This window comes from Tateyamaria pelophila (assembly GCF_019966495.1).
Taxonomy (GTDB): Bacteria; Pseudomonadota; Alphaproteobacteria; order Rhodobacterales; family Rhodobacteraceae; genus Tateyamaria; species Tateyamaria pelophila.
In genome coordinates, this window is record NZ_JAIMIA010000034.1 from 1 (window position 1) to 41800 (window position 41800).

The 41800-nt window shown below is 60.2% G+C and carries 35 protein-coding genes and 1 pseudogene; 20 read left to right on the top strand and 16 right to left on the bottom strand.

Annotated features, from left to right (window positions below; genetic code table 11):
• The first annotated feature begins 192 nt into the window (after positions 1 to 192).
• The 7 genes from pdxR to LC354_RS12465 all read left to right on the top strand — a co-directional run bounded on the left by pdxR (position 193) and on the right by LC354_RS12465 (position 9253).
• The gene (gene pdxR / locus LC354_RS12435) at positions 193 to 1650 is read left to right on the top strand and encodes a MocR-like pyridoxine biosynthesis transcription factor PdxR (RefSeq protein ID WP_223424248.1); all 1458 of its coding nucleotides are present in this window, start codon (positions 193 to 195) and stop codon (positions 1648 to 1650) included.
• A gap of 112 nt (positions 1651 to 1762) precedes the next feature.
• Positions 1763 to 3544, top strand: coding sequence for a sulfoacetaldehyde acetyltransferase (gene xsc / locus LC354_RS12440; RefSeq protein WP_223424250.1), 1782 nt, complete (start codon positions 1763 to 1765; stop codon positions 3542 to 3544).
• Positions 3545 to 3581: 37 nt separating this feature from the next.
• Positions 3582 to 4595, top strand: a complete 1014-nt coding sequence (pta, locus tag LC354_RS12445) for a phosphate acetyltransferase (protein WP_223424251.1) — start codon at positions 3582 to 3584, stop codon at positions 4593 to 4595.
• The gene (locus LC354_RS12450; protein WP_223424253.1) at positions 4592 to 7402 is read left to right on the top strand and encodes a molybdopterin oxidoreductase family protein; all 2811 of its coding nucleotides are present in this window, start codon (positions 4592 to 4594) and stop codon (positions 7400 to 7402) included. Before pta ends, LC354_RS12450 begins: the two co-directional genes overlap by 4 nt.
• The gene (locus LC354_RS12455; RefSeq protein ID WP_223424255.1) at positions 7399 to 7626 is read left to right on the top strand and encodes a hypothetical protein; all 228 of its coding nucleotides are present in this window, start codon (positions 7399 to 7401) and stop codon (positions 7624 to 7626) included. The genes LC354_RS12450 and LC354_RS12455 overlap by 4 nt, the downstream gene beginning before the upstream one ends.
• Entirely contained in the window at positions 7623 to 8381 is a 759-nt protein-coding gene (locus LC354_RS12460) for a 4Fe-4S dicluster domain-containing protein (RefSeq protein ID WP_223424257.1), read from the top strand. Before LC354_RS12455 ends, LC354_RS12460 begins: the two co-directional genes overlap by 4 nt.
• A complete protein-coding gene (locus tag LC354_RS12465; protein ID WP_223424258.1) occupies positions 8381 to 9253 on the top strand; it encodes a dimethyl sulfoxide reductase anchor subunit family protein in 873 nt (290 codons plus the stop codon). Before LC354_RS12460 ends, LC354_RS12465 begins: the two co-directional genes overlap by 1 nt.
• Positions 9254 to 9290: 37 nt before the next feature.
• Here LC354_RS12465 and dapA read toward each other — a convergent pair whose 3' ends face one another.
• Entirely contained in the window at positions 9291 to 10163 is an 873-nt protein-coding gene (dapA, locus tag LC354_RS12470; RefSeq protein ID WP_223424260.1) for a 4-hydroxy-tetrahydrodipicolinate synthase, read from the bottom strand.
• Positions 10164 to 10300: 137 nt separating this feature from the next.
• Between dapA and LC354_RS12475 the strand changes: the two genes are divergently transcribed.
• The gene (locus tag LC354_RS12475; protein ID WP_223424262.1) at positions 10301 to 12271 is read left to right on the top strand and encodes a lytic transglycosylase domain-containing protein; all 1971 of its coding nucleotides are present in this window, start codon (positions 10301 to 10303) and stop codon (positions 12269 to 12271) included.
• Here LC354_RS12475 and LC354_RS12480 read toward each other — a convergent pair.
• Positions 12236 to 13105, bottom strand: a complete 870-nt coding sequence (locus LC354_RS12480; RefSeq protein ID WP_223424264.1) for a DMT family transporter — start codon at positions 13103 to 13105, stop codon at positions 12236 to 12238. The genes LC354_RS12475 and LC354_RS12480 overlap by 36 nt on opposite strands.
• Positions 13102 to 13773, bottom strand: a complete 672-nt coding sequence (gene mnmD, locus LC354_RS12485; RefSeq protein WP_223424266.1) for a tRNA (5-methylaminomethyl-2-thiouridine)(34)-methyltransferase MnmD — start codon at positions 13771 to 13773, stop codon at positions 13102 to 13104. The genes LC354_RS12480 and mnmD overlap by 4 nt, the downstream gene beginning before the upstream one ends.
• Before the next feature lie 55 nt (positions 13774 to 13828).
• On the opposite strand from mnmD, the gene LC354_RS12490 reads away from it, so the two are divergent.
• Positions 13829 to 14866, top strand: coding sequence for an NAD(P)/FAD-dependent oxidoreductase (locus LC354_RS12490; protein WP_223424268.1), 1038 nt, complete (start codon positions 13829 to 13831; stop codon positions 14864 to 14866).
• On the opposite strand, the gene LC354_RS12495 is transcribed toward LC354_RS12490, so the two are convergent.
• On the bottom strand, positions 14863 to 15660 hold the full coding sequence (locus LC354_RS12495) for an acyl dehydratase (protein WP_223424270.1): 798 nt from the start codon (positions 15658 to 15660) through the stop codon (positions 14863 to 14865). The two genes, LC354_RS12490 and LC354_RS12495, sit on opposite strands and share 4 nt — an antisense overlap.
• 29 nt (positions 15661 to 15689) lie before the next feature.
• On the opposite strand from LC354_RS12495, the gene LC354_RS12500 reads away from it, so the two are divergent.
• Positions 15690 to 16091: a VOC family protein gene (locus LC354_RS12500; RefSeq protein ID WP_223424272.1), complete on the top strand. Its 402-nt coding sequence runs from the start codon at positions 15690 to 15692 to the stop codon at positions 16089 to 16091.
• On the opposite strand, the gene LC354_RS12505 is transcribed toward LC354_RS12500, so the two are convergent.
• The 6 genes and pseudogenes from LC354_RS12505 to LC354_RS12530 form a co-directional block, all read right to left on the bottom strand.
• Positions 16088 to 16630 carry an NADPH-dependent FMN reductase gene (locus LC354_RS12505; protein ID WP_223424274.1) on the bottom strand — a complete coding sequence of 181 codons (543 nt, stop codon included), beginning with the start codon at positions 16628 to 16630 and terminating at the stop codon, positions 16088 to 16090. The two genes, LC354_RS12500 and LC354_RS12505, sit on opposite strands and share 4 nt — an antisense overlap.
• Positions 16631 to 16737: 107 nt before the next feature.
• Positions 16738 to 17391, bottom strand: a complete 654-nt coding sequence (locus LC354_RS12510; protein WP_223424276.1) for an OmpA family protein — start codon at positions 17389 to 17391, stop codon at positions 16738 to 16740.
• Between the two features lie 151 nt (positions 17392 to 17542).
• The gene (locus LC354_RS12515; protein WP_223424278.1) at positions 17543 to 18403 is read right to left on the bottom strand and encodes a methylated-DNA--[protein]-cysteine S-methyltransferase; all 861 of its coding nucleotides are present in this window, start codon (positions 18401 to 18403) and stop codon (positions 17543 to 17545) included.
• A 220-nt stretch (positions 18404 to 18623) separates the two neighbouring features.
• Positions 18624 to 19116 (bottom strand): annotated as a pseudogene (locus LC354_RS12520) (transposase); the annotation flags it as partial.
• 275 nt (positions 19117 to 19391) lie between these two features.
• Complete coding sequence (locus LC354_RS12525; RefSeq protein WP_223424280.1) at positions 19392 to 21050, bottom strand: Y-family DNA polymerase; 1659 nt, start codon at positions 21048 to 21050, stop codon at positions 19392 to 19394.
• A 98-nt stretch (positions 21051 to 21148) separates the two neighbouring features.
• The gene (locus LC354_RS12530) at positions 21149 to 21766 is read right to left on the bottom strand and encodes a TetR/AcrR family transcriptional regulator (protein WP_223424282.1); all 618 of its coding nucleotides are present in this window, start codon (positions 21764 to 21766) and stop codon (positions 21149 to 21151) included.
• Positions 21767 to 21901: 135 nt separating this feature from the next.
• Here LC354_RS12530 and mbfA point away from each other — a divergent pair, with 135 nt between their 5' ends.
• The 8 genes from mbfA to zapE all read left to right on the top strand — a co-directional run bounded on the left by mbfA (position 21902) and on the right by zapE (position 28076).
• Complete coding sequence (mbfA, locus tag LC354_RS12535; protein ID WP_223424284.1) at positions 21902 to 22876, top strand: iron exporter MbfA; 975 nt, start codon at positions 21902 to 21904, stop codon at positions 22874 to 22876.
• A 32-nt stretch (positions 22877 to 22908) separates the two neighbouring features.
• Complete coding sequence (locus LC354_RS12540) at positions 22909 to 23832, top strand: AEC family transporter (protein WP_223424286.1); 924 nt, start codon at positions 22909 to 22911, stop codon at positions 23830 to 23832.
• A 99-nt stretch (positions 23833 to 23931) separates the two neighbouring features.
• Complete coding sequence (gene fghA / locus LC354_RS12545) at positions 23932 to 24762, top strand: S-formylglutathione hydrolase (RefSeq protein WP_223424289.1); 831 nt, start codon at positions 23932 to 23934, stop codon at positions 24760 to 24762.
• A complete protein-coding gene (locus LC354_RS12550; RefSeq protein ID WP_223424292.1) occupies positions 24759 to 25208 on the top strand; it encodes a YaiI/YqxD family protein in 450 nt (149 codons plus the stop codon). The genes fghA and LC354_RS12550 overlap by 4 nt, the downstream gene beginning before the upstream one ends.
• Positions 25205 to 25825 (top strand): HAD family hydrolase, encoded by a 621-nt coding sequence (locus tag LC354_RS12555; RefSeq protein ID WP_223424294.1) that lies wholly within the window; start codon positions 25205 to 25207, stop codon positions 25823 to 25825. The genes LC354_RS12550 and LC354_RS12555 overlap by 4 nt, the downstream gene beginning before the upstream one ends.
• Complete coding sequence (locus LC354_RS12560) at positions 25822 to 25992, top strand: hypothetical protein (protein WP_223424296.1); 171 nt, start codon at positions 25822 to 25824, stop codon at positions 25990 to 25992. The genes LC354_RS12555 and LC354_RS12560 overlap by 4 nt, the downstream gene beginning before the upstream one ends.
• Positions 25989 to 26903: an alpha/beta fold hydrolase gene (locus tag LC354_RS12565; RefSeq protein WP_223424298.1), complete on the top strand. Its 915-nt coding sequence runs from the start codon at positions 25989 to 25991 to the stop codon at positions 26901 to 26903. Before LC354_RS12560 ends, LC354_RS12565 begins: the two co-directional genes overlap by 4 nt.
• 117 nt (positions 26904 to 27020) lie before the next feature.
• Positions 27021 to 28076: a cell division protein ZapE gene (gene zapE, locus LC354_RS12570; protein WP_223424300.1), complete on the top strand. Its 1056-nt coding sequence runs from the start codon at positions 27021 to 27023 to the stop codon at positions 28074 to 28076.
• Positions 28077 to 28207: 131 nt separating this feature from the next.
• Here the strand turns inward: zapE and LC354_RS12575 are convergent, their stop codons facing one another.
• Positions 28208 to 30613 carry a YbcC family protein gene (locus tag LC354_RS12575; protein WP_223424302.1) on the bottom strand — a complete coding sequence of 802 codons (2406 nt, stop codon included), beginning with the start codon at positions 30611 to 30613 and terminating at the stop codon, positions 28208 to 28210.
• A 21-nt stretch (positions 30614 to 30634) separates the two neighbouring features.
• Complete coding sequence (locus tag LC354_RS12580; RefSeq protein WP_223424304.1) at positions 30635 to 32194, bottom strand: proton-conducting transporter transmembrane domain-containing protein; 1560 nt, start codon at positions 32192 to 32194, stop codon at positions 30635 to 30637.
• A 108-nt stretch (positions 32195 to 32302) separates the two neighbouring features.
• Here LC354_RS12580 and LC354_RS12585 point away from each other — a divergent pair, with 108 nt between their 5' ends.
• Positions 32303 to 33181, top strand: coding sequence for a LysR family transcriptional regulator (locus LC354_RS12585; RefSeq protein ID WP_223424306.1), 879 nt, complete (start codon positions 32303 to 32305; stop codon positions 33179 to 33181).
• An 88-nt stretch (positions 33182 to 33269) separates the two neighbouring features.
• Here LC354_RS12585 and LC354_RS12590 read toward each other — a convergent pair whose 3' ends face one another.
• The 4 genes from LC354_RS12590 to LC354_RS12605 are packed head-to-tail and all read right to left on the bottom strand — an operon-like array spanning position 33270 to position 39541.
• Complete coding sequence (locus tag LC354_RS12590; RefSeq protein ID WP_223424307.1) at positions 33270 to 34550, bottom strand: bifunctional folylpolyglutamate synthase/dihydrofolate synthase; 1281 nt, start codon at positions 34548 to 34550, stop codon at positions 33270 to 33272.
• A complete protein-coding gene (accD, locus tag LC354_RS12595; RefSeq protein ID WP_223424309.1) occupies positions 34547 to 35497 on the bottom strand; it encodes an acetyl-CoA carboxylase, carboxyltransferase subunit beta in 951 nt (316 codons plus the stop codon). Before accD ends, LC354_RS12590 begins: the two co-directional genes overlap by 4 nt.
• A 58-nt stretch (positions 35498 to 35555) precedes the next feature.
• Positions 35556 to 36461: a CPBP family intramembrane glutamic endopeptidase gene (locus tag LC354_RS12600; protein WP_223424311.1), complete on the bottom strand. Its 906-nt coding sequence runs from the start codon at positions 36459 to 36461 to the stop codon at positions 35556 to 35558.
• Positions 36458 to 39541, bottom strand: coding sequence for an ABC transporter transmembrane domain-containing protein (locus tag LC354_RS12605; RefSeq protein ID WP_223424312.1), 3084 nt, complete (start codon positions 39539 to 39541; stop codon positions 36458 to 36460). The genes LC354_RS12600 and LC354_RS12605 overlap by 4 nt, the downstream gene beginning before the upstream one ends.
• Positions 39542 to 39718: 177 nt before the next feature.
• Between LC354_RS12605 and ilvD the strand changes: the two genes are divergently transcribed.
• The gene (ilvD, locus tag LC354_RS12610) at positions 39719 to 41482 is read left to right on the top strand and encodes a dihydroxy-acid dehydratase (RefSeq protein WP_223424314.1); all 1764 of its coding nucleotides are present in this window, start codon (positions 39719 to 39721) and stop codon (positions 41480 to 41482) included.
• The last annotated feature ends 318 nt before the right edge of the window (positions 41483 to 41800 follow it).

The window sequence follows — 41800 nt, forward strand, 5'->3', positions numbered from 1 at the left end:
GAGGTAAAAGATACTTGATCCGCAGGCCTGATCAGGCGATCTTCGCGTCAGATGGCAGGCCACTTGGGGAATGTCGGACCAAAGGTTTCATTTTTCTTACACGTGGCAGGAACCAATCAAGCGGACGACACGCTTTTCAATCGGATTTAACGCCAGATTGAAATCAACTTAAGACCAGAATACAGTCTTCCAATGGCCCTTCCCGTCGAAACCTTCTTTCTTACGCCCAATCATCAGGGCACCCTGCAAAGCCAGGTCCAGCAAATGATTGCACATGGCATTTTGTCGGGGCGCTTCGGCACGGGAGAAAAACTGCCTTCGACCCGAAAACTGGCGCATCACCTCGGCATCAGCCGCATCACGGTCACACTGGCCTATACGGAACTGGTCGCTTCGGATTACCTTACGGCGCGCGGCCGGTCCGGGTACTATGTGTCGACAAATGCACCCGTCCCGCCGATCTATCAGCCCCAGAACATGCCCGGAGACGCGGTGGATTGGACGCGCGCCATCGGACAACGGTTTTCAGGCGGACAGGTGCTGAGCAAGCCGCTGGACTGGGCGCGCTTTCGCTATCCGTTCATCTATGGCCAAACCGATCCGAAATTATTTGACCACGCGAATTGGCGGCAATGTGCCATTCAAGCTCTGGGGCAGCGCGACTTCTCGGCGCTCACGTCCGACTATTACGATCAGGATGATCCCCAACTGATTGAATTCATCCAGCGCAACACCTTGCCACGACGCGGGATCGCCGCAAATTCAGACCAGATCCTGATCACGCTCGGCGCGCAAAACGCGCTCTGGCTGGCGGCTCAAGTCCTGTTGACCCAGCGGCGTACCGCTGCATTCGAAGACCCCTGTTATCCCGCATTGCGCGAAGTGCTGACACAATCGCGCTGCCATCTGGCGCCGGTGCGGGTTGACCGTGACGGGCTGCCTTCGGACGCGATTCCGCCCGACACGGATGTCATCTTTACCACCCCCAGCCATCAATGCCCGACGACCGCGACCATGCCGATGGCGCGGCGGCAACAACTGCTCGACAGGGCGCGCGAGCTTGATGCGTTGATCGTAGAAGACGATTACGAATTCGAGATGTCGTTTCTGGAACCACCCTCGCCCGCCCTCAAGTCGATGGATGTGGATGGACGCGTGATCTATGTTGGCAGCTTCTCAAAATCCCTGTTTCCGGGCCTGCGGCTTGGCTATCTTGTCGGCTCCGAGCCGTTCGTCCGCGAGGCGCGCGCCCTGCGCACGTCGGTTCTGCGTCACCCTCCGGGTCATATCCAGCGCACGGCGGCCTATTTTCTGTCGATGGGGCATTATGATGCCCAAATCCGAAAAATGGGTGCGGCGCTCCATACCAGGCGGCAAGAGATGCAATCCGCCATCAACGCACACGGGCTTGAAATTGCAGGCCAGGGCGCGTTTGGAGGCTCGTCCTATTGGATGCGCGCGCCCGAAACTGTTGATACACGTGCCTTGGCGTCCCGCCTCAAGGCGGACGGTGTTCTCATTGAACCGGGCCACGCATTCTTTACCAAACCCGAAGATACCCGCCGCTACTACCGATTGGGTTACTCATCAATCCCGACCGAACGGATCAGGGCGGGCATCGGATTGATCGCGGAACATATCGGATCATGACCTGGACCTAATTCGCAGTCTCATCTGGCCCTAACGCTGCCAAGCGCGGGCCTCTAACCTGCGTTCAACGCATACGGGCGATTCGACGCCCTCATTCCCGGAGAGTTGCCACATGAAAATGACGACCGAAGAAGCTTTTGTAAAAACACTTCAGATGCATGGCATCGACAATGCATTCGGAATCATCGGATCCGCCATGATGCCGATTTCCGATATTTTCCCGGATGCGGGCATCAAGTTCTGGGACTGCGCCCACGAAACATCGGGCGGCATGATGGCCGACGGGTTCACCCGCGCTACCGGCAAGATGTGCATGATGATTGCCCAGAACGGTCCCGGCATCACCAACTTCGTCACCGCTGTCAAAACCGCCTACTGGAACCACACGCCGGTTCTGCTGGTGACACCTCAGGCCGCGAACAAGACCATTGGTCAGGGCGGTTTCCAGGAAATGGAGCAGATGAACCTGTTCGCCGATTGCGTCGCCTATCAGGAAGAGGTTCGTGACCCGTCGCGGATTGCCGAAACGCTGAATCGCGTGATCATGCAAGCCAAGCGCGCCTCTGCTCCGGCACAGATCAATGTGCCGCGTGACTTCTGGACGCAAGTCATCGACATCGAACTGCCCGTGATCGTCGATTTTGAACTGCCGCAGGGCGGCGACGCCGCTGTTGCGGACGCAGCCAAGATGCTGAGCGAAGCCAAATTCCCCGTTATCCTGAACGGCGCAGGCGCGGTCCTGTCCAAAGGTGGCATCGAAGCTTCCCGTATTCTGGCCGAACGCCTCGATGCGCCGGTTTGCGTGGGCTACCAGCACAACGATGCGTTCCCGGGCAACCACCCGTTGTTCGCGGGCCCTCTGGGCTATAACGGCTCCAAAGCAGGCATGCAGCTGATCAGCCAGGCAGACGTCGTCCTGTGCCTTGGCACCCGCCTCAACCCGTTCTCCACCCTGCCCGGCTACGGCATCGACTATTGGCCAACGGATGCCAAGATCATTCAGGTTGACCTGAACCCTGATCGCATTGGCCTGACAAAGAAGGTCACCGTCGGGATCGTGGGCGATGCCGCCAAGGTTGCCAAAGGCATCACGGCACAACTGTCCGACGATGCGGGTGACACCAATCGATCCGAGCGTAAAAATACCATCGCGACAACGAAGTCGGCCTGGGCACAGGAACTGACCTCGATGACCGAAGAGCAGGACGATCCCGGCACAGACTGGAACGTGCGTGCCCGTGCGGCCAAGCCCGACTGGATGGCACCGCGCATGGCGTGGCGCGCAATTCAGGCGGCCCTGCCCGTCGAGGCGATCATTTCCTCCGACATCGGCAACAACTGTGCCATCGGCAACGCCTATCCGTCGTTCAACGAAAGCCGTAAATATCTGGCGCCGGGCCTTTTCGGCCCCTGCGGATACGGATTGCCTTCGATCGTCGGTGCCAAAATCGGCAAACCTGACGTGCCCGTCGTGGGCTTTGCAGGCGACGGCGCCTTTGGCATCTCCGTCAACGAACTCACGGCCATTGGTCGCGGTGACTGGCCCGCCATCACACAGATCGTCTTCCGCAACTACCAATGGGGCGCTGAAAAGCGGAACTCGACACTTTGGTTCGACGACAACTTCGTTGGAACAGAACTGGACGAAGACGTCTCCTATGCCGGCATCGCAAACGCCTGCGGTCTCAAAGGCGTCGTGGCCCGCACACAGGACGAACTGACAGCCGCCTTGGCACAGGCCATCAAGGACCAGATGGAAAACGGGATCACCACCCTGATCGAAGCGATGATCAACCAGGAACTGGGCGACCCCTTCCGTCGGGATGCGATGAAAAAACCCGTTGCCGTTGCTGGCATCAGCAAGGATGACATGCGGCCTCAGGTCGGCGCGTAAATCCCGTGCGTCTGACAACACATTCGGGGTGGGCTGCATGAGCGTTCTGGACGACCTCCAGTCGCGCGCCGCGGCCCTTCCTGCGCATATCGTATTGAGCGAAGGCCACGATCCCCGGATTGTGGCTGCCGCCATTCAGGCTGTTTCTGCCGGACTTGGCACCGTTACGCTGGTCGGGGAGACTGTCACTGTTGCGTTGGCCGTAAAACAGGCCGGTGGGGCTCCGTCCGACAAATTGCAGATCGCGGATCCGGCCAATCATCCCCTTGCGGCTGACATTGCCTCCGCATTTTTTGAATTGCGCAAGCACAAAGGCGTCACGCCGGAACAGGCGGAAACGCTGACCCGTGATCCGCTCGTGTTTGCCGCAATGCTCGTCCGCCTCGGTCACGCCGATGGCACAGTGGGCGGTGCCATCGCCACAACGTCCGATACCGTGCGTGCGGCCTTACAGGTCATCGGCAAAGCTCCCGACGCGGCCCTTGTTTCCAGCTTTTTCCTGATGGTGCTGCCCGAAAACCACCCCTCGGGTCGAAATGCGATGATCTTTTCGGACAGCGGGCTGGTCATTGATCCCTCCGCCCCCGAACTGGCCGCTATCGCGGTGCAGTCCGCCACATCTTTTCGCGCACTGATTGGCGAAACACCCAAAGTAGCGCTGCTCTCCTTCTCCACCAAAGGCAGCGCACGACATCCAGATGTGACCAAGGTCACCGATGCCGCCCAGATCCTGCTTGACGCGCATCCTGACCTTGATACGGATGGCGAACTCCAATTCGATGCCGCCTTCGTGCCGGAGATTGGCGCGTCCAAAGCCAAGGGCTCAGCCGTCGCGGGCCACGCCAACGTCATGATTTTCCCCAACCTTGATGCGGGAAACATCGGTTACAAGATCGCCCAACGGATCGGCGGCTGCACCGCCATCGGCCCGATCCTGCAGGGCCTTGCCAAACCCGCCAACGACCTCAGCCGGGGTTGCACAGCGGACGATGTCCTGCACATGATCGCCGTGACCGTCCTGCAATCCGCCGCCCTGAAAGGGACCACATGAACCAGCCCAAGCTTGATCTGTCGCCCAAAGTCTCCGACGAGATTCGCAAGACAACCTGTTACATGTGCGCATGTCGCTGCGGCATCAACGTGCACCTGAAGGATGGCAAGGTCGCCTACATCGAAGGCAACCGGGACCACCCCGTAAACAAGGGCGTCCTGTGTGCCAAAGGCTCTGCCGGCATCATGCAGGTCAACGCCCCGTCGCGGCTACAAGCGCCATTGAAGCGGGTCGGCCCGCGCGGCTCGGGTGAATTTCAGGAAATCAGCTGGGACGAAGCGCTGAACCTCGCCACGGAATGGCTGGAACCGATCCGCAAGGATGACCCGTCCAAGCTGGCCTTTTTCACCGGCCGCGATCAGTCGCAAAGCTTTACGTCGTTCTGGGCGCAAAACTTCGGCACCCCCAACTATGCGGCCCATGGCGGCTTCTGTTCGGTCAACATGGCGGCGGCCGGTATCTACACCATGGGCGGCGCATTCTGGGAGTTTGGCCAGCCCGATTGGGATCACACCAAACTCTTCATGCTGTTCGGCGTCGCCGAAGATCACGACAGCAACCCGATCAAGATGGGGATCGGCAAGATCAAGGCGCGCGGTGCCCGCGTCATCGGCGTGAACCCGATCCGCACGGGATACAACGCCGTCGCCGACGATTGGATCGGCATCACGCCCGGCACCGACGGGCTCTTTATCCTGTCGCTCATCCACTGCCTGATGAAGGCCGGCAAGATCGACGTCGACTACCTTGCGCGCTACACCAACGCGTCCTGCCTGGTGAATGGGGACGAAGGCTCTGCTGAATTTGGCCTGTTGCTGCGCGACGACGCAGGCAAGGAACTGGTCATGGACCGGGCCACAGGCAAACTGACGCCCTTTGACCAAAAGGGCGTCAAACCTGACCTCACGGCCACGCACGAGGCCGATGGCATTACCCACCGCACCGTCATGCACCACATGGCCGACCGCTACCTGAGCAACGACTACGCACCGGAGGCGGTGGCCGAACGCACAGGCATTTCCGCCCGCCGCATTCGCGCGATCGCCAACGAAATCGCCCGCGTCGCCTTTGAGGAAGCGTTTGAATTGGACGTCGAATGGACCGATTTCCGCGGCGAGACGCACGCCAAGATGCAAGGTCGCCCCGTCAGCTTCCATTCGATGCGCGGAATTTCGGCGCATGCCAATGGCTTCCAGACCTGCCGCGCCCTGCACGTATTGCAGATCATTCTGGGCAGCGTCGAAGTGCCCGGCGGCTTCCGATTCAAACCTCCCTACCCCAAACCGGCCACGGTTCACCCCAAACCGCATTGCAAAGTCACCCCCGGCGCGCCGCTTGACGGCCCCCACTTGGGCTTTGTCCATGGGCCGGATGATCTGGCGCTCAAAGACGACGGCAGCCCCGCGCGGATCGACAAGGCATTTACTTGGGAAAACCCCATGTCCGCGCATGGGCTGATGCACATGGTCATCTCGAACGCGCATGCGGGCGACCCCTACAAGATCGACACGCTCTTCATGTATATGGCCAACATGTCGTGGAACTCCTCCATGAACACCGGCGGCGTAATGGAGATGCTGACCGACAAGGATGAAAACGGCGATTACGTCATCCCGCGGATCATCTATTCCGATGCCTACAGCTCGGAAATGGTGGCCTATGCCGACCTGATCCTGCCCGACACCACATATCTGGAACGGCATGACTGTATCTCGCTGCTGGATCGCCCGATCTGCGAGGCGGACGCCGCCGCCGATGCCATCCGCTGGCCCGTGATCGAACCTGACCGCGACGTGCGCGGCTTCCAATCGGTACTCTGTGAGCTTGGCGCAAAACTGAACCTGCCCGGCTTTGTCAACGAGGACGGCAGCCAGAAATACGCGGATTACGGCGACTATATCGTCAATCACATCCGCAAACCCGGCATTGGCCCACTTGCGGGCTTCCGGGGCGACGGCACAAAGACCGGGCGCGGCGACGTGAACCCGGATCAACTCGACAAATACATTGAAAACGGCGGCTTTTTCGTCGAACACATCCCCGAAGGAGCCAATTACTACAAACCCTGGAACACCGCCTACCAGGACTGGGCCGTGGGCATGGGCCTCTTCGATAGCCCGCAACCCTACCTGTTTTCGCTCTATGTCGAGCCAATGCGCAAATTCCAACTGGCCGCTGAGGGGCACGGAGATCGCCAGCCGCCCGACCATCTGCGCGAACGGATCAAGGCCACCATGGATCCGCTGCCGATCTGGTATGACCCTGCACCCGACAACAAGGTCGACGACTTCCCAATCACCGCACTGACGCAACGCCCCATGGCGATGTATCACTCATGGGGGTCGCAAAACGCGTGGTTACGGCAGTTGCACGGCCACAACCCGCTCTATCTGCCCACGAAGCTGATGAAGGAAAACAACCTGACGGATGGCGACTGGGCCAAGGTCACCTCACCACACGGCGAAACCACAGTGCCGGTTATGGAAATGGCCGCCCTCAACGAAAACACGATCTGGACCTGGAACGCGATCGGCAAGCGCAAGGGCGCGTGGGCGCTCGACAATGATGCGCCCGAAGCGACCCGCGGCTTCCTGCTCAACCACCTGATCCACGAGTTGCTGCCCCCCAAAGGCGACGGCCTGCGATGGGCCAACTCGGACCCGATCACAGGCCAGGCCGCTTGGTTCGACCTGAAGGTGCGGCTTGAAAAAGCCACCGCCCCAAACGAAAGCCAACCGGTCATGCAACCGATCAAATCACCGGTCGGCCAAGGTCCGGAAACCCTGTCCTGGAAGGTCGGCAAATGACACCCATTCAACGCACCCTTCTGGCTATCGCCGCCTTTGTCGCGTTGGCGCTCAGCCTTTTCATCTGGTTCATCGCAAACTGGGACAAGTCAAAAACCCAACCGATCGGCCACCTGATCAATACCAGCACTCACAAGGCATCCCTTTTCATCTTGCCAAATAAACTCCGGGGTCTGGGGCAGAGCCCCAGTCTTGCCGGGATCAGCAAGGGGACAGCGACATGACACAACTCCCCCAAACCACAGCCAGGAAACTCGGGCTTGTCATCGACCTTGACACCTGCGTCGGCTGCCACGCCTGCGTGATCTCCTGCAAAGGCTGGAATACCGAAAACTACGGCGCGCCGTTATCCGACACCGATCCTTACGGCGCGGACCCTTCGGGCACGTTCCTCAACCGCGTGCACAGTTACGAGGTGCAACCGGAACAGGGCACCGCACAACTCATCCACTTCCCCAAATCCTGCCTGCATTGCGAGGACGCCCCCTGCGTCACAGTCTGCCCCACGGGTGCCAGCTACAAGCGGGTCGAGGATGGCATCGTTCTGGTCAACGAAAGCGACTGCATCGGCTGCGGCCTCTGCGCCTGGGCCTGCCCCTACGGTGCGCGCGAAATGGATGCCGTCGAAAAGGTGATGAAGAAATGTACCCTCTGCGTGGACCGGATCTATAACGAAAACCTCCCCGAGGTGGATCGTGAACCGGCCTGCGTGCGTACTTGCCCATCGAACGCACGGCATTTTGGAGACTTCGCCGACCCCGACAGCAACGTGTCGAAACTGGTCGCGGAACGCGGCGGTATCGATCTGATGCCTGAACAAGGCACCAAACCGGTCAACAAATATCTGCCGCCCCGCCCCAAGGATACGCTTTCCGAGGGTGCAGGCGACATCGACATTCTGGCCCCCTACCTCGAACCCGTGGCGCAAGAGGCCAAAGGCTTCCTTGGCTGGCTCGACAAAACGCTGGAGAAACTCTGATGCATCCCGCTCCATCCGTTATCTTCTTTTCCGTATTCAGCGGCGTGGGTTTTGGCCTCCTGACCTTTCTGGGCTTTGGCGTCCCGCACGTCTTTGGATGGAACGCCTTTGTGTTCTTTGTGATCGCGTATCTCTGCGCCGTGGGCGGCTTGGTTGCGTCAACCTTTCATCTCGGCCACCCCGAACGCGCGCTCAAGGCATTCACCCAATGGCGGTCGTCCTGGCTCAGCCGCGAAGGATGGTGTGCCGTGCTCGCGCTGTGCTTCATGGCGATCTATGGCATCGGGCTTGTCTTTTTCGACGTCCGGTGGGGCTTTTTCGGCGTCATAGGCGCAGTGTTTTCCATTGCGACCGTCTACACGACATCGATGATCTACACCCAGTTGGAATCCGTCCCGCGCTGGCATTCCCCCGGAACACCGGCAATGTTTCTCAGCTTCTCCGTAGCTGCGGGCGCATTGCTGGCGGGAGAGATCCACGCTGCCATGGCCCTGATCGCCATTGCGGCCCTGCTGCAAATCGCGCTTTGGGTGGTGGGCGACGGCGCACTGGAGGCATCGGGCACGTCATTGGCGACCGCCACGGGCTTGGGCCAAAACGGGTCGGTACGCGCCTTTGAGCCGCCCCATACCGGGACGAACTATCTCCTCAAGGAATTCGCTTTTGTGGTCGGACGCAAACACAGCCTGAAGCTGCGTGTGATTTCGATCGTGCTCTTTGCGGTGATTCCAATCGCCTTGCTCATCGCGCCGTTTTCGCACTGGTTGGTCCTGCTGGCAGTGATCAGTCACGTGGCCGGCGCGCTTGCCTCACGATGGTTGTTTTTTGCAGAGGCCGAGCATGTGGTCGGCCTCTACTACGGGAAACGCTAGACATTTTGTGTAAGGCGGGCGTGTCGTCCGCCCTGCGCTACATCAATCCGGCATGCACCAACGCCGCGTCAACCAGAGCCTTGGTGTCATCCGACAAGCATGTCAGCGGCAGCCGGACCTCTTCGGAACACAGATCGAGTCGCGACATCGCATATTTTACGCCAACCAATCCCGGTTCGGTAAAGATCGCCTTGTGAAGTGGCATCAGGCGGTCTTGCAACTCCAGCGCTTTGGTATAATCCCCCGCCGCACAAGCCGCCTGCATCTGGCTCATCAATTTGGGGGCCACGTTTGCCGTCACCGAGATTGCACCGACACCGCCGCAGGCGTTGAAGGCATGCGCGGTCGCGTCTTCGCCGGTCAACTGAACAAAGTCCTTGCCACATGTAATCCGGGTATCGCCCACGCGCGACAAATCCCCGGTCGCATCCTTCACGCCCACAATGCGCGGCAATTTGGCCAGTTCACCCATAGTCTCGGGCGTCATGTCGATGACCGAACGGCCCGGGATATTGTAGATGATGATCGGGATATCGGCGCAGTCATGCAACGCTGTGAAATGTGCAATCAATCCGCGTTGTGTTGGCTTGTTGTAATAGGGCGTGACCACAAGTGCGGCATCCGCGCCGACCTTCTCGGCGAACTGGACAAAGCGCATCGCCTCGACTGTGTTGTTCGACCCGGCGCCCGCGATCACGGGGACACGGCCGGTCGTTGCCTTGACCACCGTCTCAATAACCAGTTCATGCTCTTCATGCGTCAGGGTCGGGCTTTCACCGGTGGTGCCGACAGGGACAAACCCGCTGGTGCCTTCCCCGATATGCCATTCGACCAGCTTCTTGAGCGTTTCCAGATCCAAAGCGCCGTTACGAAACGGCGTGACGAGGGCAGGCATAGAACCTTTAAACATTCTCACGCTCCTTTTTTACGTGTGGCAGGCGATCGGCCTGGGATGAATACTGCATCTATCCGGATCGTGAGTTGAAACCCCACGGTTCAGAGATATGCTGTTAGGCTCTAGCCTTGCACAGACAGGAAATGCAAGAGATGAGCCGCTTCGCCGTCGCCCTTATACTGCTTTTTGCATCCGCTGTTGCCGCACTGGCCGAACGTCCCCGCCCTTTGGGCTGGGCGTTTGACGCGATGCGCGCGGGCAACTGGGAAACAGCCGCCCAATTGGCCGCACGGGACGGTCCCGTCGCCGCTGACGTGATCGAATGGCATCGGTTGCGCGCAGGGCGCGGCAGCTATTCCGACGTCATCGCCTTTCTGGAGCGCCGCCCGAACTGGCCCGGCGAAGCCTATTTGCGCCGCCAATCCGAACCCGTGGTGCTCGAACAGGGAGATGCCGCGATCCTCGCGTTTTTTGCACAAGACATCGCTCAAAGCCCCGAAGGCGTACTGGCCCATGCTGAAGCGCTCGCGCGGGAGGGGTCCACCGGTCTGGCCGAGGCCAACCTGGTTCTGGAGTGGCGGACCGTTGCCATGGATAACGCAGCGCAGGCGCAATACCTGAGCAGACATGCCGCCTTGCTGGCCCCGCATCATGTGGCCCGGTTGGACGCGATGCTCTGGGCCGGGGAAACGGCCAGCGCAAGGCGGATGTTCTATCTTGTACCCCCGGGCCATCAGGCGCTGGCCGAAGCCCGACTGGGTCTGCGGGCGCTGTCGAAATCCGTCGACAGCCTCATTGCGGCCGTGCCAGACTCGCTCGCGGATGATCCGGGTCTTGCGCATGCCCGGTTCGAATGGCGCGTCCGCAAAGGTCGCTGGGCGGATGCCAAGGACCTGCTGCGCCAGCGCTCCGCCTCTGCCGAAAGCCTTGGGGAACCCGAAGCTTGGGCCCAGCGCCGCCGTGCGCTCGCCCGTGATGAAATGCGCGACGGGGATCCTGCGCTGGCCTATCAGCTCGCATCGAGGCACTTTCTGTCGGAAGGTGCTTCCTATGCGGATCTGGAGTGGTTGTCGGGCTACATTGCCTTGCGCTTGCTGAACGATCCGCAAACGGCGCTTGGACACTTCCAGAACCACCGCGCGGCCATCACCTCTCCGATCTCGCGCGGGCGGGCGGGCTATTGGATGGGCCGGGCCTATGAGGCGTTGGGCGATGAAGTCGCGGCGCAAGCGGCCTACGCGGACGGTGCGAAATTCCAATCGTCCTTTTACGGTTTGCTGGCCGCTGAGCGCGGCAATCTCCCTTTCGATCCCGATCTGTACGGGGCCGAGGTTTTTGACGACTGGCGCACCTCTGATCTGGCAAGCCGCGACCTTTTCGAGGCGGGGCTGCTGTTGCAGGCTTCTGGCGAGTTGAGCGTCGCGGAACGCTTCTGGACCCATCTGGCCGAAGACCTTGACCGCGCGGAGGCCGGGCAATTGGGACAAGCGGCCATCGACGCAGGTCAGCCCCACCTAGCTGTCATGATCGCCAAGCGCGTCGCAACCCGCGGCATTACACTGGATGCCACCTATTATCCCCTGCACCCGCTGGCACAGGCGAACCTGCCCATGGCGCCGGAAATGAACCTCGCCATTGCGCGGCGCGAAAGCGAATTTGATCCCTCTGTCCAAAGCGGGGTCGGCGCGCGCGGGCTCATGCAGATCATGCCAGAGACAGCGCGAGAGGTCGCCACCGGTCTGGGCCGGGGGGGTGAACACAGCACCGGCCGCCTGATCTCCGACCCCGTCTACAATGCAGAACTGGGCGCCGCGTTTCTGTCCCAGCTTGCAGGGCGGTTCGGTGGCAACGTTGTCTTGATGTCGGCGGCTTACAACGCGGGGCCCAGCCGACCGGATCGCTGGATGACCCTGTTTGGGGATCCGCGACAGGGTACGACGGATTTCGACGTGATTGACTGGATCGAACATATCCCGTTTCGCGAGACTCAGAACTATGTGATGCGCGTCGCAGAAAGCCTGCCGGTCTATCGCGCTCGGCTGGGCAAGGACCCGCTGCCGATCCCCTTCAGCGCGGAATTGACCGGCTCAACCCTGTTGTCGTTCGCGCCACAGGGTGAATAGGCCCGCCGCCACGACAATCCCTGCGCCGATCAGCACGTTCATCTGCAATGCCTCACCAAAGACGGTGATGCCCACGGCAGATGCAAACACCAACTGGAAATAGGCGAATGGCTGCACCGCGCTGACCTCCGCAACCTCATAGCACCGGATCAATAGCCAATGGCCCACCGATCCGGTGACGCATAGCGCCCCCATCCACATCCAGTCACCACCCGTCATGGGCTCCCAGAACCAAATTCCGACTGTTGTGATAGCGACGGCACCCACGGTACCTGTCCAGAAAAAGCTGGTCGCCGTCGGATCATCCCGCGAAACGTAGCGGGTCAAAAGCCCGTAGGTCGCGAACATCACCGCTGCGATCAAGGGAATGATCGCTTCGGGATTGAACACGCCCAGACCTGGTTTGAGAATGAAAAGAACGCCGATGAAGCCAATCCCGATCGCCACCCAGCGCCGCCAGCCCACATACTCACCAAGGATCGGCCCGGACAGGGCCGCGATCAACAAGGGATAGGCCGAAAACACCGCGTGGCTTTCGACCAGCCCCAATATTGTGAACGACGTGACCATCACGCAAATCTGGGTGGCCAGCAGTACACCCCGCAACGTCTGGATCACCGGGCGCGTTGTGCGCGCCGCGGCCATGACCCCGCCGGCCTTGCGCGCGGAAATCGTGATCGCGAAGGCCGCAAAGAACCAAAAGCGGATCATGACGACCATGTACACGTTGTATTCGCTCGCCAGATGTCGGGAAATCCCGTCCTGACTTGCAAACACAACCGAAACCGCAATCATCAGCGCAATCCCGAGGCGCGTGTTGTTGCCCGCGCTCATCCCAGCATGGCCCGGGTCATGTGTCGCTTGCGGCCATAGCCGGGAACGCGTTCAACGGTGAACCCTGCGTCTTGCAGTCCGCGGCGGACAAATCCGGCGGCCGTATAGGTCGCCGCCGTGCCCTTTGGTTTCGTATGCGTGGCCACCTGCTGCATCAGGTCTGCCCCCCAAAGTTCGGGGTTCTTGGCGGGTGAAAATCCGTCCAGATACCAGGCGTCGGCCGATCCTGACCAGTCCGGCAAGGTCTCGCGTGCGTCTCCTTGCACAAGGCAGAGAACGGCATCGTCAAACGTGAACACATCATCCCCGGTGCGCATCGCTGCCACCATTTCTCCCGCCAAATCCGCCAACGCCGGAAACGCCGCCAAGGCGGTTTCCATGTCCTTCGGCACCAACGGGAAGGCCTCGAAGCTGGTGAACTGTAATCTGCCCGTCACGCCTGCGGCCCGCCACTCGGCCCATGTCGCCAGAAAATTCAAACCCGTGCCAAAGCCCAACTCGGCGATGTGGAACTCATTGCAAAACCGGACAGGCAGATCGTTGCCGCGTAAAAAGACATGCCTTGTCTCGGCCAGACCGTTGTCGAGGCTGAAATAGGGATCATCAAAACGGGTCGACACCGGCACAACGCCGTCCCGCCATTCCAACTGAGCTTGCTGGCCCTGCATCCTGCGCCCCTGTATGACGTGCCTATCGGCGCGACATTGGCGGAAGGAACAGGCATTGGCAACGACAGAGATCACCGTGCGCGGGGCCGGAATTTTTGGCCTGTCCATCGCGTGGGAACTGACGCGGCGCGGCGCGAAGATACAGATCGTTGACCCCCACGGCGCAGCGGCAGGCGCAAGCGGCGGCATTGTCGGGGCGCTGGCCCCACATGTGCCGGAAAACTGGAACCCCAAGAAACAGTTTCAGCTTGAAAGCCTGCTGATGGCGCAAGAATTTTGGCAGGACGTTCAAGAGGTCGGCGGATGCTCCGCCGGTTATGCGAGGCTCGGTCGGGTGCAACCCATTGCAGATGACGCCGCCTTGCATTTGGCGCAAGCCCGCGCCCTGTCTGCGCGGACACTTTGGGGACAGGCCGCCGAGTGGCATGTCAGACCCGTACAATCACCCGACTGGTCAGCGCACAGTCCTACCGGCATGGAAATCTACGACAGCCTCAGCGCGCGTATTCATCCCAAACAGGCCTGCCTCGCATTGGTCGCCGCCCTCAAATCGCAAGGTGTAGAGGTGCAGACTGAGGCCCCTCAAACGGCTATGACCATCCACGCCACCGGGGTGGCCGGGCTGGAGGTCTTGAGCGCGACCCACAGCCGCATGGTGGGGGCCGGGATCAAAGGCCAAGCGATTTTGCTCGATCATGCTGCCCCCGATGCGCCGCAGCTTTTTGCCGACAGCTTGCACATTATCCCGCATGCTGATGGTACGACCGCGATCGGTTCAACGACAGAACGCGAATACAGCGACGCGGCGACGACCGACAGCCAGTTGGATGACATTCTGGCCCGGGCGCGCTCCGCCGTCCCCGCCCTCCGGCAGGCCAGCGTCATCGCCCGCTGGGCCGGGGCGCGCCCCCGCAGCCGCAGCCGCGCGCCGATGCTCGGGCCATGGCCGGACCGACCGGGGCATTTCATTGCAAATGGCGGGTTCAAGATTGGCTTCGGTATGGCTCCGAAAGTGGCGCAAACGATGGCTGACCTCATCCTGGATCAGCGTGACACCATTCCCGATGGCTTCGAAATCCGTGCGTCGTTCTAAGCCGCCGCGGTCATGCATTGCCGCCCATCCGGACCTCGCACCCAGAACTGACGGTCCTTGCGGCACAGCGTTGCGGTTTCAAAATGCATGAGGGGTGCTGTGGCACGGAACGAAAATTCGGTCAGCGGGCCAAGCGATGCCTCCGCCATCAACATCAGATGCTGCGCCAGCAAGGGGCCATGCACGACCAGACCGTCGTAACCTTCCACCGCCGTCGCGTAGGGCTGGTCATAATGAATCCGGTGCCCGTTGAATGTCAGCGCCGAATAACGAAACAGCAACGTCGCATCGAAATTGTGCTGTGCTCTCTGATCTTCGTCCATTGGAGCCACCGGCGGCGCGGGCTTTCTTGCCAAAGGATCCGGGTCTTCGCGATAGACAAGATCCTGCCATTCGGTAACGCGAATGACGCTCTCCTGTACGATTTCGTGGCGCAAGGTGACAAAAGCCAGCGGGCCCGATCGCCCGTTCTTGGTTTCAACCTTGTCGCAATAAGACACCCGTTCCGCGGGCACGCCCAGTCGCAAAGGGGCGTCAAAACGCAATCGGCCACCGGCCCACATCCGCCGCGGCAGACCCATATCCGGGATCAAGCCACCCACCTTGGGATGGCCATCCCGGCCCAGATCTTCGGGCGGGATGGGTGTCCAGAAGTAAAGCTGATGAAAGAACGGCGGGAGCGTGTCACCGACGCCGAGCGTTGCAGCATGCCCGAGGGCAACCTGCATCGCCTGTGCGCGGGCGGGATCCAGCACGTCGCTTTGACGAACGGGTTGGGGCATTGCATCTTGCATGTCGAGATCATGATCCAAGGAGTCCCGAATTGAAACAGCCGACCCTCTCGCATCTGGATCATCTTGTGCTGACCGTCGCCGACATAGAGACAACGATCCGGTTTTACCGTGACAGTCTTGGGATGGTGCACGCGCCCTTTACGGTCGCAGATGGCACAACCCGCCACGCGCTCCACTTCGGGACGCAAAAGATCAACCTGCATCAAGCCGGGGCAGAGTTCGATCCCAAAGCCCGATCACCGAACCCCGGCACCGCTGATCTGTGTTTTCTGACCGACACCGGGCTAACCAACTGGCAGGCCCACTTCGCCGCGACCGGAACACAGATCGAGCAAGGCCCTGTCGCCCGCTCGGGCGCAACCGGACCGATCCTGTCGCTTTACGTGCGCGATCCCGACGGGAACCTGATCGAGGTCAGCACACCCGCCTAGCGGCGTATTTCCGCCCGCAGCATTTGCATCAGCCTGGACAGTTCCCGCACATAGATCTCGCCCACCAGCGCGCCATTTTCATCAAACTGGTTTCCGCTGTCTGCCAGGTGGATTTCTGGACCTTGCAAAATACGGGGCCGAAACGGCACCATATATCCGCGCAGGATCATCTGTGCCCGCTCACCCCCCGCACGCCCCGCCGCCGCGGACATCACAGCCAAGGGTTTATCGGACCAGGGGTTACCTTCAATACGGCTGACCCAATCCAATGCATTCTTGAGAACACCGGACGGGGCCTTGTTGTATTCCGGGGTCGAGATCAGCACCGCGTCCGCTTCGGCGATTTGACCGGCCAGCAGGATCGCTGCGTTCGGGGCACCGTCCAATGCCTCGAAATCACCATCATAAAGAGGCATCTGCAGGTCAGCCTCGACATAGGTGCAGTCGCCAAAAAGCTCGGCTGCCGCACGTAGCAATTTACGGTTGGTCGATCCGGCACGCAATGAACCAGATACGCCGAGAAGTATGGGTAATGTCATCGCCCGCTCCCTATCAAACCCACCTCATGCGGGCTCTTGAAATGCTAAATATAAAGGCCCCGGTGAAATGCCGGAGCCTTTTGTAGTGTTGAACTATTTAGGGTGCTTTACGCGTTTGGCAAAATCACGACATCGACACGCCGGTTCAGCGCGCGGCCTTCCGGTGTGAGGTTGCTGGCGATGGGCCGGTTTTCACCCTGCCCGAATGTCTGAACCCGGGTGGAGGATACACCATTGCTGGTCAGGACATTTGCAACGGCGCCCGCGCGGCGTTCGCTGAGCGTTTGGTTATAGCCTGCGTCGCCGCTGCTGTCGGTGTGACCGGTGACCTGCACGGTCGAGCCTTGATAATTCTGCAGGCTGTTGGCCAGAACAACCAGATCGCCGCGCATGCCTGGCTGGATTTCATAGCTGCTGGACGCGAAGAGAATCTCCTGCGGCAATGTCACGATCAGGCTGTCACCGGTGTTGGTGATCTGAACGGCTTCGTTGTCAAAGTCGCGGCGCAACTCTGCCTCTTGCCGATCGAGGCTGTAGCCGATGCCCGCGCCTGCCGCGCCGCCGACGACGGCTCCGAGTGCCGCACCGCGGGCGTTGCCGGACACGACGGCGCCCAATGCCGCACCTGATGCCGCACCAATCAGCGCACCACGGTTGGCGTTTCGGTTGGGGTCATTGACGCCACCAACTGAACTGGGGTCGGTACACGCACCAAGTGCTACGGCCGCGCCAAGCGCGAGAGTGAGGGGAAGTTTAATCATTGGTTTTTCCTACTGCCTCCTGAAATTGGCTCCGTTCGGGCGGAGCCTGTTGAGATGCCCGCTGAATAAACGCGCAAACTCCAACCGGACAGGGCGAATATTGGGTAGGCAAAATCATGCGCATCCTGAATTACCCAGATCCCCGCCTAAATCAAGCCTCCACACGCGCCGATTCGTAGGCCAGCAAAGCGCGTTTGACGGGCAGACCCCAATGATAGCCCCCCAAACCACCGGACTTGCGCAAGGCGCGATGACACGGGATCAGCCAACTGACCGGGTTGCGTCCGACAGCCGTTCCGACGGCGCGCACGGCCCGTGGATTGCCGATGCTCTCGGCAATCTCGGAATAGGTCGTAACATGACCGGTCGGAATTTGAAGCAAGGCTTCCCACACCTTGATCTGGAACGGCGCCCCGATGAGAAACAGCGGCGCTTCGCTCAATTCCACACTCTCCGCACCGAATGCGGCCAGAACCCAGGGCCGCAAACGCATCGGATCCTCGACGAAATCCGCCTTGGGCCAGCGACGCACAAGATCCTGCATCGCCCACGCTTCGCCCATCTCGGCCGCAAATCCGAGGCCGCAAATGCCGTTTTGCGTGCCCATGACAAGGGCCAGCCCGAACGGGCTGCCGAACCACCCCCAATAGATTGTCAATCCGGCGCCTTCCTTGGCATATTCGCCGGGGCTCATCGCTTCCCACCGCAGGAACAGATCGTGCAACCGGCCCGATCCGCTCAGACCGGTGGCGTGCGCCGTATCCAGCGTCGTGAACCGCTCCGCCAACAGGGCCTTGGCGTGGCCCAGCGTCAGGTACTGCTGATAACGTTTGGGCGAAACGCCGACCCAGCGTGAAAAGATACGTTGGAAATGCGCCGGGCTCATGCCCATTTCGCGGGCAAGCGCCTCAAGCGTCAATGGATCCTCGGACCCGTCAATCAACTCGATCGCGCGACGCATGACGTTATAGTGATAGCCTGTATCGGCCTCTGACAGTGCTGTGTGTTCCATACAAACGAAGATAGAGCCCGCCAACGGCCAACGCGACCCGTTTCCTGTGCAAAGGCGCTGCGTCTTGCGCGAATTTGGTCGGCAGGTTTGGATGGAGAGGACACAGATCAGGAAAGTTTGCTCTTTAGGCCGCATGTCCGTTTCTGGAGCTCGTTCAAAATGCGCGCCTGGCAAATTCAATATTTCGGTATGAGCCTAGCCAGACTCCAGACTTATTGATCTAAGGCCAGAACATACCAGTGGCTCCGCGCTCTGGCGAATAGAAAGACCTTTGAAGATATGTCCTATCGAGTTGCCACCTGACGCCAATCTTTCAGACGTCCGAACATAAACTCGATCGGTGCCCGGCAGTGTATTGCGCTGGAATGTCACCAGAGGCGCGTTTGTACCGGCGCTTGTCATGCTTCAAGTACGTCTTGCGCGGCTTGCGGCCTGGGATTCAGGTGCGTATCCCCTTGTCTTTCATCGCGTCTCTGAACCAGTCGGCATCATAGCCCCGGTTGCCAGAAGCCAATCGACCTTAGGCAAGCTGCTGAGAAGCGCCAGCGCGGCAATGTTGTCGCTGGACCGCTGCCCGACAGGTGATGCATGCATCGCCGAGAAGGGTGACTGGCGTTGACGAACAGGTCGATCGGACATCCCTGGCTGTCGCAGATGGTGTGCACCTTGGCGTTCCTCGCGCCTTTGGTGCGGCCCACTCTCGTGCATCGCTTCACGATGCCCTGCCGGGCAGCGGATGTTCAAGCTTTGGCAATGCGCCGAAAAGAACTGGCGAAAACTGCGCAGCCATGCCCACCTCGTCGATGTCTTTGAGGACGTCGATTTCATCAACGGCATCAAACTATCAAACCAAAATCAGGCCGCCGCATCAGGGTCGTTCAAACACCAAATTTGAACGTAGTTCGCTTGGGGGGTGAGTTTGTGGCTGCACCCGGCCGAAATCCCCATTGCGCATTCCCATCCAATCCAGTGCGCGCGCGTGGCCATCTCACGCAAAGCTGCCCTGACAGAACCACCCCGGCGACATCGTCCCGCCATGGCCGTAAAACAACCACAGCCGCTGACCGTCCGTTGTATCCGTGACCCAGTAATCACGCACACCGCTGCGCCAGTTCGGATCATCCAGCCACCATTCCGGCGCGATCCGTTCTGGCCCCAAGGCCCGCAATCGGGTCAGATCCCGGCCGCGCCAGCGAAAGGTTTCCGGCAGTCGCGGCGTCGCTGCGGCATGCACCGGTTCGGGGTGCCACATCAGCAAGGGGCGCGGATTGGGCGGGGCGGGCCATGGCCCCTCATGTGGCTCGGACCACGCGGCCGCCATCACCTTATGAGACTTTTCCGGGATATGGCTCGAGGCCGGGTGCAAGCGCTGGATCGCATCCAGACCCACGCGCGCGCCCAGCCGTCCCACCAGATCATCCAGCGCATTCGCGTTGCCTTGCTGTGTGCGTGCGGCGACCCCCGCCTGCGCATGCCCCACCACATTCTCCTGATAGAGTGGCTCAACCTGCGTCGCGACCAGACGCAGCATATCGATGCCAAAACCTGCATCGATATCCGCGATCTTCATCTCCAGCAACGGACGCATGCGGTGCGGATCAAAGCTGGGCCGGGCCAGACCCACCTCAACCGCTTCGATGGCGTGATCGCTGCGATGGGCATGAAGCGCGATGCGGCGCGCGCCCTTTCCCTTATTCTCCAATGCCTTGCACAGGCGAGGCAGCAAACGGTCCACCCCTGCCATCACGTCTTCGGCCAGGCCGATCGGGTCCGGCAATGTCATCCGCACCGCAAAGTGATCCGGCGCCTTGGCGGGCGATACAGGTTCCGGCGCACTGCCCATCGCCTGATCCAGACGCAGCACCAGCCCCCGTCCAAACCGCCGCGCCAATGCTGCGCGGGGCTGGCCCAGCAAATCACCCACCCGGCGCAACCCCAACCGCGCCAACTGGGCCGCCACGTCAGGTTCAAGCCGCAAGGCCGCAATCGGCAAAGGGCTGAGCGCGCTATAGGTCTGGCCGGGTGTCGCAATGCGGACGACATCCGACGCCTGCGTGCGCAAGGCCGGGGCCGCCCCACCCTTGGTCCAGTGCCGTCTTTTTCCAGCACGCGAACGGGTGGCGCGCGCCTCCTGATCAATCGCATCGCCTGACCGGTTCGCCCCCGCCGCACGCCCCGCAAAACGGGCGAGGGCCCAGGCCGCCCCCCGCGTATCCGCCAGGCCCATCAGCACACTCAGCCCCAGATCGGTGCAATCCTCCTCGACCACCTGCATCAACGCCCGCTCACCGCCAAACAAATGCGCACAACCCGTCAGGTCCACGACAAGCGCATCGCCATCCTCGGGCGCGACCCATGGGCTGAACTTGCCCGCCCAACGCTGCAAACTCTCAAGAAATCGCTGCTCACCCACCGTGCTGCGCTGATGCGTCATCAACCCCGGACACATCGCATGGGCATCCCGCACCGGCTGACCCACATGCACGCCCTGCCCCTGCGCCACCCCGTTCAGGGACGACACCAACTGCATGTTCTGACGTTCTTCGATCACGGCCAGTGGCTGATCGGCGAGCATGGGCTGTCGCCGGATCAGACGTTCAGCCCCCAATCGCGGAAACCACAAGGACAGGATGCGGCGGTCGGACATATACAAATGTTCACACTTTGTTCCACTCTTGGATACGCCGAGTCGCCCCCTTGAGTCGAGCCGTCTTCAGTAATCAAAAAAATATGCAATTCAGGCCTTCAGGCCCCATAGCGCGCCAGAAAGGTTTCGACGGCTCCGTCCACGACCCGCTCGATGTCTGCCTCGGTCACAGAAGCGATCACGCCGAACATCAATCGCGGCCAGAGGTCTGCCTTGCACAACTCGCCAAACTGATCCGCCGCAAGGGTCAGGTCATCAATCACCAACTCGCCCCGGGCGATGGACCCCACGAAATACTCCGCCATCTCTGCCCGCATCCGCTCGGGGCCCGAGCGATAAAAGGCGCGGCCGATCTCGGGAAACCGATCCGATTCCGCGACACAGATGCGAAACACCTGCTGACCGAACTTCGACGTGATAAAGCGCAGGAAATGGCGACCGGCCTGCGACAATACCTGCCTTGGCGGCGCATTCATGTCGATATTGTCGATCGCCGCCTGACTTTGACGGGCACATTCCTGATTGGCCACTTCCATGAACAGCAAACGTTTGTCCGGGAAATAGCTGTACAGCGTCGCCTTGCTGACATTTGCCTGTCTGGCAATGTCATCTACACTCGCCCCCTCGAAGCCATCCGCCATGAAGACTTGGCGCGCGCCCTCAAGGACCTGGCCAAATTTGCGGCCCTTGCGGACAACGGGAGTGACATCATTCATGGGTATTCCTGCCTTGAGTGCCGCCAATATAAACCGTTTCGTTCAGTTTCGACAGAAAATTCGCGGAGACGGCTTGCATCTCCCCCGCAAGAGGCCATCATTACTTGGAATCATTCTAAACAAGCGGAGCGCGCCATGCGATTCACGTTTTACCGCAAACGTTTCAAAGATCTGACGGAGCAGGAGATTCTCGCGCTTGCAATCTCGTCGGAAGAGGACGACGCGCAAATCTATCGCGGATACGCGGAATCCCTGCGCGCGGATTACCCTGCCAGCGCCGCCGTGTTTGACGGCATGGCTGCCGAAGAAGACAGCCATCGCCAGCGCCTGATCGATCTGCACCAGGACCGCTTTGGCCCGACGATCCCCCTTATCCGACGTGAACACGTGTCAGGCTACTACGCCCGTCGCCCCGTCTGGTTGGTCGAAAACCTCAGCCTCGACCGCATCCGTTCAGAAGCCGAAGCGATGGAACGTGACGCAGAACGATTTTATCTTTCGGCCGCCGCGCGCACATCCGATGCAGCGACGCGAAAACTTCTGGGCGATCTGGCCGCCGCAGAGGCGGGACACGAAAAAACAGCCAATGCCCTGGAAAGCGAACACCTCGGCGACGGCCCCCGCGAGAGCGAGGATGAAAAAAGCAACCGCCAGTTTATCCTGACATGGGTCCAGCCGGGGCTGGCGGGGCTCATGGATGGGTCCGTCTCGACCCTCGCGCCGATTTTTGCGGTGGCCTTTGCCACCCAGGATACATGGACGACATTTCTGGTGGGCCTTGCCGCCTCCGTCGGGGCCGGCATTTCCATGGGCTTCACCGAAGCCGCTTCAGATGACGGCGAACTCTCCGGTCGCGGCTCCCCGGTCAAACGCGGGTTTGCGTCAGGTATCATGACAACCGTGGGCGGATTGGGCCACGCCCTCCCCTATCTGATCGCGGATTTCTGGACCGCCACGATCATCGCCTTCGCAGTGGTCTTCATCGAACTTTGGGCCATCGCATGGATCCAGAACAAATATATGAACACACCCTTTTGGCGGGCAACGCTGCAAGTGGTCGTGGGGGGCGCACTCGTCTTTGCGGCAGGGGTTTTGATCGGCAGCGGATAGACTTGCGCAATACACGGCGTTATGGCTGATTCATGCTTGCGATCCTTCTGAAAACACTGCCCTTCTTTGCGTTGATCGGTCTTGGCTACTGGGCAGGCCGAACGCGGTTCTTCACCCAGGAGGCGACGGCGTATCTGACAAAGTTCGTGTTTTACTTCGCCCTTTCGGCGATGATCTTTCGCTTTGCCGCAAATCTGGAATTGGCCGAAGTCTGGGACGGGCAACTGGTCCTCGCCTATCTTCTGGGCACGGTCTGCATATACGTCATCGCCTCGGTTGTCGGATACCTGCGTGGCCTCGACGTCCAAACCACGGCTGTCGAAGCCCAATGTGCCGTGATTGGAAACGCCGGTTTTCTGGGCCTGCCAATGCTGGTTACGCTTTTCGGGCCTGCTGCCATCGGCCCGGTTATGCTGGTGCTCGCCACCGACCTGATCGTGTTTTCCAGCCTCATCGTCATCCTGATCACGATCGGAAGAGACGGACGCATGTCGCTCGCGATCCTCAAAACGATCGCAACAGGATTGATCAGCAATCCCATGATCGTCGCGATGTCCCTCGGTCTTGCCTGGTCCGCCGCAGAACTGCCAATTCCCGCTCCGATGAACGAATTCCTAAGCCTGCTCGGCGGTGCCGCCACCCCCGGCGCCCTCTTTGCCATCGGCGCGTCCCTCGCGTCAAAATCGGCAGAGCGCATCGAGATCGCAGGCTGGCTTAGCTTTTGTAAACTGATCCTGCATCCCGCCGCCGTCGCACTATCGGTCATCTACGTATTCGAGGTCGACCCCTTTGGCGGCGCAATGATCATCGCATGCGCTGCCATGCCCGTCGCGGGCAACATATACATGCTGGCGCAACATTACGGCGTCGCACCGCAAAGGGTCTCGGCCGCGATTCTGGTCTCAACCGCCATAAGCATCCTGACCCTTACCGCCGTCATCGCCTGGGTCAGCTGATCCGCCTTCATCTTGCCAAATAAACTCCCGCCGGAGGCTCCAACGGCTTGCCGCAAAGCCAAAGGCCCGATAGCGATGCACCAACAGGAGGAAAACGCGATGGAAACACAATCCGAAAATGCCTGCTTCGGCGGCATCCAGGGCGTCTACACCCACAGTTCGGCCAGTTGCGCCTGCGACATGACGTTTGGCCTGTTTCTGCCCGCCGAGGCCAGGGACGGCCCGGTCCCGTTGCTCTGGTACCTGTCGGGGCTGACGTGCACGCACGAAAACGCGATGACGAAAGCGGGCGCGCAAGCCTGGGCCGCGGAACAGGGCATCGCGCTGGTGTTTCCCGATACCTCGCCCCGCGGCGACGACGTGGCTGACGATGAGGCCTATGACCTCGGCCAAGGTGCCGGCTTTTACCTCAACGCCACCCAAACGCCCTGGGCCGAACATTTCCGGATGTGGGACTACATCACCGATGAGTTACCAGAACTGCTCGGCAACGCCTTCGCCCTGGACATGCAGCGTCAGGCGATCACCGGCCACTCCATGGGTGGCCACGGCGCCCTGACCATAGCGATGAGCCTGCCCGGCCGATACCGCTCCGTCTCCGCCTTTTCGCCCATTACCAACCCGACAGCAGGCGATTGGGGCCGCAAGCAATTCACTGCGTATCTGGGAAAGGATGAAACCCTGTGGTCGCCTCACGATGCCACGTTGCTCATGGAAAAAAACGGCTTTGACGGGCCAATGCTGATCGACACCGGCACAAAGGATCAGTTTCTGGACCTGCTGAAGCCGGAAGCACTGGCGCAGGCGGCAACCGCGCGCCGTCAACAGATGACCTTCCGCATGCAGCCCGGTTATGACCACAGCTACTTCTTTGTTTCCACCTTTTTGGCGGATCATGTGAATTTCCACGCAGAGGCTCTTTGGGCGTGACCACGCTCTATATCGACGCAGATGCCTGTCCGGTCAAAGCCGAGGCGGAAAAAGTGGCAACGCGCCACAAGATCGAGATGAAAGTCGTCTCGAACGGTGGATTGCGCCCCTCACAAAACCCTTTGGTCGAGACTGTCATCGTGCCTGACGGTCCGGATGTGGCGGACATGTGGATTGCTGATCGCGCCGGGGTTGGCGATGTGGTCGTCACGGGCGATATCTCCTTGGCCGCGAAATGCGTGGAAGCGGGCGCGCGGGTTCTCAAGCACAATGGCGAGGCGCTGACCTCGGCCAATATCGGCAACGTATTGGCAACCCGCGATCTGATGACGGACCTGCGCGCCGCCGACCCGTTCCGGCAAGGCGGCGGCAAAGGCTTTACCAAAGCCGACAGATCGCGTTTTCTGGACGCATTGGAACGGGAACTGAGGGCCGCCAAATCATGACCATCAAAGCCGTCGTTTTTGATATCGGAAACGTGCTGATCGAATGGCAGCCCGAACGCTTTTATGACAGCGTGATCGGGCCAGAGCGCAGACGCGCCATGTTCGACGCTGTCGATCTGCACGCGATGAACGATCTGGTGGACCTGGGCCATCACTTTACCGACACGATTTATGCCACGGCTGAGGAATACCCGGACTGGCGCGCCGAAATCCGCATGTGGCATGACCGCTGGATCGAAATGGCAAGCCCCGCGATCGACCATTCCGTGCGCCTCATGGCGGCGCTTCAGGCCAAGGGGGTGCCTGTATTTTCCCTCACCAACTTCGGCATCCAAAGCTATGATCACGCCGCGACGCATTATGGGTTTCTGCACCAGTTCGACCGCGACTTCATCTCGGGCCACATGAAGACGATCAAACCGGACCCGACCATTTACCAAATGGTCGAAGACGCAACCGGTCTGGCCGGCGGTGACCTGATCTTTACCGATGACCGCGCAGACAATATTGCTGCGGCCCGTGCGCGCGGTTGGCATGTGCATCACTTCGATGGACCGCAAGGCTGGGCAGATCGCCTTGTGTCCGAAGGGTTTCTCACACAAACCGAAGCCGCATGAACGTCCCCTTGATTCCTTTTGATCAAGCCGCAGTGCTGTTCGATCGCACCAGCTTAAGCAAAACTACCCGTGCCGCGGACGACATCACCGTGTTCAAAAACGGAGCCTGCGCGCATCTGGAACTGATGCGCATCCGCTCCATCCCGGATCGCTGGCGCAGAAAATGACGTGGGTTCTGTTCCTTCTCCTTGGGCTGTTGGCCGTGCCCTTCACCATCGAACTGACGCGCAGCAAGGTGACCGACGCGGATCGAAATACGGCACCGGGGCAATTTGCCTTGCTGTCTCAAGGCACCACTCATTACCAATGGTATGGGCCAGAAAAAGGCCCTGTGGCGATCTGCATTCACGGGCTGAGCACTCCGTCCTTTGTCTGGCGTGGGGTGGCGCAGGGCCTCGTCCTTGCAGGATTTCGGGTGCTGACCTATGACCACTACGGACGCGGGTATTCCGATCGGCCCAAGGGCAGACAGGACGCCGCGTTTTTCCTCACGCAACTGGACGATCTGATGCGCCATGAAAAGGTTGATGGACCCGTGACCGTTTTGGGATACTCAATGGGCGGCGCGATTGCAGCGCACTTCACAGCCGCCAATCCCGGCGCCGTCAAGCAACTCATCCTGCTGGCACCCGCAGGTATGCAGCATATCGTCGGAAAGGCCGCAGCCTTCGCCCGAGACACACCCATACTCGGAGACTGGCTGTTCCTGATGACCTATCCACGTCTCTTGAGAAAAGGGATCACGGCGGAAGCAGGCCTGAAGAGCAGCGTCGAAAACATAACCGACCTGCAACTGGCAGAGACTCACAAACGCGGATTTTTTCCGGCAATCCTGTCGAGCCTGCGCGGCGTGCTGCGCGACCCGGCACAGGCCCAGCATCGCGACATTGCGGCCTCCGGCGTTCCGGTTCTTGCAATTTGGGGCCGGGAGGATGATGTCATACCGCTGGCCGCCCGCGATATTCTGGCCGAATGGAACCCAAACGCCGTCCAATCCGTCATCGACGAGGCGGGCCACGGCCTGACCTATACGCATAGCGACGACGTCCTGGAGGCGATCCGTGCAACACGCAGGTGATGTCGCGAAAGAAGAAGTACCGGGAGTTTTAGCGTCCCCGAAGTCCATGACAACAACAATGAAACCCGATCTCATATCTCTTTTCTCCGGATCATTCCCGAGATACGACAGATCACCATGACGGACCTGATTTCAGAATATCAAGCGCTGGTGGATGCCGGAACGCTGACGGCGGATGACGCACAGCTTGCAGCGTTGCCCGAGCTTGAGCGCATTCGCGCACGCCTCGCCGAGCCGATAAAAAAGGGCCTGTTTCGCAAAGCCCCAGAGCCACCCAAAGGCCTGTATCTGTGGGGGGGTGTCGGACGCGGGAAGTCGATGTTGATGGATTTCTTTGTCAGTCACCTCTCCGTCCCTGCCCGACGCGTGCATTTCCATGCTTTCATGCAGGAAATCCACGCCGCCATGCACGAGGCGCGCAAACGCGGCGTGGATGATGCCATCGCTCCGGTTGCCGCCGATGTCGCGGCCTCGGTCCGTTTGCTGGCCTTCGACGAGATGCAGATCAGTGACATAACCGATGCCATGATCGTGGGCCGCCTCTTCGAGGCGTTGTTCGCGGCTGGCGTGGTCGTCGTCACGACCTCGAACCGGGTGCCTGATGACCTGTATAAAGACGGACTGAACCGCCAGCTTTTTGTGCCCTTCATCGAGCTCCTCAAGGAGCGGATGGTGGTCAGGGAACTGGCCTCCCCCACCGACTACCGCCAGGATCGATTGTCCGGCAGTCCCACCTATTTCACCCCGGTCAACGCGGAAGCGCGCGCGCAGATGGATGCCCTGTGGAACGATTTCACCGGCGGGAGCGCCGCGCCGCTTGACCTGACGGTGAATGGCCGCGCCGTGACCCTGCCCCGTTTTCGCAGTGGCGTTGGCCGGGCAAGTTTCTACGATCTTTGCGCCAAACCCCTCGGCCCCGCCGATTTTCTGGCCATCGCGGATGCCTGCAATGTGCTGATGATCGATGAGATCCCGACGCTGTCGCGCAGCAATTTCAACGAGGCCAAGCGTTTCGTCACCCTCATCGACGCCCTCTATGAAGCCCGGGTGCGCCTGATCTGCTCTGCTGCGGCCAAACCCGAAATGCTGTATCTTGAGGGTGAGGGTACTTTTGAGTTCGAGCGCACCGCATCGCGACTGCGCGAAATGCAAAGCGACGAGTGGGTGGCCTGAATGCGATTGTATTGATTACAGCCCGGCTTTTGAACCGACGCACGATGTATCACCTAGAATTTTGAAATCGTTTCTAAAATTTTAACATACGGCACCCGAAAGTGCCGTATGTGACGCGTATGCGGGCCCGGTCAGCCAGCGGCTTTCATCTCGGGCATAGATACGACGTCCTGCGCCATTTCCGACCATTTCAGATCACCGCTGTAACGCCAGGCCATCTGGCCATTTTCATCCAGCGCAAACAGATGCAGCCAGCGATTGTCGAACAGCGCGCGCACGCCGTCATGCCGCCGCAGGATATCTGTCATCGCTTCGCGCGGCGCTTCGATGCAAACGGACAACCTCAGCGGGTCGTGCGCGTAGCTTTCGCCTTCGTGCACGGACTGCCAGGGCAATCCCGCGCGCAGCATGCCGCCATTGCCTTCCACCACGCCAATCCCGCCGGTGACGTTGTGCAAGAGCTTGTTGCCCGACCCAAACGTGTCCGGTGCCACGGTCGAGCCGTAATATTGCAAGCTGATCCAACTGGCGACGACGACAGGCGCGGTCATGATCAGTTCCAACACGCCAAAGTCCTTGTCATTCTTCCAGTCGTAATCGTGCAGGAACGCCCGCCCTGCCAGAGACTTGCCCGCCGTCCGATGGCGTGGGGCGGCGATGAAGGCCTTGCAACCGGCCAATGCCCATTCTGGCCGGGTTTCGGCCCAGTCATGGCTGCGCAGGTTGATGTCGGTTTCACTCTGTGCACGCGGCAGGCGCAAGGCACGCTCGGACCGTGTCACCATACCCGCCGCCGCGAACCACTCCTTGGCCTGCTTAATGTCAGCCTGATGCGCGTCAGATGGATGATCGGCAGCAAACAGCGTGATCGCATCGGTTGTCGTGTCGTGAAGTGCCGCCAGAAACAGTGTATCGGCGGGGATATCGATGCCACGTTCGGCCAGCCCGGTCCGCACCTCGGCAGCACTCAGCAACCCGGCGAGGAGCCGGGCGTTCACGTCGCCCGCGTACCCACCACAGGCCCCGCAGTGCAGACCACTGGCAAAGGGATTGTTCACCACATTGGCCCCGTGCCCGGCCAGCACCACCAGACGCGCAAAGTTCGTGGTCAGCGACATGGCGCGCAGGATCGTCTCTGCCGCGTCAATCTGTGCCGCAAGCGGCAAAGGCGGATCAAGGCGCGGTACAGGCCCGTCGCCTGCCGCGTCCGGCGCGATGTGCAACGCGTCCTTGACCAGTTTGCCTGCATAGACCGGGCCCATCGCCTCGACGAAGGCAAAAGAAGAGACAGCAGCCAGTTTGAACCGGCCCCAGGCACGGCCCGCGCGCGCTTTGAAACGCGCGGTCTGCTCTGCATTCACATTCTCCCCTTCCGAGGTCGATGTGACACCGGGGTTCAAAAGCACCGGCAAGCGTAATTCATCCACATCCGAAGCAAAACTCTTGTGGGACGCTGTCAAACCGAAGAACCCCGCAAAACCCAGGGTCTGAATATCCGGGTCCACGGCTTCAAGCGCACGGCGGAACACTTCTGACCGCACATCGATGCAAAACGCTGCCTGAAGGGCGGGTCTGTCCAGTACCCGCTGTGATGCAGGGGCAGCGAAGGTCGCCGCAAGATCGCGCTGCACTGCGCGTTCCCAAGCCTCTTGCAGAACCGCGTTTATCGTCATGTTCTGATCCGGCGACACGGGACGCGCGTGGGCCGCTTTGACCTTATGCCATTTGTCGCCGATCCGGTCCTTATAGTGGGTGAAGAGCGCTTCTTCCCACAAAAGCCGGATCGTCAGGACGTCAATAATTGTCTGATCCGTGCCCTTTGCCAGTTCTGCCTGCCACAGATGATAGCGCGCGACCTGCGCCCACCCGCCATGCGAGAAAAGCAGCTGGTGCAGATAAGTTTCCAGCATATCGCCTGTCAGCCCCAGCCGTTTGGCGGCGCGCACCCGTGCGTCCTCGGCCGTATCGGGTGTTTCACTGACAAATTGCGCAAACCCTGTTAGTCCGGCAATCTCGGGCGTCAAATCATGAGTCGCGTTTTGCCGCCACGCGTCATACGCACCCCGCCTGCGCGGTGCCGCCCAAAGTGCCTGACCCTGATCAAAGTATCCTGCCGCCCAATGACCGAACCGATCCGCAAGAATTCCCGGCCAGTCGACACCGGATACCTTTTCCGCAAGATCGGCGATTGTTGGGAGCGGGACGGGCGTCGTCATCGCGGTCGCCGCGCCGCGTTTGATCTCGTCCAGATCGAGCGCATCCGCCGCATCCACCGTTTCCAGCGCGGCCAGGATATCTGCGTCCGTGATCGTGCCATCAGCGATCAACGCTTGGTAATGCGGGCGCGGCATAGTCACCGGCACACCGCCAACCCGGCCCAACCGCGCGCCGACCTGGGCCAATGTCTCTGCGCTCTGTCCCAGATACGGGTTCACCGCAACGGATGAGGCCAGTGGCCAGACCGGTGGTATCGCGCGCGCAGCGGTATCGCTGGCTTGGTTGATAAGATCGTTTGAAAGCTCAAATGTCATGGTCATCGGTCAAATCCTTTCCCGGGATCAGGAGGTGTGCTTGGTCGACCAGCCGCCAAGCAGCTTGTCAAAAACGGCGTTGGCATAAAGCCCGTTGGACAGATGCACGCGCATTCCGGCCGCCGCAGGGTGATAGGCCCAGAGCGGGAACATCGCCTGCGCGACGGCCACCAGGCCGAAGCTGAACAGCGCCAGAATGATCAGCGCCCATTCCAGTGGGCCAGGCGCCGGAGTTGCAGGCAAGGTGCCCGCCATAAGCCACTCGATCCCGGTCTGCAGGGCGAAATATCCCACCGCTGCCGCGACCGAATAGGCAGCGGTGCGCTGCGTCAGGACACGCGGTGCGGCGTCGGCCAGTCCTTGCGCCAGCAGGTAGGCCACGCCAAAGATCAGGATCGCGCCCAGTGCGATCGCTTGCGGCGACTTGCCGGTGAGGCCAAAGACAAAGCCGACAACCCCGTAGATCACCAGCGCAATCAGAAACGCACGGCCCACGGCAATCCCGTTTGGGATCGCGACCGGACCGGGCCGCCGGATCGACGCCACCCCTTCGACCGCGCCTCCTGAGGCGAGGAACGCATGCGCCTTGTAAAGCGAATGGGCCACGATATGCAGCAGTGCCAGCGGAAAGAGCGCCAGACCACATTGCAGGATCATGAATCCCATCTGTGCCACTGTTGACCACGCCAGCGATGTCTTGACCGCCGATTGCGTCAACATCACCAGACCGCCGAACAGCGCTGTAAACCCGCCGATCATCACCAGCACCGCCAGCACCGCAGGCGACAGCAGCATCACGTCGGCAAAGCGGATCAACAGGAATCCACCTGCATTTATGACGCCCGCATGCAACAAAGCGGAAACCGGCGTTGGCGTCTCCATCACTTCGGTCAGCCAACCATGCATCGGAAATTGTGCGGATTTCAGGATGGCCGCGACGGCGAAGGTGGCCGCAATCCACGTCGCGTATTCGCGGCCCAGCCCCGTCCGTGCAGCGTCAAGGATCGTAATCAGATCGCCCGTTCCATAACTCTGGAAAATCAGGACCATCGCAGCCAGCATTGCGACATCACCCAACCGAGCGGTCACCCACTTCTTGCGCGCCGCACGTTGCGCGGCAACACGTTCGGGGTAGAACAGGAGCAATTTTTGCAACGAAAGGCTTGTCGCGATCCAGGCCATGGCCAGTTGAAAGATATTGCCCGCGACGACCACCAGCATCACGGCCGCCAACGTGAGGCACAGCCAGCCCGTGAACGCCCCCTGCCGCGCTTCGCCGTCCATGTAAGTCGCCGCAAAGCGCACCACGACCCACCCCACGAAAGAGACCACCAGCAGCATCACCGCACTGACCGCATCCAACCTGACCGCGAGGCCGAGACCATTCGCACCGATCAGCGGACTGGAAGCCGGGCCTGTCAGGATCAGCATGACGGCGGACACCAGTGCGATGCCTAACGCAAGGAGCGCGCCGACCTCTGCGCGCCGCAACGTGGCGGCCGGGCGCATCTGAGGTCCGCGGAAGGCAATGAACGCCAGTGCAATAAAGGCAATCGGGGCAAGCAGGGGCAAGTATGCAACGAACAAGGCGAGGTTTCCTTCTGACAAGACTACGGCGTCCGTGCCAGATAACAGTCCCGGATCAGACAATAAAATTCATTGTTTGCGAGATTTCGTTCTGTTAAATATATGGATATGGTCGAGTTCAATTATCACCACCTGCGATATTTCTGGGCTGTGGCCCATGACGGCAACCTCACCCGGACCGCAGAGCGCCTCAATCTATCGCAGTCTGCCGTCTCGGTTCAGATCAAACAGCTTGAGGCCCATCTGGGCCACGCTCTGTTCGAACGGCGCGGGCGGCAATTGATCCTGACGGAGGCCGGGCGCATTGCGCTGGATCATGCTGATGCGATTTTTTCTGCCGGCAGGGAATTGATCAGCACGTTGCAGGAAAAAGGCCGGAGCCGCGAAGCCATCCGCATCGGCGCATTGGCAACCCTTTCGCGCAACTTTCATATGGAATTTCTGCGCCCCATCCTCGGGCGGCAAGATGTGGAGATCATTCTGCGCTCAGGCACCAGCGCTGATTTGCTGACCGCGCTTGAAGCGCTGAACCTCGATGTCGTTTTGATCAACCGCCCACCATTGCGGGACGCTGTGACGCCTTTTGTTTCACATCGCTTGTCGGAACAGCCGGTCAGCCTCGTAGGCACTCCGGATCTGCTGCGTGACACGTCGGATTTGAACGCACTGCTGGCGACCCAACCCATCATCCTGCCCACTGCCGACACAGGTGTGCGCATCGGCTTCGACGCCCTGACCGAGCGGCTTGGCATCCGCCCGCAGATCGCCGCAGAGGTCGAAGACATGGCCATGATGCGCCTTCTGGCGCGCGAAGGCATAGGGCTCGCGGTGTTACCGCCCATCGTCGTTCAGGACGAGCTCAGCACCGGCAAGTTGATCGAAGCAGACCGTTTGCCCGGAATCGGAGAGACGTTCTTTGCCGTCACACTGACGCGCCGCTTTCCCAATCCGATCCTGTCGCAATTGCTCGAAGACCGGGTGCTCTAGCGATCCTCAGGGCAGACATCATAGGTGCGCGTCGGCAATGCATGCGGCGCAGATGCGGTGCGATGCAGGCCGGTCAAAAGACCGTCCTCTAGCCGTTTTCCCTCAGAATCGCGCCTGCCAGATAGAGTGAGCCGCAGATCAGGACCCGCGCGTGCGGATCCCGTGTCAGGATCGCGTCAAGGGCTTCGGCCACTGTCGCCGCTTCGCTTGCGTCCAGTCCGACATCATGGGCGGCTTTGGCGGTGTCGGCCCCGCTGAGCGTATTGGCCTCACCGGGAATGGAAACGCCTGACAGGCTGGTCACTTCCGTCGCCAAAGGCGCGAGGTAGCCCCTGACATCCTTTGTGTTCAGCATGCCGCAAATCATATGTGTCGGGCGGGTCGGCATGCTGCGCAAAACCGATGCGAGGGCTGCACCCGCTGCGGGATTATGCCCCCCGTCCAGCCACAACTCCGCCCCCGACCGGGCCGCGCGCTCTGGCAACGGGCCGCTGCGCAACCGCTGCATCCGCGCAGGCCAGACCGCATCGGTGACCGCAGCACTGCATGCGTCCTCGTCACAGACGAGATAGCGCAACGCCGCAAGTGCCATGCCCGCATTCTGGATCTGATGATCACCGGACAGCACCGGGCGCGGCAAATCCAGCAGGCCGACCTCGTCCTGATAAACCATACCGTCACGTTCCGGGCTTGCGTGCCACTGTTGGCCATAAGCCAGCAACGGCGCACCCAATCTCGCGGCGCGCGCTTCGATGACGTCCAGTCCGGCATCCTCCTGCGGACCAACGATACAGGTCACGCCACGTTTGATGATGCCCGCCTTTTCGCCGGCGATGGCCGCGATGCTGTTGCCCAGAAAGGCTTCGTGATCCATCGAGACCGGTGTGATGATGGTGAGCGCAGGTGTATCGATCACGTTGGTCGCATCCAGCCGACCGCCCAGGCCGACCTCCAGCAAGGTGTAATCGGCGGGAGTCCGGGCAAAGGCCAGCAAAGCGGCGCAAGTCGTGATCTCGAAATAGGTGATGTCGCCGCCGCCATTTGCGGCATAGCATTCGTCCAGATAGGCCGTCAGATCCGGCTCCGAAATCAACGCGCCGGCCAGTCGGATACGCTCATGAAACCGCGCCAGATGTGGCGATGTATAAGCGTGCACCTTATGACCCGCCGCCTCGAGCCCGGCGCGGATCATGGCCTGGGTCGAGCCTTTGCCATTGGTGCCGGCAATATGGATGACCGGCGGAAGTTCGTTTTGCGGATTACCCAGCGCGTCCAGCAAACGCCACACCCGATCCAGAGTAAGATCGATCACCTTTGGATGCAGCGCCATCATGCGTGCAAGGATGGCGTCGGAAGGGACTGCCGTCATGCCTTGGACGCGTCCGATCCGTCCGGTGCTTCGGCCTCAGCCGGTTTTTCGGACACACCCGAAGGTTCCGGTGCAGGCAATTCACCTGCGACGGGTGGCGGCATGCCCAGCAACATGCGGGTGATTCCGATCAATTCATCGCGCATCTTGGTCCGGTTGGTCACGCGGTCGAGCATGCCGTGATCGAGCAGGTATTCAGCCCGCTGAAACCCTTCGGGCAGTTTTTCGCGGATGGTCTGTTCGATCACACGCGGACCGGCGAAACAGATCAGCGCGTTGGGTTCCGCGATATGGACATCGCCCAGCATGGCGTAGGATGCTGTGACGCCACCCGTGGTGGGATGGGTCAGAACCACGATATAAGGCAGGCCCGCTTCCTTGAGCATCTCAACCGCAACGGTCGTGCGCGGCATCTGCATCAGGCTCAGGATACCTTCCTGCATGCGTGCGCCACCTGCTGCGGAAAACAGGATCAGGGGGCGTCTGAGCTTCACCGCTTCCTGAGCGGCGGCGATGATCGCATTGCCGACATACATCCCCATCGAGCCGGCCATGAAGCTGAAGTCCTGCGCCGCCGCAACGATCGGTGTACGGCCGATTTCCCCTGTCGCGACAAGCATCGCTTCCTCTTCGCCGGTTGCTTTCTGCGCGGCCTTCATCCGGTCGGGATATTTCTTTTGGTCCCTGAAGTTCAGCGGATCCATGACAGGTGCGGGTACTGCGACCTCGGAGAATATACCACCATCAAAGAGCGCCAAAAACCGATCCCGTGGCGTGATAGCCATGTGGTGATCGCAATTGCTGCAAACGTTGAGGTTTTCGCTCAGCTCGCGATGGAACAGCATGGTGCCGCATTCTTCGCATTTGGTCCACAGATTGTCCGGTGTTTCGCGGCGCGAAAAGATCGAGTTGATCCGTGGGCGGACGTAGTTGGTGATCCAGTTCATGGGGTCTTCCTGATGGGATGTCCTGTCGTCAGATAATCCGGTGGCTGCCTAAATGCAATCAGACGCGCAGCGCGAGCCGTGCGGCCAACCAACCGACCACCATCAGCGCGAAGTCCACGGGCAACCACATGGCCATCTGCGCTTCGTCCGCGATGCCAAAGGGCAGCACGAAGAGCGCAAGGCCCGACATTTCATCGGGGACGCTGATAAAGACCATCGCGGAGACGTTATTGAAAAAATGCAATGCAATGGCCGGCCCGAGCGTGCCTGTGCGGGCGGTCAAGTCCGCCATGAGCACCCCGAATACTGTCGCCCACAGTGCGATCATGCCCGCATTGCTGCCCGCACTTTCCGGCAGATAGTGCCCCAAGCCGAACAAGATCGCAGGCATCGCGAGCCAGATGAGCGGGGACCTGAACCTGGCGGCCAATTGTTGCTGTATGTAGCCGCGAAAAAACACCTCTTCCGCGCCGCTTTGAACAAGTACCGCAATCAGCGCAAATGGCAGCAGCAGCAGCCACCGCCCCGTGCTCATGTTGTGTACAAGAGGATCGCCAAATCCGTAAGGCGGCAAGAGCCACAGCGCGACCGACAAAACCAGCATCGCCACTGCAACGACAGTGAACTGACGAAAGGCGAGCCCGAACGGCCCAATCAGCGTCAAGGCCCCGCGTTTGTGCAAAATCACGCACACGATGCCCGAGGCCACGCCCAGCAGCCCAAGTTGCAGCAAGACCAGAAACATCCCCGCAGCCGTCTGCCCGGTTCCGCCATCACGTGTGATCTGACCGGTTATTTCTGGGCCGAGCAACCCGAACAAGGTGCCGAATATGATTTGGCTGAGTACCAGGAAGATGCCGGCCACCAGAACAATACCCAGCCCCAGACGCCAGAGCTGAGGCGCGCCCCGCGCCGGAGCCACGAAGCTGTCATGCGGCCCGTAATTCAAAGAAAACACCTTCATTCGTCCAAAGGCGGCAGCGGCGGCCCCTCTTCTTGCGGGATCTGCACATTGGCCTGCCGCAACAGTTCGGCGGCACCTGTCAGGTTTCGGCTAACAGATTGCAACAAGCTGAGCAGAACGCCGGCGTCGTTTTTCATGACCGAGCGGAATTCTTCGGCGCCAATCCGCAGAAACGTCACGTCGGTCGTCGCCGTGAGGTCAAGCTGTCGTGGCGCTTCCACGATAATCGCCAGATCGCCAATCAATCGACCCGGTTCAATCGTCGATACCGGGCGTTCGTCGCCTGCGTCCGTGACATAGCTCAACACGGCACTTCCCGAAATACACAGGTAAACGGCGTCCGCTCTTTCGCCCATCGAGAAAATGCGTTGTCCGGCCTTGGCATCATACCATTGCGCCGCAAAGGCGAGCAGACGCTGGTTGCGGCCATCAAGGCCGGCAAAGAGTTCGGCACGCGAGATCACGCGAAGTTTCCGGTTCAGATCGCCCCCCTCCTCTTCGTCCTCGTTGATCTGAACGCCGTCGATGTGACCATCCTTGATTTCCACGAACAGATCGTAGGCATCGGGGTTTTCAAACGCTTCTTCCAGAAAGATCAGCGTGGCCTCCGGCAGCAGCTTGCGCAGGGCAAAGCGGGTCTTTTGACGTTGTTTTGCGCCGTGGCTGGCCAATGCACGGTCAAGGACCAGCACATCGGGCCGTTTGATACCCGCACGCGAGAACGCCGCGCGCTCATGGAAGATCGAAGGAAGGTTGGTCCCACCGAGGCCCGTGCGCACATCAAAGATCGTCTCGGCCACCTGCCTGCGCAATTCACCCTGCCCGGTCATCACGTCGGCAACCATATCTTCGATCAGTTCGGCCTTGACGCCCGCAACCATCGAGACCCGCCCATAAAGCGCATTTTCCAGAACCGTCAGACGGGGCAAATAGTTCGCGGGGTCGATCGGTACAAACAAACTGTTCGTCTGTTCCCGCAGGGCAGCCCCGCGATTTTTCCGGATCTGCACGATTTCCTTCTTGAAACTGTCCGGAAACGCAGGGCCAAACTGTTCGGCAGTAAAGGCAAAAGGCACCGTCAACAGCAGTGCGAATTCATCATCCGTCAAGGCGACATCACCTTTTTCGCGGCGGCGCTGTGCGATATCGACCAGACGTTCATACATGTCTTCGTCTATGTTGAGCGACGTGAACAATGGGTGGCTGGTGCCGTCCATCCCAAAGGTCTGGTGCAGCGTTTCGATCAGCGTCTGCGAAATCGCAATACCCTGTTCGGTCAGCCCGTTGTCAAAGACCAATTGGATAAACCGCCCATCCGATGCCAGCCCCTGCTGGCTGATGTCGCGGAGCGGTGCCGCAAACAAAAGGTTCCCCCCCAACGGCATGGCCGGGTTGAATTCTTCCGGATCAAACCGGTACACCGCATCGATCAGACCGGTTTCGCGCAAACGCGCTTCGACCATCGGACGAAGCTTGACGATCGCCTCTGCGAGATCGGCGTGCTTATCAAGATCGATCCGGCTGTTGAGCATCCGACGAAACATGAACTCGTCGATGCCCATGGCTTCGACCAATTCAAACCACCATTTTCGGATACCGTCGACAGACTCCAGTCCGGCGAGCGCCGGATCGACCCAATCGCTATCCAGGCGATCCGCGCTGTTGCCTGAACGATTGGCTTCGATGCTGAAGCGGTCCGGTTTTGCGGCATCATCCAACATGGTTTTTGGGCTGGTCATCAACGGCATCAGAAGATTGCTGCCCAAGGTGCCGTCGAACAAATAGGGGCGCGAGTGTGCGTAGCCGATACGCGCCGCGACCACGGCCTGATGCAGCTCCGACAGGTCATAGCCCGCCATCGTGATCTTCCCACGGGTCGGAAGCGCCTCGCGCGCCAGCAATTCGGCCAACGCGGTCCGTTCCGTCTGATTTTTGACCTGAAGGGCGACGCGAGCGCCCTGGGGTATGGTGAGGTCGATCCGATCGAGAACCGGATTGCCGTCTGCATTGCGCAGGGTCACATTGTCGAACACGATATCCCCAAGCAGACGGGGTATCGTTTCCGGCTCACCCTCGAACAATTTTTCGTCGATCATGCCGGTCGGTCCAAACCGTTCTGTCACGACCTCCCAGCGCAAGGACATGTCCTGGGTCTGATTGTAGTACATCAGCAGTTCTTTCCACGGACTCGACAGATCGCGATATGCCCCCAGAGCCGCGACCAGAGCCCCCACAGTGATATCGCCGCGGATCGCCAGATACCCCCCGACCGAGTAGAAAAAGAACGGCGTCAACTGGGTAATGAAGTTGTTCAGAAACTTCATGAAGAACTTTTGCTGAAAGATCTTGAACCGAATTTCAAAGAGCAGACTGAGGCGTTCGGTGAATTGGGCGAGGCGATATCGCAGACCACCATTTGTGCGCAAATCCGAAATCCCCGCCACGCTCTCACCAATCTCGGAAGAGAACGCCCTGACTTCCTTGATCCGTTCCTTGTTCAGCAGGTTGATCCGGCGTTGCAGCAAGGGAATCAGCCACGCCTGAAGCGGAATCAGTGCGACACCGGCCAGCCCGAACCAGAACGACTGCAGAAACAGAAACGTGACGATGATCAGCATCTGACCGATCTGGAAGACAGGTTGAGCGATCATATCGCCCATCAACCCACCCATCGGTTCGGCCTCCGAGGTAACCATGCTGACGAGTTCGCCCTGACTGGTCGATCGGAAATAGTTCTTTGGAAACCGCAACATTCGCGAGATCAGTTGATACCGGAACCGACGCAGCAGCCGCTCGGCGGTCACCCCTTTCATCGTGTTCAGCCGCATCTTGAGCAGGCCATGCACAAACACAGCCGCCAGATACCCGAAACACAGCGCCAGCAAAAACTGGATCTGCGTCAACTGGATGCCAAGCACTGTCGTGAAATCAGACGTCGCTCCGATCGCATCGTTGATGATGCGCTTGGGCAATTCCAGGGTCACCCACAGGAACGGGAAGGTCACAAGCGTCAAGGCCAGCAGCATCAACTGTTCGCGTCGTGAGTGCTTCCAGATAAAAGCGAAAATTGTGGAGTCCATGGTCTGTCCCGATCGGCAGGGTCGACAGTAAACGGTTGCTTCATCAACTCTGCCTGTGCCGTTCGGTCAACGTAGTCGGCGCCAAGTTCCATTACAACCGCGTGTGCGCTGTGCTGGTGCTTGCAGGTCGCCGGGTCAATGGGTATTCCCCTGTGCAACGCTTTCAGGGAGGCCGCAATGCTCAAAGGCAAATTCGACAAATCCAAACTGCCCAGCCGTCACGTCACCGAAGGGCCCGCGCGCGCGCCACACCGGTCTTACTATTACGCGATGGGTATGACCGAAGACGAGATTCATCAGCCGCTGGTTGGCGTGGCCACCTGCTGGAACGAAGCAGCCCCGTGCAACATCGCACTGAACCGTCAGGCACAATCCGTGAAAGTCGGCGTCAAAGCCGCGTCCGGAACGCCCCGCGAATTCACCACCATCACCGTAACGGATGGCATCGCCATGGGGCACGAGGGCATGCGGTCTTCGCTGGCCAGCCGCGAAGCGATTGCCGACACCGTCGAGTTGACCATGCGGGGCCACTGCTATGACGCGATCGTCGGTCTGGCCGGCTGTGACAAGTCGCTGCCCGGTATGATGATGGCCATGATCCGCCTGAACGTTCCGTCCGTGTTTTTGTATGGCGGATCGATCCTGCCCGGTCGCGTCGCCGAAGGGGCCGCGGTGCCTGCCGAATACCTCGACCGCGATTTGACCGTGCAAGACATGTTCGAAGCAGTTGGACACCAGCAAAACGGCACCATGACCGAGGCTGAACTGGATATCCTTGAGCGCGTCGCCTGCCCCTCGGCCGGGGCTTGCGGTGGCCAGTTTACCGCCAACACCATGGCTTGCGTGTCCGAGGCCATCGGCCTTGCGCTTCCCAATTCGTCGGGTGCGCCGGCGCCTTACGAGTCGCGCGATGAGTACGCCAAGGCGTCGGGTGCCGCGGTCATGAACCTGATCGAGAAAAACATCCGCGCCCGCGATATCTGTACCCGTCAGGCGTTTGAAAACGCGGCCCGCGTTGTGGCCTGCACAGGCGGATCGACCAATGCAGGTCTGCACCTGCCCGCCATGGCCCACGAGGCCGGCATCGACTTTTTCCTCGATGACGTGTGCGAAATTTTCCGCGACACACCCTACTTCGTCGACCTCAAGCCCGGCGGCCAATATGTGGCCAAGGACATGTACGAGGTCGGTGGCGTCTATGTGGTCATGAAAGAACTGCGCAAGGCAGGTCTGCTGCACGAAGACTGCCTGACAGCCACGGGCTATTCGCTGGGCGAGGAACTGGACAAGATTACGCTGGAAGCAGATGGCAAGGTCATCTACCCGATCGAAACACCGATCACAAAGACGGGTGGCGTTGTGGGCCTCAAGGGCAACGTGGCCCCCGAAGGTGCGATTGTGAAAGTCGCGGGTATGGAAGCCCAGCACCAGATTTTTACCGGCCCGGCCCGAATCTTTGAGTGCGAGCAGGACGCCTTTGAAGCCGTGCAAAACCGGACCTACGAAGAAGGCGACGTGTTCGTCATTCGCAACGAAGGACCGTCCGGCGGCCCCGGCATGCGTGAGATGCTTGCGACCACGGCCGCACTGTCCGGTCAGGGCATGGGCAAAAAGGTGGCGCTGATTACCGATGGCCGATTCTCTGGTGCGACCCGCGGTTTCTGCGTCGGCCATGTCGGGCCCGAAGCCGCACATGGCGGCCCTATCGCCCTGCTGGAAGACGGCGACGTCATCACCCTCAACGCGATCGAAGGGACAATCAACGTTGCCTTGACCGACGAAGAGTTGGCGGAGCGCAAAGCGAACTGGAAAGGTCCGCGCGAGACGCTTTATGGCGCGGGCGCGTTGTGGAAATATGCTCAGTTGGTGGGATCCACGTATATGGGCGCCGTGACACATCCGGGTGCCAAGGCCGAGCGTCACGCGTACATGGACCTTTAGAACGGCACTTTTTGACGCGACGTGACAGCACTTGATGCGGGGTTAGTTTGAAGACCTCAAACAGCCCCGCAAGACACCGAGACACATTTTCCGGCAACACGGTGGCCGAGCAAAACCCGGCGGAGTGGTTGCGCAGGCCTCGGTGACCTGAAAAGTTTGCTACAGGACAATTCTGCAACGCCTGCCGCACATCCAGGCGATGCGTTCTCTTTCGCCGGTTTATTTTGGCGAAACCTTTGCATTAGGCAGCACACCCATTAATTCTTGTTTGATTGCATAGTTTTGTGATTCAGTTTCGTTCAAACAACGGGCGGGAGG

Bases quoted from the DNA above. Each gene is read 5' to 3' on its own strand.
- pdxR (WP_223424248.1), top strand. From the start codon at position 193: ATGGCCCTTCCCGTCGAAACCTTCTTTCTTACGCCCAATCATCAGGGC.
- xsc (WP_223424250.1), top strand. From the start codon at position 1,763: ATGAAAATGACGACCGAAGAAGCTTTTGTAAAAACACTTCAGATGCAT.
- pta (WP_223424251.1), top strand. From the start codon at position 3,582: ATGAGCGTTCTGGACGACCTCCAGTCGCGCGCCGCGGCCCTTCCTGCG.
- LC354_RS12450 (WP_223424253.1), top strand. From the start codon at position 4,592: ATGAACCAGCCCAAGCTTGATCTGTCGCCCAAAGTCTCCGACGAGATT.
- LC354_RS12455 (WP_223424255.1), top strand. From the start codon at position 7,399: ATGACACCCATTCAACGCACCCTTCTGGCTATCGCCGCCTTTGTCGCG.
- LC354_RS12460 (WP_223424257.1), top strand. From the start codon at position 7,623: ATGACACAACTCCCCCAAACCACAGCCAGGAAACTCGGGCTTGTCATC.
- LC354_RS12465 (WP_223424258.1), top strand. From the start codon at position 8,381: ATGCATCCCGCTCCATCCGTTATCTTCTTTTCCGTATTCAGCGGCGTG.
- dapA (WP_223424260.1), bottom strand. From the start codon at position 10,163: ATGTTTAAAGGTTCTATGCCTGCCCTCGTCACGCCGTTTCGTAACGGC.
- LC354_RS12475 (WP_223424262.1), top strand. From the start codon at position 10,301: ATGAGCCGCTTCGCCGTCGCCCTTATACTGCTTTTTGCATCCGCTGTT.
- LC354_RS12480 (WP_223424264.1), bottom strand. From the start codon at position 13,105: ATGAGCGCGGGCAACAACACGCGCCTCGGGATTGCGCTGATGATTGCG.
- mnmD (WP_223424266.1), bottom strand. From the start codon at position 13,773: ATGCAGGGCCAGCAAGCTCAGTTGGAATGGCGGGACGGCGTTGTGCCG.
- LC354_RS12495 (WP_223424270.1), bottom strand. From the start codon at position 15,660: ATGCAAGATGCAATGCCCCAACCCGTTCGTCAAAGCGACGTGCTGGAT.
- LC354_RS12505 (WP_223424274.1), bottom strand. From the start codon at position 16,630: ATGACATTACCCATACTTCTCGGCGTATCTGGTTCATTGCGTGCCGGA.
- LC354_RS12510 (WP_223424276.1), bottom strand. From the start codon at position 17,391: ATGATTAAACTTCCCCTCACTCTCGCGCTTGGCGCGGCCGTAGCACTT.
- LC354_RS12515 (WP_223424278.1), bottom strand. From the start codon at position 18,403: ATGGAACACACAGCACTGTCAGAGGCCGATACAGGCTATCACTATAAC.
- LC354_RS12525 (WP_223424280.1), bottom strand. From the start codon at position 21,050: ATGTCCGACCGCCGCATCCTGTCCTTGTGGTTTCCGCGATTGGGGGCT.
- LC354_RS12530 (WP_223424282.1), bottom strand. From the start codon at position 21,766: ATGAATGATGTCACTCCCGTTGTCCGCAAGGGCCGCAAATTTGGCCAG.
- mbfA (WP_223424284.1), top strand. From the start codon at position 21,902: ATGCGATTCACGTTTTACCGCAAACGTTTCAAAGATCTGACGGAGCAG.
- LC354_RS12540 (WP_223424286.1), top strand. From the start codon at position 22,909: ATGCTTGCGATCCTTCTGAAAACACTGCCCTTCTTTGCGTTGATCGGT.
- fghA (WP_223424289.1), top strand. From the start codon at position 23,932: ATGGAAACACAATCCGAAAATGCCTGCTTCGGCGGCATCCAGGGCGTC.
- LC354_RS12555 (WP_223424294.1), top strand. From the start codon at position 25,205: ATGACCATCAAAGCCGTCGTTTTTGATATCGGAAACGTGCTGATCGAA.
- LC354_RS12560 (WP_223424296.1), top strand. From the start codon at position 25,822: ATGAACGTCCCCTTGATTCCTTTTGATCAAGCCGCAGTGCTGTTCGAT.
- LC354_RS12565 (WP_223424298.1), top strand. From the start codon at position 25,989: ATGACGTGGGTTCTGTTCCTTCTCCTTGGGCTGTTGGCCGTGCCCTTC.
- zapE (WP_223424300.1), top strand. From the start codon at position 27,021: ATGACGGACCTGATTTCAGAATATCAAGCGCTGGTGGATGCCGGAACG.
- LC354_RS12575 (WP_223424302.1), bottom strand. From the start codon at position 30,613: ATGACCATGACATTTGAGCTTTCAAACGATCTTATCAACCAAGCCAGC.
- LC354_RS12585 (WP_223424306.1), top strand. From the start codon at position 32,303: ATGGTCGAGTTCAATTATCACCACCTGCGATATTTCTGGGCTGTGGCC.
- LC354_RS12590 (WP_223424307.1), bottom strand. From the start codon at position 34,550: ATGACGGCAGTCCCTTCCGACGCCATCCTTGCACGCATGATGGCGCTG.
- accD (WP_223424309.1), bottom strand. From the start codon at position 35,497: ATGAACTGGATCACCAACTACGTCCGCCCACGGATCAACTCGATCTTT.
- LC354_RS12600 (WP_223424311.1), bottom strand. From the start codon at position 36,461: ATGAAGGTGTTTTCTTTGAATTACGGGCCGCATGACAGCTTCGTGGCT.
- LC354_RS12605 (WP_223424312.1), bottom strand. From the start codon at position 39,541: ATGGACTCCACAATTTTCGCTTTTATCTGGAAGCACTCACGACGCGAA.
- ilvD (WP_223424314.1), top strand. From the start codon at position 39,719: ATGCTCAAAGGCAAATTCGACAAATCCAAACTGCCCAGCCGTCACGTC.